The following is a 55,305-nucleotide window of genomic DNA, read 5'->3' as shown; positions in this document are numbered from 1 at the left end:
TGTCAAGAACTTTTTTGAAGTTTTATTCGATAAAATCAAGTTTTAAAAACAGTTTTTTTAAATAACCTCAGTTATGTTATCACAACATAACTTATCTGTCAATAATTTTTTGACTATTTTACTGAATGATCTTTTTTGAACACATAGTAATATATCAATATCAATTCAGAAAGTCAATAAGAAAAATACTATTTTATCAATATACTCAAATACTTATCATTTATATTTGTTCATTATTTGTTTTTAATTTTTTATTGTTTTGCTCCTTCCGTCTATATCAAGCCTTCTAAAATTTTCATTAACAAATTGCTGCTTTTTTCTATTTATGCTTTTTTTTGCTAGAATGAATAGTAAAGTAAATAGTAACATTCTAACTCTGGAGGAATAATCTATGAAAATATTAATTGCTGATGATGACAAAGAAATTGTTGAATTACTAAGTATCTATGTTCACAATGAGGGATATGAAGCAGTGAAAGCTTATGACGGGAAAGAAGCTTTATCAAAGATACGCACAATTCCTGAGATTGAATTATTGATTTTAGACATCATGATGCCTGAGATGGATGGAATGCAAGTAGTGAAAGAATTACGAAAAGAATCACAAGTTCCTATTATTATGCTCACAGCAAAAACAACAGACATGGATAAAATTAAAGGCCTCGTTGCTGGCGCTGATGATTATGTCACCAAACCTTTTAATCCTTTAGAAGTCATGGCAAGAGTGAAATCCTTACTTCGTCGGACTAAAATGCAGATTACACCTAATCAACCTGATATATTAGAAGTTAATTCTTTAATTATTAATAAAGATTCTCATGAAGTAAAAACAATTGATGGCAAAGAAATCCAGTTGACTGCCTTGGAATTTGGAATTCTTTATTTGTTAGCGAGTCACCCAAATCGCGTGTTTAGCGCAGATGAAATATTTGAACGGGTATGGAAACAGGAAAGTATCGTTTCCGCTAAAACTGTTATGGTGCACGTTAGTCACTTAAGAGATAAGATTGAAGAAGCAACGGGGGGGGAAAAAGTCATCCAAACTGTTTGGGGAGTGGGCTATAAAATTGAGGCAAGATAAAACAAGAGAAACAGAAAAACGTCGACGAATTGATTTAACTTCTAAGGAAATAAGTGAGTTGTTGGCAGAAGGGATTATTACTATTATCTTACTTCTTCTATTAAATGTCGCTATTTTAGTTATCCTTAGTACAGTAATTAGTAGTTCTCCTTCTCTGACAAATGCCATTTGGGATTCAAAAAATATTTTTGCTAAACGTTTAAACAGTGATTTATTTTGGAATGGGCGAAATTTTCTCATTCCCCTTTTCTTTCTTTTAGACGTAGGTGTATTATATTGGCGTCTTATTCGTCGCTACCGACAAATGCAGCTGCGCCACATTATTAGCGAACTTCACTATATAGCCAACGGAAACTACGACCATCGAATTCCTTTTGAGTTAACGGGAGACCTTAGCCGTGTGGTAAGCAGTATCAATGGGTTAGTTGATAGTACCGTTGCTGCTATTGAAGATGAACGTAAAATTGAAAAATCAAAAGATGAGTTAATTACAAATGTTAGCCACGACATTCGTACACCGCTAACGTCTATTATAGGTTACTTAGGTTTAATTGAAGACGGACAGTATCAAACAAAGGAAGACTTGTTAAAATATACTCATACTGCTTACATTAAAGCAAAACAAATGAAATCTTTAGTAGATGACTTGTTTGAATATACAAAAGTAAGACAACCGGCTGTTCCTGTGAATTTTTCGGCTTTTGATCTTATCCAGCTAATTGAGCAATTGGCAGCTGATTTTGAATTAGAAGCAGCAAAAAAAAACATCCAAATTTTGGTATCTTCTAAAATCGAAACGTTGACTATGGATGGTGATGCCGAAAAATTAGTTCGCGTTTTTAATAATTTGTTGACAAATGCTTTAAAATATGGAAAAGGTGCAACAAAAATCATCATAGAAGTCGAAAAAATTGGTTCAGAAGTTGTAGCAACTGTTAAAAATAACGGTGCCATGATTCCTCAAGAAGCAATTGATAATCTTTTCGATCGCTTTTATCGAGTGGAAGAATCTCGCTCCCAAGAAACTGGAGGAACGGGGTTGGGTTTAGCTATTGCCCAAAGTATCGTCGCTTTACATGGCGGTTACATTTACGCTAAATCAGATCATCAGTGGACTTGTTTTATTATGCATCTTCCTATTAAACGAAATGAAAAGTCTTGAATAGGTTGACGAAATCTAAAATATTCGATATTCTTATTGTGATCGTTTATATTTTGTGGAGCACTGAACCTAGTACATTTTATTTTTTTCTAGAGAGCTGATGGTTGGTGTAAATCAGTAAAAAATAATTTGGAATTTCCAGTTCTTTTAGGTGCATCTTTCGAAATAAGAAAGGTCGGTAAAGCAGCCGTTATCTGTTAACAAGAGCAGCATGTTCATTTGCTGAACTCGGGTGGTACCGCGAATGTTAGACTGATTCGTCCCAAGCACGTTAGGGATGGACTCAGTCTTTTTTTATTATATTTAAGGAGGATTAATGATGTTAGATGTAAAAATGATACGCCAAAATTTTGAGTATGTTCAAGAAAAACTAGTGACCCGTGGTGTAAAAAAAGAAACCTTAGCTGAATTTATAAAACTTGATGAAAATCGTAGAGAATTATTGGTGAAAAGTGAAGAGTTAAAAAAATACCGTAATGATGTTTCTGCTGAAATTGCACAATTAAAAAGAATGAAAGAAGATGCTTTTCCTAAAATTAATGAAATGAAAGAAGTCGGTGGCACTATTAAAGCGCTTGATGAAGAAATCGCACAAATAGATGAAAAGTTAAAGCAAGTGGCTACGACTTTACCAAATTTACCTGATGACTCCGTACCCGTTGGAAAAGATGAGGAAGATAATGTTGAAATTCGCCGCTGGAATGAGCCTCGAAATTTTTCATTTGAACCTAAACCCCATTGGGAAATTGCAGAAAATCTTGATATTTTAGATTTTGAAAGAGGCGCAAAAGTTTCTGGCAGCCGTTTTGTTTATTACAAAGGACTAGGTGCTCGCTTAGAACGTGCTGTTTATAATTTTATGTTGGACCAGCATATCTACGAACATGGATATACAGAAATGATCACGCCTTATATCGTTAATAGTCGTGCTATGTACGGAACAGGACAGTTTCCTAAATTTAAAGAGGATGTGTTTCAACTAGAAAACACTGATTTAACGCTAATTCCAACCGCCGAAGTTCCATTAACAAATTACTACAATGACGAAATTTTGAACGAACAAGATTTACCTATTTACTTTACTGCTCTTAGTCCAGCTTTTCGTTCTGAAGCAGGGAGTGCTGGGCGCGATACTCGTGGATTGATTCGTTTGCATCAATTTAATAAAGTTGAAATGGTTAAATTTTCTGATGACGTACATTCTTATGATGAATTGGAAAAAATGACAAGAGATGCAGAAGATATCCTCCAAAAACTCCATTTACCTTATCGTGTGGTGGCTCTATCGACCGGCGACATGGGCTTTTCAGCTGCTAAAACTTATGACTTAGAGGTATGGATTCCTGCACAAGAAATGTATCGTGAAATTAGTTCATGTTCAAATTGCGAAGATTTCCAAGCTCGTCGCGCAATGATTCGCTATCGTGACGCAAATGGTAAAATTCATTTCGCGCATACTTTAAATGGATCTGGACTAGCAGTAGGTCGAACAGTTGCAGCTATTCTTGAAAATTATCAAAATGAAGATGGTTCAGTAACCATTCCTGAAATTCTTGTTCCTTATATGGGTAATTTAAAAGTAATTAAGTAAACAGATAAATTAATTGAAAAGATTACACAGAAAATAAATGAACAATGATAGTATTTCTCAAATGTTTGAAATATATTTCCGTCAATAATCAATTCTTTTTACTAATTAATTATAAGAAGCATTTTATAAGTAGAAAGTGCGTTTTTTGCTAAAAAGAACGCACTTTCTACTACTTCGATAACATGAAATAAATTGAAAAACTAAAGGTATTAATGAGTCTTTAGGCTATTTCTTTTAAAAATATAGAAGCATTATGTCCGTCAAAACCGACTCCATTTAAAAGCACAAAATTTGTTCGATGGAGGATTTTATAATTAGGAGTACAATTTAAGTCGCAGTAAACATCTGCTTCTTTCAGATTAATCATTGACGGTAAAATATCATGAAACATAGCTTTTAAGCTAATAATTGCTTCACTTCCTCCAGCTGCTCCTAATAAGGATCCTATCACAGACTTTGTAGAGCTAATGGAATTGCTCCGTTTGTTTTCCAAAAATTTTTTTAATGCTTGATTTTCACTAATATTACCGATCTTATTGCCTGTAGCGGCGTTTAAATAATCAATTTCAGCCATGCTAACATTTCCCAACTCAAGAGCATTTTGCATCATAACTAGTTCCTTTAGAATGTGGCGGCGTCATATGATAGACAGCAAAAAGCAACCCATATCCAATAATTTCACCTGAAGTTTTCACACTGCGTGATCTTGCATGTTCAACTTCTTCTAAAAAATCAATTCCAACCCCTTCCGACATGAAAAAAACCCTCTCTGTCTTTATCAAAAAGCTTTGAAGCTAAAGTAGATTGATCATTCTTTTTATAGCGCTTTCATATTGCAGTATCCAGCGTAAGAAATTAGTGTAGTTGAAGCTTCTGTCCCACCTACAAGAATGCTTCACTTAATCCGTATTTAACTTAAGAAATGCTTCGCCTATCACTTGATTACCGTAGTACAAGCTGAAATAGGACATATTGTTACATCTTGAAGGCCAATTTTAATGGAAATAAAATACTTGCCATGTTTCCTATTGTTTTCGGTATTGTTAAAGGAGAAACTCGTCGACTTCCTCTTTTTTCAAGAGTCTTTTGATTTTTAATTAATGTATGAAATCTCCTATTCCTGTATCAACAATAACACCACATTTTATTAAATCAAAATTTTTAGAAGCAAAGTGCATCATCGAAAGACTATTGACTGCAAAATAAGTAAAACGATTCGTTTGTTTTATCTCTCTTTGATTAAGGTATTATTAATCGCATAATTATCGATAATTCCGCCAATTCTTGTTAGCGACCCATTAAATTATTCTGTTTCTATTTTTTTATTCCTGAAATTCCCTGACTCACGTTTGACCACAATTCTTCTATGTTTTTATCAGAAGAAGAGATGATCCCTATACCTGTTATCACTACTCTTTTCATTATAAATAACTTCCTTATCTTTGCTAATTTTTTAAATAAAGAATTAGAAAACTGCCCCTCTTATTTACGAATAAAAATAACTGTTAAAAAAGGTTGTAAAAACATTGACAGACAATGCTTTTACAACCTCTCTATGCTATAACATCAAATTAGGATTCTACTGAATAATTGGGTGCTTCTTTTGTAATTTGAACATCATGTGGATGTGATTCTTTTAAGCCGTTTCCACTCATTTGAATAAATTGTGCTTCCTCACGTAATTGTTTTAAATTACCTGCGCCAACGTATCCCATGCCAGATTTCAATCCACCAATCATTTGGAAAATGATGTCTGCCACACTTCCTTTATAAGCGACACGACCTTCAATTCCTTCTGGAACCAATTTATTCGCTTCATTTACGCTACCTTGAAAGTAACGATCTTTTGAACCTTTTTCCATTGCGCCTAGTGATCCCATTCCGCGGTAAGTCTTGAAGCGACGACCTTGGAAAATTTCAAATTCACCGGGTGACTCGTCTGTCCCCGCCAACATACTTCCTAACATTACTGCATGTCCGCCCGCAGCCAACGCTTTTACAATATCACCTGAATACTTGATTCCTCCATCAGCGATAATTGCTTTTCCATATTGACGGGCAACAGAAGCTGCATCATAAATTGCAGTTAATTGTGGTACGCCAACGCCAGCTACCACTCGAGTTGTACAAATTGAACCGGGACCAATCCCAACTTTTACAACATCAACTCCGGCATCATATAATGCTTTTGTTGCTTCTGCTGTAGCAACATTTCCGGCAATCAATGTAGTCTCTTTAAATGTCGAACGAATTTCTTGGATTTTGCGAATCACACCAGCACTATGCCCATGAGCAGTGTCAATAACGATGGCATCCACTCCAGCATCAATTAGCGCTTCCGCCCGTTCAAAGGTATCACTTGTTACACCAACTGCTGCAGCTACTAGCAAACGTCCGTGTTCATCTTTGGCTGCATTAGGAAATTCGATGACTTTCTCAATGTCTTTAATTGTGATTAAACCACTTAAACAGCCTGAACTGTCAACAATAGGTAATTTTTCAATCTTATGTTTTTGCAATATTTTTTCTGCATCTTTTAGAGAAGTACCGACTGGAGCTGTCACTAAATTTTCTTTTGTCATCACTTCATTAATTTCAATATGATAGTCAGTAACAAAGCGCATATCACGGTTAGTGATGATCCCTACAAGCTTTCTATTTTCTAGAGTTTCAACAATGGGTACACCACTGATGCGATACTTACTCATCAGTTCTTCTGCATCAGCCGCTAAATGCTGCGGAGTTAAGAAAAATGGGTCAATAATTACCCCGCTTTCAGAACGTTTTACTTTGCGCACTTCCTCCGCTTGCTGACTAATAGACATATTCTTATGGATAACACCTAATCCCCCTTGTCTAGCCATTGCAATAGCCATTTTACTATCCGTAACTGTATCCATGCTTGCACTAATAATAGGAATATTCAACTTAATATTTTTTGCTAATTGTACACTCATATCCACTTCGTTTGGTAGCACATGACTTTCTGCTGGTATCAATAAGACATCATCGAAAGTTAGCCCTTTTTTCGTGAACTTTGTTTCCCAGTTGGACATTTCTAGTACCACTCCTCTAGTTTAGTTTATCTATTAAAATAATCGATTTTTTCTATGAAGTCAACAATCTTCTCACAATCCTTTTATTTTCTAAGAATATCCTTATTGTTATCGTTTTCACAACGGTTTGTAATTGTTCATTTCATTGACTATTTTTATTATATATCTGAACCACCTTTTCCTAAGAAACTTTGTTTAAATAGCTCACATAACAGCAAAAAATAAGACATCATTTTTTAAAAAATGATGTCTTATTTTTTAGGAACAGACAAACTTCCTATGATGCCATATTTTTTCTTCATGTAATAGCGCAATGCTAATGAAGCAGCTCCAATAATGACAATAATTGCTGGATCTAGTAAAGGGTTCATTATAGGAGGCAGCAAGGTTGTAGCAGAAAACGCCATTACCCAGATTAACGTTGTTCCACCTAAAATAAGCAATGTTTTCCCCATACCTGGCTTTTTACTGCGATCTGCTCCTGGATACTCATATTGGTAAATATATTTATACATGAGATAAAATACCCATCCACCGACAGCAGAACCAAAGACAAGTGTAGATATTCCATAAGCCGGGGTTGTTCCACGTGAAAACAATCCAGTAATAGCGATCATAATGCTTAATAATCCTAATAATAATAAAGTATTATCTAACCACATCAAAACTGGTTTAGTGTTCACTTGAACTTCTGTTGGTTTATTAATGATGGCTTCTGTTCTTTCAGAAACCGTTCCAAACAATTGTCTTGCTGTTTTCCCACCTTTTTGTTCAGAGACTAAAATCGGAAGAATATCATGAAGTGCCTTTACTTTTTCTGCTTCAGATAAATTAGCAGCTTCTAAAGATTTTTTTAAGTCAAATATATATTGTTGGTTTCTTTTCGTTAATTTTTCTTCTAACCTATTATTTTCTTTTACTATCTCACGTAATTGTTCTGATTCCATGATCCAAATAGTCCTCCTTAGCCGTTCGTCTAACGGTTGTCACAAAAGACATTTTAACATACTATACATACAGTTTGATAGCCCTTTTATACATTAAAACGAAATAGCATTACATCACCATCTTGAACGACGTAATCTTTCCCTTCAAGTCGAACACGTCCCGCTTCTTTTGCAGCATGCATGTTTCCATAATGATTTAAATCTTCAAAAGAAACCGTTTCAGCACGAATAAACCCACGCTCAAAATCAGAATGAATGATGCCGGCTGCTTGAGGAGCTTTAATTCCTTTTTTGAAAGTCCACGCACGAACTTCTTGTTCCCCAGCAGTAAAATAAGTCGCTAAGCCTAAAAGCGCATAAGCTGCACGAATAAGTTGATCCAATCCCGATTCTTCAATCCCTAAAGCTTCTAAAAATTCAGCTTTGTCTTCTTCATCTAATTCAGCAATTTCTTCTTCCGCACGAGCACTGACGACGATCACTTCGGCATTTTCTTTTGCTGCAAAATTGCGTACTTCTTGAACGTAATGATTAGTATCACTTTCTGCTACTTCATCTTCTGCTACATTTGCTACATACAAAATTGGTTTAGTTGTTAATAAGAACAACGATTTAACGATTTTTTGTTCTTCTTCAGTAAATTCAATAGAACGAGCCGAACGTCCTTCTTCCAAAACAGGTTTGATTTTATCTAAAACAGCTAGTTCTGCAACGGCAGCCTTATCCTTAGTTTTAGCTACTTTTGCCACACGTGTATAGCGCTTATTAATTGATTCCAAGTCAGCCAAAACAAGTTCTAAATTGATGGTGTCAATATCTGCCAACGGGTCAACGCGTCCTTCGACATGCGTGATATTCTCATCTTCAAAACAGCGCACCACATGGCAAATCGCATCCACTTGTCGAATATGACTTAAAAATTGATTTCCTAAACCTTCTCCTTTACTTGCTCCCTTAACAATCCCAGCAATATCAGTAAATTCAAACGTGGTAGGAATAGTTTTTTTAGGATGAACAAGCTCAGTCAAACGTTGCAAACGCCAATCTGGTACTTCAACCATTCCTACATTTGGGTCAATCGTTGCAAAGGGATAGTTTGCTGCTTCTGCTCCAGCTTTAGTAATTGCGTTAAATAAAGTTGATTTTCCTACATTAGGCAAACCAACAATTCCAGCAGTTAATGCCATAATTTATTCACTCTTTCTCTATATTTTTTTCTAATATTTTCTTTAATTTCTTTTCAAATTCTCGGCGAGTCATCATGACAATATGTCCGCAATTGGCACATTTAATTTTGATATCAGCACCCATGCGAATAATTTCCCAGCAATTTGCCTGACAAGCATGTGGTTTTTTCATTTCAACAACATCGTGTAAATCGTACATAAAGTCTCCTCCTTTTAGTCATAATTCTTTAAGAACGGATCCCTCGTCTTTTTTGACATTTACTTGTGCATTCATAAGATTTTATTTATTTTTCTTAAGGATATCCAATACTTTTACAGCTTTTAAGGATAACAAATATTACTTCTTTTTTAAATTAAGTTCAAAAAAGAAAAATATGAGAAACTACCCTCAAATTTTCATTCATAATCCTTAAGAAAACCATACAATTTACAACAATCACTCAAAAAACTAAAAAATGTGAAAAGCGCTTTTCCAGTTTTCTATATTTAAATCAACATGCATTTTTATATCTTACGGATAGATGATATCAAGCTTTAGCGTTTTAACATAAAACTGTCTATTCAAATTGAAGCTACCAATACTTTCACATTTTTTACTCTTCATCAAATTGAATATTAAGTATATCAAGAATTCTTGTCAAATCATTTTGAGAGAGATACTCAATCTCAATTTTTCCTTTGCCATCTTTTTCTTGAATAGCAACATTCGTACCAAATTTATCCATTAAACGATCTTCACTTTCACGGATATAATAAGGTTTTTCCTTTGCCAAACGGGGAATTTTTTTCTTTTCTTTTCCGTTATTTTCATTTAATTGTGATACCATTTGCTCTAATTGGCGAACTGTAAGATTTTCCGTCACTGCACGGTTAGCTAACTTTAAAATCAAGCTCTTATTTTTTAAACCTAAAAGAGTTCTTGCTTGCCCCATTGAAAGACGTTGATCTTGAACCATTTCTTTAACTAAATCTGGCAAAGTCAATAAACGCAAATAATTTGCGATATATGGCCGGCTTTTGCCTAAGCGACTAGCAACTTCTGCTTGTGTTAATTTAAGATTTTTCATCAGCATGTTGTAAGCCTCTGCTTCTTCTAGCGGATTTAAATCTTCTCGCTGCAAGTTTTCTAAAACAGCCACTTGCATCATAGCTTCTTCATCAAAATCACGAACAATAGCTGGAATCGTTGCTTTTTCTGCTAATTTTGAAGCACGAAAACGCCGTTCACCCGCAATAATTTCATACCCTTTTACTGCAGATCGACGAACAATAATTGGTTGAAAAACACCAGATTGCTCAATAGAATTTGCTAATTCTTGTAACGACACCTCTTCAAATGTTTTACGTGGTTGATAAGGATTAGGACGTAATTCATTTAAAGGCAACTGAACCACCGTTTCATCTTTTACATCAATCGCTTCTAAGCATTCTAAATCTTGAAATAACGCATCAATCCCTCGACCTAATCCTTTACTTTTTTTCACGACTAACCACTTCCTTTGCCAATGCTTGGTAAACTTCAGCTCCTCTAGAACGTGGATCATAATCAATAATCGGCATCCCATGACTTGGTGCTTCTGAAAGACGAATGTTTCTTGGAATAATCGTCTCGTAAACTTTTTCACGGAAATATTTCCGTACTTCTTCTACCACTTCATTCCCTAAATTAGTTCTGGCGTCATACATAGTAAGTAAAACTCCTTCAATTTCCAATTCTGGATTGAAATGTTTTTGAACCAAACGAACTGTATTTAGCAACTGGCTTAATCCTTCCAATGCGTAATATTCACATTGTACAGGAATCAAAATAGAATCGCTCGCTGTAAATGAATTAATCGTAAGATGCCCTAAAGAAGGCGGACAATCAATCAATATATAATCATATAATTCAGTTACTTCAGCTAATGAACTTTTCAGCCGAGATTCTCTAGCCATCATAGAAGTTAACTCAATTTCTGCTCCTGCTAATTGAAGAGTAGCAGGCACGATACTCAAATTTTCATGTTCCGTCACAAGAGTTGCTTTTGAAATCGGTCTTTCATTAACCAATACATCATAAATATCTTGGAGAACATCTGGTTTACGAATACCTACGCCACTAGTTGCGTTACCTTGTGCGTCCATGTCCACTAACAAAACTTTTTTGCCAAGGCTAGCTAAACAAGCACCTAGATTAACTGTAGTGGTTGTTTTACCAACACCGCCTTTTTGATTTGCAACAGATATTATTTGTGCCATTGCCTTTCCTCCTACTTAATTGGTTGCTTATTTGGCAAACCGGGTTTTCTTGGGTACTTTTTAGGTGTCGTTTTCCTCTTTTGCATGACAAGGATATGTCGTTTATCTGTAATTTTAGGCAGCTCAATCGTATATTCTTTAATGAATTTACCGCCTAAAACTTCAATCGCCTGTTTTGCTTCTGTTAATTCTTCTTCACTTTTTGCTGCTTTTAACGCATAAAAATAACCTTCTTGTTTTACTAACGGCAAACACAATTCTGCTAAAACATTCAATCGTGCAACTGCACGCGCCGTAACACAGTCAAAGGAAGCACGAAATTGCGGATTTTGTCCAAAAGTTTCTGCACGATCGTGATAAAGATTAGCAGAAATTTCAAGTTCTTTCGTTAATTCATTTAAAAAAATAAGTCGTTTGTTCAATGAATCAACAATCGTAATCTGTAACTCAGGGAATGCAATTTTTAATGGAATACTAGGAAAGCCTGCGCCAGAACCCACATCACAAAGAGAAAAAGTGGGTGAAAAATCAACGTCAAATGCTAATGTCAAAGAATCATAAAAATGCTTCAAATAGACGTCCTTTTTTTCTGTAATTGCTGTTAAATTCATTTTTTCATTCCATTCAACTAACAACTGATAATAACGTTCAAATTGACTCATCTGTTGATCAGATAAATGAATGCCTTTATCTGTTAATATTTGGTGAAATTCTTCTGGTGTCATAATTAATCCTTTCATTGTGAAACAGTTATTGTTTCACGAAATCTCTTCTTACTTTAACGCAAAATGAATCGAGTTGCAATCTTTCTACAAGTAAATTTAAAGAAGGTAGTGAATAATTTAGCGATGAAGATTTAGGCTTATTTTTAAAATTGAATGAACAATATTTCAACTATTCCAATAAAATAGCATTTTCAACAAATTATTCAGTTTATATTAAATAAAGTCTAAAAAATATAAAGTTCACAGATTTCTTAAATACTTTTGTAAAATTCCTAAATTTTCTATTTTGTATCTTTGTTGAAATACCACCAATATTTTATTGACGTAAGTTATGTAGTTGCTTTATACTTTGTGTGTAACCAATTAGGAAAAATGAGGAAAAATGAAAAATAAATTACTCATAAGAATAATTATAGGAGCAATACTTACTAGTTTCATTTACCTTGCAGGACTTGAGATTGTATCAGCAGATGGACTTAGCGAAAAAGTATAAATAATTAAAAATGATAAAATGCTTGGTTTAGAAAAAGAGTTAAATTCACCACAAGTTAAACTAGCTTTACACTCAAAGGCAACGAATCAACAAGCAATGTTTGATTATTTTGCTAAAAAATATGATGGAGCTCAAGTTACTTATGTTGGTGGTAAGGCTACAGATGTCTCCGAAACTTTTTATGTTGGCGGTTACGATGTTTTTGTTAGCAATAAATCTGCTCTTAACTATTGTCGAACGCAATTAGCAACAACAGCTACTTTATTACAAGCAAATGGAACATTAGGCGGTGCCTTACTTGAAGGTCCTGCTGGCACATTGATTGGTTTATTAGGAGCAACAATTTTAGCTGGTCGATTTAAAGAGGGAAGTCATACAATGAGAAATTGGATAAATGTAGATTCATCTAAAGGTGGAAGCCAAATGACTTTAACAGAAGAGTTTCTTATCGCCACTTTAAATACAACTTCCTAAAGTCCTATTAAACCTTTGTGAACATGAATTTTCTAAAAGCTTTAAATATTAGTGTTTTTATTATAATTATGTTCTTATACTATTTCTTTCATTTAAAAACAGGAAAAACTAGTTGGAAAACAGCCACTTTACTCTTTGTTTTTCTAACAGTGAATATCCTGTATATTTTATTTAATCTATTTTGAACTTTTATCTATACTGTATATACACTAAACAAATATAGTGCTCCTTCTGAATTAGATCTTTTTCTGATTCTAAGAGGAGCACTTTCTATTCAAACGTTATTGTCTTTTATCAATTTATTTTCCTATATCTAGTTTTTTTCGCACGACATTTAGATAATGCTGTAGCCCAACAGTCATTAACCAAGCAGCACCTAAGCCAATAAAACTGCCTATAACGATCCCTAAAAAACGATACTCGATCAAAGAAATCAAGTAAGCTCCGCGAACAAGTGTAGACAACATTAATGCCATCGGATTAAGAAAGATATTGGCTACTGCATAATTTCTAGCAACCAAAAATTGTGAGATACCGTAAAGAAAAGTAATTAAAAAAATCGTTTGCAGTTGAGTGAACGGTACAAAGGATAACACAGCCGAGACACACAAGCCACCCATTGATCCAATCAAGTATTGGACTTGCCGTTGCTTCATCGCAGCTAAATTTTCAGCTAAAAGAATTGAAGCACAAGAAAGAGTCAACCAATATGGATTGTGCAAACGCAGCCCATGGCTAACATAAACAGAAAGAAATAAGGCTGCACCATAAAAAACAGAGTCAATGATTACCAGCGGTTCTTCTTGAAATCTTTCTTTTAAAGACGCCCGTTCGATTTCTTGTTCCGGACGTGAATCAAATAATTTTGTAATTATTGCAGCAATCAACGAAAAAATGACGCCCATAAAAAAATAAAGCGACACCATCGGCAATTCAATAATCGGCAAATTCATACTCGTTCCCATAGCAGAAAGCATAGCAAAAAATAAGCCACCCGGTTTTGAAATATGGAACAATCGTAAAACGAATCTGCTGGAAAATGCGACAAGCGCTACAGCAAAAGGTTCAAGCCATAACACATAGGTCGATAAAATTCCTAATACAAAAGAAAACAAAAGGCCGCATCCAATAAAAAACATACGTTTTAATAAATTTTTCATCGGTATATTTTGATAGTAGAAAAAAGTAAAGATGCCTAATGAAGAAAAACTTGAAATCAAAAAATCATGATTTATGTAACCCAACCATAATACAACAAAAATAAGAAGCATTAGATTCATGATCCGAAAAGGGTTATCCTGAATTTTATTAAAACGAAAATAAGTTTGAAACAATTTATCGCACCTTTCTAATAATTAATTTTTTTCAATAAAATGAGCTATAAAGATGATGCATTTTTTTGTTTTCCGCCAACATTATCTAGTATACTAATTATTTCTTTATTTTTCATAAAAAGTAGTATTTTTTTATTTTTTCGTTTCCTAGAAACTCTTCTAAAAAATAAAAAAACCACATTTTAAAAGAAAAGTTTCCATTTAAAAAAGAGAAGAAAACTTTCATAAAGATGCGGTTTACTATCCATCTCATTTAAATCATAAACATTTATATCTTTACACATATTACCTAAATAATTGTTTAAAAATAGAAACATTTTTAAATGACTTTTTAAACGTTTCAACAGTACGTTATAACTTAAAGAATCGCCGTAACACTTATATTATGGAGACTGAAATAACTCAAGACAAAATAACTGAATTTTTTCTAACACATATACCTTTCTAATTCATAGCATTCCTTAGGTATTCAAATATTTTATTCATGTTTCATATGAAACACAACTAGGATCATTCAGCCTTTTCAGAAGACATTTTCGCAATCTTCCCTTGTTCGATATAGACTCAAATCACTCTATCACTAGGTATCAAACGGAGTCAAAAACATCAAATTTGACCTGTTAAATGGTCATTGAATAACATTTAAAATCAATAAAACGGAATCAAAAACGCTGAGAGTAAAAAAATATACAGCCCCATAGGTAAAGTGCCATAGGGCTGTATATTTTTTATTTCAGATTACCTGAAATGATTCCAATTACTTTTTATCTCATTTTTTCCTACTAGTTAGTATCAAATACTCTCCTATTTTCTCAATAAACTATTTTTGACTATATGGTATCTGAAACAACTAAAACCTTGCTGTTACAGCAAAAAATTACTTTATCCCCTTTTCATTTCAGATACATTTCACTTAAGCGGATTCCAAAAAAACAAAAGAAAAAGGAACTCCTAGTTAGTTTATGCTTTCTAAAAGTTCCTCTTGAGATACGGTCATATAACAACGGGGTGAGGTAAATGAATGAAAAAGATGGAAGAAGCATTATTCAATAGCTTTCTTAAATACTTCGTTATAAAATGTGAACAAGTAAAAAGACATCTATCCCTATTTTCTACACTTCCACTTGACTACCATCTTTGAATCGTACAATTTTCTTAACTCTTCTCGTTTACCTCAATTCATTTTCAAGTGGAATCAACTCATCATCTAACATTTTCCGCCATGCTCGCTTCATTTCTTGTGGGTATTTAAATGGCTTCGCTTCTGGATGTTTGGCTTTATATCCTTCGTAATTCTTACTGTTGATAATTGCTTTCATATTTGTAATTGGATCTTCACCTGGCATATATTGCAGATTAGAAGCATGTAATTCTTTCTCAGAAACAAACCACTCATTGGAAAAGGCATGAATCAAATCATCACTTGCTTGTGTAAAATAGCGACGTTTAATGACAAAAATATCTTCATTGCTGTCTAAAGTCCCCACATCAAATGCATTTAAAATTTGTCGGTAAATTTCTTTGACTCCTTCTGTTTTATTCAATTTAGTCAAAGCTTTTTCAATTTCTTCTCGTGCATCTGAACTATTCGCAGCATAAGTTCCTAGTAATTGATCAATATAAGTAGAATCAATATTATACAACTTAGCGGTATTTTCACTATAAAATTCGATCGTTGAAAAATCTTCTCCCTCTTTTTCTGGTTCTTCCTCCATCAATGAACCCTTCACGGTCTCATATACACCAATTTGTTCTTCCAAAAGTTGAATTTGATTGTTCAAAGTTGGAGATTTCACCATATCATCATTGTAATCGTCATAAGTCACTAACGATTCATAAGCACGATTTAATTCTTGAAATGCTTTGACATATTCGATACGAGTTTCAATTGGCGTATGTTCATCAATGGATTCCATAGATGAAACCTCCTTTAACTTACCATATGCCTGCTTGAATCTTTTTTTGGATTCCTGATAACTTGGATAAATCAAACCCGATTCTTCTTTAGCTTCTGAATACAGTTTTGTCGCATCCTCGATATTCTTCTCCATTGTCGCTGGCTTACGAAACGTCACAATCAATCCTTTTGTCTTTTCAGGATACGTACGGTTCGTACGTGAAAAAGCTTGGATCAATCCTGCATACTCTAGATTACGATCCACAAATAGGGTTTGAATCGTAGGGGCGTCAAAACCTGTCAATAGACGATCCACTACAATCACTAAATCGATTTGTTTCCCAAATTGTTTGAATTCCGCTCTTTTTCGTGCCAAACGATTATTGATATCTCCGTTATAACGCTCAATGTCTGCTAATAACCAGGCGGTATCATAATACTGATTATATTCCTCAATAATTTTTTGCATTTCTTCTTGTTGGACACTTGAATCTCGGCTATTTTCTTCTAAGGAATAAGTAATAGCGATCCTTGGGAAATCAGGATCCTCCATCGTTCGTCCTTCACGAATGGGCTGATTGGGAAACTCTTTTGTTAACCAATCAGGCTCTTTCGTCATCTCTTTGATGGCTCGATAATACTTTTTGGTCATGTCAATGGAACTCGTGGTTAAGATTGCAGACTTCGTCGGCCGACCATTTCGAAAATCAAATTTTGTATAGGCATTATCTGGACGGAACATTTTATGAATGACTTTTTGGATATGTTCATCTGCTTCAAAAACAGCAGGGTCCAAATAACTTTCTTTTTTGACAGGCTCCATTTGATCGATCATACGATTGATCTGTTCCGGTGAATAATCTGCATATGTTTCTACTTCTTTTAATTTCCGATAGATTTTATTCTCTAATGAAGTCGGCTCCACGGTGTTTTCATGCTCTACTTGAAATCCTAAAACAGAGCCATCTTCTAGCGCATTCTTAATGGTATAGGTGTGCAAGACCTCTCCATACTGATCATGGGTTGTACGTGCCAATTACCCTTTGGCTTGTTTCCGATTCTCAGGGAAAATTGGTGTACCTGTAAAGCCAAACCAAGTGGACTTCGGAAACATTTTTTTGATTTCTTCCATATTTTCAGCACTTAACGCTCGATGACACTCATCTACTACAAACACGATATGTTGTCCCATTAATTTTTGGAAGCAATTGGTTCCTTTTTTCTCTTCTTGTTTCTTTGCATATTTCAACGCCGCATCTAGCTTTTGACGGGTTGTAATAATCACAACATTTGCATTAGCATCTGCCAATAGGGTTTCACTTAATTCTTTGGCACTTCCTGTTCCAACAATCAAGCTATTCGCTTTGGCGTTCCCGGAAGAAATCCCAGTATTAAATTCCGAAGCAAATTTCGTAAACTCTGTGGTGGTTTGATTATCTAAATCTTTGCGGTCCACTAACATAATCGTCCGATCGATCCCCGATTTTCGTGCTAAAAGCTTAGTAGATACAAAACTAGTCAACGTCTTTCCTGAACCAGTCGCATGCCACACATATCCTGATTGATGTTTATTTGCAGCAATAAACAAGGCTTGAATCGCATGCACTTGATAAGGATGTAACACCATCAGGGTTTATTATCTTGATCTTCACTGACAATCGTATAATCCGCAATCAAGCGATGAGCATCCGGGATATTTAACACTTGTTTACAAAACTCATATAAGTTTTCTACCTTTTTATTGTCTTTCGTTCGCCAACTAAATAAAAACTTTGCATGCAAGTCTTTCGGTAACGCATTTGCAAAATACCGGGTCGTTTGTTCATTTGAAACCACAAACAACTGTAAGGTCGAAAAGATATTGTTCCGAAACATGCCTTCTCCTGCATATTTTTTGATTTGATTAAACGCCTGATAAAAACCATCTTTTGCGGTTACTTGTTTCAACTCGATTTGGACAATCGGTAATCCATTGATCAATAAGGTGACGTCAAAACGTCGATCCCGTGCTTCTATGTTACTTCCACGTTTTGCAATTTGATGGACCACTTCATAAGTAGAGATTCCTCCACCAATGTCTTGATTGGAATAAAGAATGAGCGAGACAGACCCCAATTGTGGATCTTCCCGTTCAAACGTGATCCGAGCCATTCCATTTTCACCTTTTAACCATTTCGCAGCATCAAATGGGGTTTTCGTTCGTAGCAGTAATTCTGTTTTGATCGTTTCAAATTCTTTATCAGTCAAAGGAGAATCATTCAGTTCTGCTTGATTATTTGAGATGATTTTTTGGCGTAAATTACCCCAAAGATCTTCTTCTGATTTTAGATCCGGACGATACGTCCACTGATTATGTCCTTCCTCCAGTACACGAATCAATTGTTCTTCGACTTCCGCTTCCTCACGGTGACTCATTTTCATTTATCTTCCCTCCCTAGACAAACATCTTTTGTAAGAAGCCTTTTTTCGTTTCTTTTAGTAAATCTAATTCGCGCTCATGAAGGGCAATAGTATTATCAAGCCTCTCAAAAAATGCAGCAATCTGTTTCTGTTCCTCAATGCTAGGAACCATTATCTTGACTAATTTTAGTGTTGGAAATTTCAAATTCCATGTGTCAGATGTCAGGCCTTGTGAATTTCTCTTGAATGTTTGAATCATGTCATATCGCTTAAAATCATACGCAAAGAATTTTGAATCAGTTCCTTCTTTAGGAATAATAACAGTATATGCAGGGCTTAGAATCCCCTCATAAGAAGAATATCCGCTTGCGCCTTGCCACATCCGCATTGAATTATACGCAATATCACCAACTTCAACTTTCTTGTAATTTGATTTATTATCACTAGAATTATCTTTTCTATCAAGTTCACTTGCCTTTATAACTCCTGAGTTAATTGTAACCGAGATAAGCTCTCCCTCACTACTACGTTCTGATCGTTCAGAGAAAACATCTCCCAATTTCCGCTCTTCCCAATCTTTCGTAAATCCAGGAAACCGAATTTCTGGCACTTTTGCTCCGTTTTTAGGGAACATTTTTTGTAAGAATCCTTTTTTCGTTTCCTTCAGCAAATCTAACTTACGTTGATGAAGAGCGATAGTGTCGTCGAGTTGTTTAAAGATCCAATCAATTTTATTTTGTTCTTCAATTTTTGGCATCAATATCTCTAAGCTGTTCATTACAGTTTGACTAACATTAAAACGAGTGCTACCGCCGGCTTTTCTTTCTATTTGTTTTCTATTGACAGAGTTTAATGAGAGTTCAACGAAGTGTGGATTAAATTCTTTTATTTTCTTTCCACGAATAGAAAAACCGCTGTATAAAGCATATTCCTCCTCTAAATAAGCCTTAGCCCATCCTACTTCTTCCGATATCTCAGATGATCTAACAAAGACTAAATCTCCATTTTCAACTTTATTTTTTAATTCAACTTCTTTATCAACCTCAACTGAATTTCGAATAGATGCATACTGTATTGGTTGCTCATCAAGAATATCCATTACGCTAATCATCTTTCGACCTTTACCGTAATTCTCTTTTGGAGCATTTATACCATTTGAAAATGACATCAAGTCAGATAACTTACGCTCTTCCCAATCTTCCGTAAATCCTGGAAAACGGATTTCTGGTCGTGTATCATTGCTCATGCTTAAACACCTCCAGCGCACCTTGCAACCACGCTTCATTTTCAGGTGTTGTTTGCAGGGAAGAGATAGCTTCTAAAAGTTCTTTTTCTAGCACATGCTGTTCTTGTCGTATCTTCTTGATGTCATTTCCAACATGAACCATATCAATTGGTTCTTCTTCTTCGAAAGTATCTACATAGCGAGGGATATTTAAGTTATAGTCATTTTCTTTGATTTCTTCAAAGGTTGCTAAATGGGCATATTTATCGACATCTTTTCTCTCTGCATATGTTTCGAGGATTTTTTGAATGTTTTCTTCCGATAATTTATTCTGATTTTTTCCTTTAACAAATTCTCGACTAGCGTCAATGAATAACACATCTCGAGTTTGACGATTCTTCTTCAATACAATAACCGTCGTTGGAATCGATGTACCAAAAAACAAGTTCGCAGGCATGCCAATCACGGCGTAAATACTGCCGTCTTCTAATAATTTTTGACGAATGACCCCTTCTGCAGCGCCACGGAATAAAACCCCGTGTGGCAAGACGATGGCCATGGTACCTGTTTCCTTCAAATGATAGAAACCGTGAAGAAGAAACGCAAAATCTGCTTTGGATTTTGGCGCTAATTTTCCATAACGATTAAAGCGAGAATCATCTAAAAAGGTAGTATCTGCTGACCATTTAGCTGAATAAGGTGGGTTCATCACTACTGCATCAAATGTGTAAGGTTCATCTGTTGGCCAGTCCTTATTCAACGTATCCCCATTGCGGAGATTCATTTCTTCGGCATCTATCCCATGTAAAATCAAGTTCATTTTTGCTAGATTGTATGTCGTTGTATTTAATTCTTGCCCATGATATTTAACGTTATCTGGGTGAGTTAAGTAGTTACGTACGTTTAACATCAATGAACCTGAACCCATCGTTGGATCAAAAACACTAAAGAAAGGGCGTTCTTTTTGATCGAGCGTTACGATTTGTGCCATCATATCAGAGACCATGTGAGGCGTATAAAATTCCCCTGCTTTCTTCCCTGCTTCTGAAGCAAATTGACTGATCAGAAATTCATACGCATCCCCGATCACGTCCCCATCGTGACTTAAAACTTCCACGTCATTCAATTTCTTAATGACTTCGGTAATCGTTACATTTCGTTGTTGCTCATCTGTTCCTAGTTTTTTTGATTGGAGATCCACATCATCAAATAACCCATTAAATTGATTGTAAGTAGATGACAATTGCACAAAGGCTTTGTTTAGATCATTCAATTGGAACGTTGCTTGTTTTGCTTATCCGCTAAGACGTTGAAAAGATGCTCTGGCGAAATCGCATACCCCAAAATATCAACGATTGTTGCAATCAGATCTTCTTTTGATTCTTCATCTGAAAGTAATTCACGATACAACATTGTTTGCTTACTGTATCATATTCCTCTAAGGATTCATCTGCTAAAAGAACCACTTGTTCCAACAAACGGTCGGATAAATATTTATAAAAAATCAGCCCCAATAAATAATTTTTATATTCTGACGCATCCATTTTACTACGGAGATTATCTGCCGCACTAAATAACTTCTGATTTAATTCTGCACCCAAAAGATACACCCCTATCTCTTATTTAAAGTTGCTATATACCCTCTTATTTTAGCATACTCAGTTTTAGAAAAAGAAAAAAACTTATTCTTGGTAATAAACCACGTGATGGATATTCTTAACAATTCATCTAACGATTTGAAATCGCTAGATGAACGCTAGACTCCTCTTACGTTGCTTGACATAACTTAGACTAGATCGTTAACTTAAAGGAGGTTTTTAACACAAAAATAGCCGTACCCTTTGTTTTGGATACGGCTATTTGTATTGCCCATTTAAGTGTTGGACCACGGCAGGCGTGAATTTCCTTGTACTCAACTCCTATCGATGTCATACTTGTAAAATCTCCACAAGCAAAAAAAAACAAAAATAGTAAAACTACATAGAATTAATAATACATTTTTTCATAACTATCACCTCTATATAACTACACAAAAATTCACGAAGAATTAGTCAACTTCACTTTGTCTCACTAAATCAATGTTCCATAGCCGCAGTTATTCCTAATTACTAAAATCATTTTTTTACTTGTAACCTCAAAGTTAGTCTTTTTTTTTTGATATTTTATACACTGGTAATCTGTCGAAATATCCCCTGTCCTTCCCAGTAATATAGACAAAATCTGTCTGTTTACTAGACTTTTCTCTATCTTAGATATACTTAATATAGTATCATCATTTAAAGTTATTTCGTACTTTTTTATACTCTACCTTAAACTGACTTTCTTCTGCTAAAATATCTATCGGCTAACAGTATCCAATAAATCTTTGTCCTGATTATCAAAAAATACTTAGACAGAAACCTGCCGTCGGCTAAACTAATTATCATCAACCCTACAAAATAATAAGCTAATTTCCAAATTTTCCTTAACCATCATCATGTTTGATATTTTCACTTATACGGCGGAAACCATAAAAACTTCCTAGTGAATTTGCACCTTTAGGAGTGCCTGTTTGGACGGTACGCACAATAAATTTAAATCAGTTTAACATTAACACCTCAGTATATGGTATCTCCACATATACACGGTCTTTCTTTGGATAGCACTCAATATTTATATTGATAGCACTCCCATTGTCTAATGTAACTTTAGCCCTGTATATGTTATCTCCATTTTCATGAGTGATCGTCACATCATCACATGGATGATGTACCTGCTATCAGCACTATTAAAGCAAATAAAAAAAGGGACTTCCTGTATAAGGGCTACCCTAATCATGTAATGAGTAAAGTAGCTAGGAAGTTCCCTAATATGAAAATAATCAAAGTCCATGGCTTTAGAAAGACCCCTGCCACATTGCTTTTTGAAGCAAGTGCTCAAGTAAAAGACGTACAAGATAGATTAGGGCATTCTTCATCTAAGACAACCATGGATATCTATATCCAAGTATCGAAAAATCGACAAGAAGAAACAGTTGAACTGTTCGACTCCTACATGAATGCGTGATATACGGAGTCAGTCGATACGATAAGGACTCATTTATTCTCACGAATCCGTTCGTATCAATACTTTACACTTCGACTTTTGCAATCTTGCCTTGTTCAATATAGACCATCAAAATGCTCAAGTCAGCTGGGTTTACTCCACTGATACGACTTGCTTGAGCAATTGTTTCTGGTTGAATTTTTTGCAATTTTTGTTTTGCTTCTGTCGCCAAGCCATTAATTGCTCCATAATCAATATTTTTTGGTATTTTTTTAGCTTCCATTCGTTTCAACTTTCCTACTTTTTCAAGCGCTTTTTTAATATATCCTTCATATTTGATTTGAATTTCTACTTGTTCGATTTCTTTCACTGTCAATCCTTGGTTTTCTGGTATAAACTTTAATAAATCACGGTAGCTAATTTCTGGTCGTTTTAGAAAATCACTAGCTAAAACACCATCTTTTAATGGTGCTGCCTTGAGTTGATTTAAAAAGAACTGAACTTCTTCTGTAGGCTTAATCCGAATACGCATTAATCGCTTGATTTCTTCTTCTACTGCAGCTTTTTTCTTTAAATAAGCACCATATTGTTCTTCTTTTACTAACCCCACACGATACCCCATTTCCGTCAACCGCAAATCGGCGTTATCATGTCGTAAAAGAAGACGGTATTCCGCACGAGAAGTCAGTAGACGATAAGGTTCGTTCGTTCCTTTTGTAACTAAATCATCAATCATCACCCCAATATATCCATCACTTCGTTTCATAATTAATGGCTCTTTTCCTTGGATTTTCAACACAGCATTAATTCCTGCAATTAACCCTTGACCAGCCGCTTCCTCATAACCACTTGTTCCGTTAGTCTGACCTGCTGTATAAAGATTTTCAATTAATTTGGTTTCTAACGTTGGTCGTAACTGATGAGGTTCTACTACGTCATATTCAATGGCATAACCTGTACGCATCATTTCAACTTTTTCTAATCCAGCAATAGAGTGAAGCATGTCAACTTGAACATCTTCTGGCAAAGAAGTCGATAACCCCTGCACATACACTTCTTCGGTATGCAATCCTTCTGGTTCTAAAAACAATTGATGACGAGGTTTGTCAGCAAAACGAACAATTTTATCTTCGATAGACGGACAATAACGAGCACCAACCCCTTCAACAACTCCGGTGAACATCGGCGCACGATGTAAGTTATCACGAATGATTTTGTGCGTTGTTTCGCCTGTGTAAGTCAACCAACAAGATTCTTGATCTAACTTATAGGCACAATCGGATGTACTAAAACTAAAATGATTCGGTTCTTTATCGCCCGGTTGTTCTTCAGTCACTGAATAATCAATCGTACTAGATTTTACGCGAGGAGGCGTGCCTGTTTTAAAGCGATCAATCGCAAATCCCAACTCTTTCAAGTTGTTGGCTAATCCAACAGATGGTTGGGAATTATTCGGTCCAGATGAATATTTCAATTCACCAATGATGATTTCACCACGTAAAGCCGTTCCAGCCGTAATGACTACTGCCTTCGCGCGATAACTTGCACCCGTGGAAGTAACTACTCCTCGACAAATTCCTTCTTCAACGATTAACTCTTCAACGATTCCTTGACGCAATGTTAAATTCGGTTCTTTTTCGATGGTATGCTTCATTTCTGTTGAATACGCATGCTTGTCTGCTTGCGCCCTTAATGCACGTACGGCAGGTCCTTTCCCTGTATTTAACATTCTCATCTGAATGTAAGTTTTATCAATATTTTTACCCATCTCACCGCCTAACGCATCAATTTCTCGAACGACTACACCTTTTGCCGGCCCTCCTACCGATGGATTGCATGGCATAAAAGCAACCATGTCTAGATTGATTGTCAATAATAGTGTTTTTGCGCCCATTCTAGCTGCAGCTAATGCGGCTTCTGATCCTGCATGTCCTGCACCGACAACAATAACATCATAGGCAGCTGCTTGATAACGATTCAAAAATAGTTCCTCCTTTTACTTTCCTAAACAAAATTGACTAAATAATTGAGTAATCAATTCATCTTGTACACTGTCTCCTACAATTTCTCCTAAGTAATCCCAACAACGTGTCATATCAATTTGCACTAAATCAACTGGCATACCAGCTTCAATCCCTGATATTACTTCTTCTAATGACAACAAAGCTTTTTCAAGCAAAGCAATATGTCGAGTATTAGAAACATAAGTAGCATCTTTTTCACCAGTTTGACCACCAAAAAATAAATCAGCAATGGCTTTTTCTAATTGATCTAATCCTTCATTTTGGACCACTGAAACCGCAAAAACTGGTTCATCATTTTTTAACCAATGTTTCAATTCTTCTTTTTCTAGTTTTTGAGGCAAATCGGTTTTATTTAAAAGAATTATTCGCTTTAATCCTTTAGTTGCTTCTAATAGTTGCTCATCTTCGGTTGTTAATGCTTCACTTTGATTCAAAATTAATAAAATCAAATCAGAAGCAGATAATGCTTTCTTACTTCTTTCTACACCAATTCGCTCAACGACATCTTCAGTTTCACGAATACCTGCTGTATCGATTAATTTTAACGGAACACCACGTACATTTACATATTCTTCGATTACATCACGAGTCGTTCCAGCAATATCCGTAACGATAGCTTTTTCTTCTTGTAACAGATAATTCAATAAACTAGATTTTCCTACATTGGGACGACCAATGATTGCGGTACTCAATCCTTCACGAAGTACTTTTCCTTGTTTTGAAGTAGCTAGTAGTGTTTGAATGCTTCGTTGAATCATAGTTGCCTTTTCAAGTAATAACCTTGTTGTCAGTTCTTCCACGTCATCATATTCAGGATAATCAATATTTACTTCAACTTGAGCAAGTGTTTCTAAAATTTCCTGTCTTAAGGAACGGATCAAAGCAGACAAATTCCCATCCAATTGATTTAGCGCTAAATCAATTGCTTTATCTGTTTTTGCACGGATCAAATCCATCACAGCTTCAGCTTGAGAAAGATCGACACGACCATTCAAAAACGCGCGTTTCGTAAATTCGCCCGGCTCGGCTAATCTTGCCCCTTCGCGTAATAAAAGTTGTAAAATTTGATTAACTACGATCATGCCACCATGACAATTGATCTCTACAACGTCTTCGCGCGTAAAAGTTTTAGGGGCTAACATAATTGAAACCATTACTTCATCTATTACCTGTTGATTTTTGGGATCAACAATATGTCCGTAATGAATCGTATGACTTGGTACTTGCGACAAGCTTTTTTTTCCACCACGATAAACTTTATCCGCTAACCGCACAGCTTGATCGCCACTTAAGCGAACAATACTGATTGCCCCTTCGCCTGGTGGGGTTGAAATTGCCGCAATGGTATCAAATTCTAACGTAATTTCAGCCATTTTTTCACTCCTTCTTTGAATTTGCACACAAAAAAAGTGCCTACTTCACCCTTTATAAAATGGTGAACCTAGCACTTTGACTGCTTGTTCATGATTGAATTCTGAACATACATTATCATATTTAATAAAAAGAAACAAGTCTAAAATTAAATCTCCAACTACTTTTACTTTACCGTTACTTTTTTAGTATACGAATTAATTTTTGCCAAATTAAAAATAGCCGTTTTTACTAATCAGTTACGTAAAGAAACAAAAAAACTGAACAAAACATGTATGTGCTTTGTTCAGTCCTTTTTTATCAAAGTCAGTGACTACTACATCGCATACTCTGATAAGAATGATTTCTAGTAAAATATACTGTGTTTAAAAAATTTTGTCAACGTGATTCTATCAAATAATAAAGACTAGCAAATAATCATCCTATTGAATAAAACTATACATATGTACTATCAAGTTTCTATTTATGCAAAATAAAATTGATTCTAAAACATTTTCATTGCTTGCTTCATTTCTTATAGAATAAAAAATACGACTAACACATTTTTTCAACAAGATAACCACTATCTACTTTGCTCTTTACTCTCTGCTTTTTGCATTACTTGGTGCACCTTTTCATAGATTTCGTTATGTTTAATAGGCATCAAACATGGAGTTTCCTCTTGAGCAATTTTTACATAAAGTTTTTTCATCTTCATTTTTGTTTCCACAGGAAGTATAGAAAATTCTGCTTTCTTTTTAGAATATTCTACCTTGATGTCATCAACAAATTTATCAAATTCAACATCTTTTAATTCTTCTTTTGCAGCTTCTATAAGCATTTTATCTAAATTTTTCACTTGTTTATATTTTACAAAAGTTTGTCCTTTGATTTTTTCTTCTTGTGGTTCTCCTAACGCATATTTAAATGCCATAGATAAATTTTTAATACCACAATTCCCCAATATTTGCGAATTTGCCGCACATTCTAGATAATAACTTTTTTCTGCGTGACGATGCAGCTTATTTAAAGGGTACTCAATTCTTGTATCATAATGGAGAAGGTTACGATACTTATCTTTAAATAATAATATTCTTAAACCTAAATTTCGAAACAAGTGAAACCATCTTAAATCTTTCAATCTTGGATTAAGTTGTCCTATGCGAATCGCTTTTGAAATATTTTTTATATTTTCCTTTGTCTCTTTAAATTCATAAACATATATTGGTCGTAATTGCTTAGATTTTGAATCTATCCATAATTTCTCTAACGCTGTTAAGTCATTCAGACGACTCAATTTTTCTGATTCAGTCAAATTATTATAACTCTCAGATTTCTCTGTATTCGATAAATTATTCCACCTATCCCACTTAGCTAGTCTTGCCAGTTTATAAAACTTCTCTTCAGTAAGATTTTCATCAATAGATGGTTTTTCATTAGGAACAAGTTGACCACCTTTATTGCAAACTTTTATTTTAATTTTATCTTCTTCTTTTTGTATAACTAGACTTACACTATGACCAACAATTTCTTCGTTGGACATCAAAAAATAGCTTATTGGTATAATCAAAAAACTATCTGGATTATTATTTTCTAACGCTTTCATGCATGACTTAAAATATTTAGTGTTATAACTACACCCTATACTATTTTCTAAAGAATCTTTTAATTTCTCGACTTTTCTGTCTTTAAATTGTTCAGGATGTTTTTCAATTGCTTTTTTATACAAATACATAAATTCTACAATGTAATTATACTCGTTTCCATAGTTTACATCTTTGTTATTTTTTAACAAATTCCATTTTTGATAAAAGATGTTTCGCATATCAAGTCCGTACTTATCTTTTTCCCTAGTGTAATTTTTACGTGCCTTATTAACTTCTTTGTTCATCTTTTCTTTTATTTTATTATCCATTTCTATGCCCGCCTTTTTCTTTCTACACCTTCATAATAAAATAATTGTTTTTAGGGAGAAAATTTTTTATAAATTTAGAAAAAATTTTTTCCTAAATAAAGAACACTAAAAAGTGATAGCGCTTATTTTGTTTAATAATATAAAAATGAATTTTTTTGATCTATCTCTCTACGGATTTCAACATCTCTATCTTATCATTCTCCTTAAATATTGAACTTTTTGCATATGATGAATGTCCTTGCGCGTATTCTTTTGCAACTTTTAATTTTAATAAATAACTTTCACTTGTTTTTTCTTGCTTCACCTGTTGATTCACCTTCTTAAAATCAATAGGCTTAATGTGTCTTTGTTCTTTTGCATGTTCTTGCACAGCATTTAAGAACAACTCTTTTTCTACTAATTTTTCAGCTCTGGGAAGATTCGAAAATGCCCTTTTCTTTTCAGTGAAAATGGCATAGTTGTTCTCAATAAATTCACTATAATCTTTTTTATTGAACACTTCTTTAGCGGTTTTTATAAGCATTTGATCCAAATTCTTAACTTGTTTACATTGATCATACTCTTTTTTATTAATCTCTACCTTGTCTTTATAGCCTAATACATATTTGAATGCCAAACCCACATTTTTTACGCCACAGCCACCTATCATTTGCGAACTTGCAGCATAGTTTTCAAACTTACACTCCATTGCATGACGATGAAGTTTCTTTAAAGGATACTCTATTTTTTTATGATAATACAAAAAATTTTTATCTTTAAAAATGGTCATCAAACTTACATCTTTATCTCGAAACAAACTTATCATATCTCGCCATTTAGGAGTATTTCTTCCTATGCGAATAGCTTTTGAAATGGCTTCTATACTTTCCTTTGATTCTTCAAACACATAAACATATATTGGTTTTAGCTGTCTAGCATCCAAATCTAACCACAATTTTTCTAGTTCCACTGAATAATTCAGACAATCTGATGTCTCTTGTTCACTAAGACTATTCCAAAATTCAACTTTCTCTGTATCCGAAAAATCACACCAATTTTCCCATTGATGCAACATCGCTATTTTATCCAATTTCTCGACAGAAATTTTTTGATCAATCAGCGGTCTTTCATTAGGCACAAGTTGACCGCCTTTATTACAAACTCTTACTTTAATTTTATTGTCTTCTTTTTGTATAATCAGACTTACACTATGACCATCACGACTGCTATGTTCTGATGTTTCTTGACTATAAATGATTGGTACAACTAAAAAACTATCCGGATCATTATTTATTAAATCTTTCATACATGACTTAAAATATCTGTTATCATAACTACATCCTATACTACTGTTTAAGGAATCAGTTAATTTCTTTATATTTCTACCATTTTCAATAAATTGTTGAGGATTTTTTTCAATCACTTTTTTATACAAATACATATACTCTAAAAGATTATTATATTTTTCTCCTGCTTTATCTCCTACCTCATTGGAGGACCAATTCCATCTCTGATTAAAGGTGTTTTTCATTTCAATAGAATACGTTTCATTATCCTTTACATATTTTTTATGAGCTTTTTCAACAATTTTCATCATTTTTTTTCTTGTTCTATCTTTCATTTTTACTCTATCCTTCCCCCTCACATGCCCTCACGATAGCATGGATTATTTTAACGAAAAAAACTTTTTTTTATAAATAGAGAAATAAAGATTTCTTGAATAACACCATACAAAAAAGAAGTTCCTAAAAGTAAAGTTGTTCACTTTTAGGAACTTCAGCGATTGTGGTATTCTTAATTAGCAAGAATACCGTTAATTTCATTGTATGCTTTCGAAAAACAGATTTTATAAAAAATAAACCAATGAGTAACTATTAATCGAAAGAACTTCTTTATTTAATTATAACTTATAATCGTTTTTTCATAGGTTCCACTACAAGATAACGATAAGGTTCATTTCCTTCAGAGTGCGTTTTAACGTACTCATTCTTACTTAACGTTGCGTGAATTTGTTTTCTCTCAAATGCAGGCATCGGTTCCAAAAACACAGGTTGTCCCGTTCGAATGGCTTTTGCGGCAGTTCGTTCCGCCAAACGCTGAATAATTTCTTGTCTTTTTTCACGATAATTACCAACATTTACTACAACAGATAGTTTATTTTTTGCAATGCGATGAATGAAAACTTGCGCTAAATATTGTAACGCATTTAATGTTTTCCCATGTTTACCAATTAAAACTCCTTGTTTTTGTGTTTCTAACTGAAAAACGATATCATTTGTTTCCCGTTTTACTTTTACTAATGCAGGTGCTTCTAATTGCTTGGTAATATCAGTGAGATAGACTGCTAATTCCGTTAAAGCTGCTTCTTCTCCTAATTTATTTACTCCTTCTTCCACTTCTTTTGGTTCGTCTTCAAAAAAGATTTCAGTTGTTTCAGTTTCACCCGATGAATCTTCCAAAACTTCTTCTACTGTTTCTTCAATTGTTTCTGAAACTTTTTCGCTAAGTGAAGGTTCTATCTTAAGTTCTGCATTTTTACGCCCTAGTCCAAAAAATCCCTTTTTTCCTTCTTCAAGAATTTCGATTTGGACTTGTTCTTTCTCTAATCCTAAATCTTTTAATCCAAGCTTTATCGCTTCTTCGATTGTTGCAGCTTTATAAATCGGCATTAACATTCCCTCCCTTATTTTTTACGTTTTTTCTTAGGATTCATCGCTTTTTTTAGCGCTCGTTCTTTTTCACGAATTTTTCGTGCTTCTTCTTCTCGCTCTTTTCTAATTTTAAAAGGATTATTGATAAGTAACGTTTGTACTACTTGAAAGGCATTTGATATGACCCAATACAGTGAAAGACCACTTGCTAGATTTACCCCCATGACTAAAATCATTACTGGCATAACAACATTCATGATCTTCATTGAAGCATTTGATTCAATTTGACTCATATTACTTAGATAGGTGCTTGCAAAAGTAAATATCGCAGCAAGGATTGGTAAGATAAACGTCGGATCAGCCGTTCCCAGATTAAGCCATAAAAACTGTCCTTGTTTTAATTCAGGTACACGTGAAATAGCTTGCCATAAAGCCATCAAAATGGGCATTTGCACAAATAAAGGTAAACATCCAGCGTAAGGATTCACGTTATTTTCAGCATATAAACGTTGTTGAGCTTCACGCAATTTACTTTGCGTTTCAGGATCTTTTGAACGATATTCTTGTTGCAAGGCTTTTAATTTGGGTTGAAGTTCTTGTGTTTTTCGCATGCTTTTTGTTTGAAAATGCATTAAAGGCATGAGTATTACACGTATAATCAAAGTGAATAAAATGATCCCAATCCCTGCATTTCCAAAAGACAATGCTTTAATCGCTTCTGCAAAATAATAAACAATATAGCGATCCCAAATTCCTGTACTTTGTGCACTTACTTCTCCAGTTCCACAACCAGATAAAACAATAACTAAACTAATAATGCTTACCACTAAAAGTAAACGTTTGTATTTCTTCACTTACTCTTTTCCTTTCTATTGATTATTTTTGCAAGTTTTAAGACATGGACTAGATTGGAACGAATTTCATCATAAGTTAGTCCTTTGACACTTGGCCTTGCAATTACGATAAAATCCAATTCCGGATCGATCGTATCTTTTATAGAATAGATCGCCGCACGAATCTTACGCTTTACATCATTGCGACATACGGCATTGCCGACTTTTTTTCCCACCGAAAGTCCAACACGAAAATGCAGTTGACCTTTTTTTTCTAAACGGTAAACGACAAATTTACGATTAGCAAATGACGCTCCTGTATGGAATACATTTTGAAATTCTCGTTCTTTTTTTACTCGGTATGCTTTTTTCATTCGCTTTCTTTCCTTTTCTATCTCTCACTTACGTCCATAATCATAACATATTTCTCTTTATTCTTTCATCATTTCCCTAAAAAAGGAAACAAAAAAAACCACTGAAACCCCAGTGGCTTAAGCAGAAAGGACTTTTCTTCCTTTACGACGACGGCTAGCTAAAACACGACGACCGTTTTTAGTACTCATACGTTTACGGAATCCGTGAACTTTTTGACGTTTACGTTTGTTTGGTTGGTATGTTCTTTTCATGTATTCCACCTCCAAAAATTCTTATCTACTGCTTAAACACAGACATACTTTGATAGTATAACGACAAATAGGGTATTTTGTCAACCTGTAAAAAAGCAATCTCATTTAAAAGCATCCTTTACTTTTCCACAGGAATTGATTTTTAGTATTAATTTATTTGTGGAAAAAGTTATGCACATTAATTATACACAACATTTTTTTAGTATTTTTACACAGAATAAACACCTGTATAAAAATAATCCACAAACAAAAAAAAATGGTGGATTAAATTCAAAAACAACTGGTAAATATAGTTTTTTTATCCACAAACAAGTTGTAATAATTTCTCTAAAGAAGTACTTATCCACATGTTAATTACTCTTGTGGATAATTTTTTTCCTCACTTGTTCTTTTTTCTATAAACAATTTCTTAATTATGTGGATAATATTAAAAATAAATTTTTTCTGTTCTTTCTGTGGAAAACTAGAAAGAAAAATGATAAATTAATACTAGTTATTCACTTTTTAATGAAGGAGGAAGCCTTACATGGTATCCCTCAATGCTTTATGGAATGAATTAAAAACAAATTATCAAAAAGAACTCTCTCCAGCTAGCTACAATACTTGGATTGAAACTGCTCACCCTCGTTCACTGGATCAAAATCAGTTAGTAGTTGAAGTACCAAGTAAAATACACAAAGAATATTGGGAGAAAAACTTAACGACAAAAATTGTCGAAGTTGGCTACATGTTAACTGGTAAAGAAATAATCCCGCGATTCGTTACGGGTGAAGAGATGGAACAAGAAGTAGTTGAGGAAATAAAGAATTCAAAAAGTGCGGTTGTAGATTCAATAAAAAAAGCGATGCTAAATCCTAAATATACTTTTGACACTTTTGTTATTGGTAAAGGAAATCAAATGGCACATGCTGCAGCTCTAGTAGTAGCAGAAGACCCGGGTTCTATTTATAATCCTTTATTCTTTTATGGTGGTGTTGGTCTTGGTAAAACACACTTGATGCACGCTATTGGACACCAGATGCTGTTAAGCCAGCCTGATGCAAAAGTCAAATATGTTAGTAGTGAAACATTTGCAAATGATTTTATCAACTCTATTCAAAACAAAACAGCCGAAGATTTTCGTCAAGAGTACAGAAATGTCGATCTTTTACTCGTAGATGATATTCAATTTTTTGCCGAAAAAGAAGCAACACAAGAGGAATTTTTCCATACGTTTAATGCACTTTATAATGAGGGAAAGCAAATTGTATTAACGAGTGATCGTTTGCCAAATGAAATACCTAAACTGCAAGAACGTTTAGTTTCACGTTTTGCGTGGGGACTATCAGTCGACATTACACCTCCTGATTTAGAAACCAGAACAGCTATTTTGCGAAAAAAAGCAGCGGCTGAACGTTTAGAAATTCCTGATGATACTCTTAGTTATATTGCAGGTCAGATCGATTCTAACATCCGGGAATTAGAAGGAGCGCTTGTTCGAGTGCAAGCATTTGCAGCTATGAACAGTGAAGATATATCAACTAGTTTAGCCGCTGATGCATTAAAAACCTTAAAATCCGGAAAAGGACATCCGCAACTTTCAATCTTGCAGATTCAAGAAGAAGTTGCCAAATATTATCATATCCAATTAAAAGATTTAAAGGGAAAAAAACGTGTAAAATCAATTGTTGTTCCACGACAAATTGCCATGTATTTAGCTAGAGAACTAACAGATAGTTCTTTGCCAAAAATAGGCGCTGAATTTGGAGGAAAAGATCATACAACAGTTATTCATGCTCATGAAAAAATTCAACACTTGATTGAGTCAAGTGTCAGTATGCAAAACGAAATATCTGAAATCAAAAATTTTCTTTTAAACTAGTCTAAAAAATTGAAAAAACGCTTTGTGGATAAAAAGAAAAAATAGAGGGAAGTTATACACATCTTTTCCACAGCGGTTTTTTCTTTTATCTTCTTTATTTTTTTAGTTTTCCACAGAATCAACAGGACCTAATACTTTTATTATTTTTATACTTAATAATAAATAAACTTTTAAAAGGAGACTCATCATGAAAGTTACGTTAAATCGAGCAAGTTTTATGCAAGAATTGCAAACTGTTCAACGAGCTATCTCAAGTAAAACGACCATTCCAATATTGACGGGGGTTAAGATTACCTTAAATCAAGAAGGATTGACGTTAACAGGAAGCAACGCAGATATATCTATTGAAACGCTACTGTCAGCAGAAAATGAAAAAGCACAAATGCAAATCGAATCCACAGGCTCAATTGTGTTACAAGCACGTTTCTTTAGTGAAATTATTCGTCGTTTACCGGAAGAAACATTTACGATGGAAGTCTTAGAAAACAAACAAGTTGCTATTACTTCAGGAAAAGCTAATTTTTTAGTAAATGGGTTAAACGCAGAAAATTATCCACATTTACCAGTTGTTGAAAGTCATAATCAAATAAAATTACCTGTTCATGTTTTGACAAAATTAATTAATGAAACGGTATTTGCTGTTTCTCAACATGAAAGTCGTCCAATTCTTACCGGAGTGCATTTCATTTTAGAAGGCAGTTCTCTTTTAGCTGTGGCCACGGATTCTCATCGCTTAAGTCAACGAGAAATTCCAGTGGAACAAGCTGCTGATCAATTTAATATTGTGATTCCCGGCAAAAGTTTGATTGAACTTGCTCGTTCTTTGACAAATGAAGAAGAAATGGTTGAAATTAGTATTATGGAAAATCAAGTTCTTTTTAAAACAGAAAACATGTATTTCTATTCTCGTTTGTTAGAAGGAAACTATCCTGATACAAACCGTTTAATTCCTTCAAGTTTTAATACAGAAGTTGAATTTTCCGTACCAAGTTTTCTTGCTGCAATTGAACGTGCTTCCTTGCTTTCTCATGAAGGACGCAACAATATTGTTCGTCTGTCTATTCAAACTGATGCAGTCATTTTATATGGAAATTCTCCTGAAATTGGAAAAGTGGAAGAAAGCTTAAATTACGTCACCAGTAGTGGTGATCCTCTTGATATTTCTTTTAATCCAGATTATATGAAAGCTGCATTACGTGCTTTTGGAGAAATGAACATCAAAGTGAAATTTATTTCTGCGATACGTCCGTTCACTTTAGAGCCTACAGAAGCTGGAGGACAGTTTATTCAATTGATTACTCCTGTGCGTACCAATTAAATTTTTTAAACATTAAAAGAGTAATGATAAAAAATAAACAAAAAGCCTTAAAATCACTTTTAAGGCTTTTTGTTTATTTTAGTTTAAATCACCTTTTTTTACTTAAATCCTCTTATATGTAAAAATATATGGATAAATTTGTTTTCTTCTCTAAAAAAAGGTATAATGAAGTATACATTTATTATTGAAAAAGAGGGATGAATATTGAAGCAGCAAGTCATTCTAAAGACGGAATTTATGACGTTAGGTCAAATGCTAAAAGAAGTCACGATTATTAGCAGTGGTGGGCAAGCAAAATGGTATTTAGCTGATCACGCTGTTTTAGTAAACGGCGAACCGGAAAATCGTCGTGGACGAAAACTTTATCCCGGCATGATGGTTGAAGTTCCAGAAGTAGGAACTTTTTTTATGGTAAAAAAAGGAATAAATGATAATGAGGCTGAATAAGCTTTTTCTAAAAAATTATCGAAACTATCAGGAATTACAAGTAAATTTTACTAAAAATCTTGTCATTTTTTTAGGAGAGAATGCTCAAGGTAAGACGAATCTTTTGGAAAGTATCTATGTTTTAGCTATGACTAGAAGTCACCGTACTAATAATGAACAAGAATTAATTGGTTGGAATCATGATCAAGCCTTGATTCAAGGAGAGATTACAAAAGGTACGACCCAATTCCCTCTAGAAATCTTGCTTTCAAAAAAAGGGCGCAAAACTAAAATTAATCATATTGAACAAAAAAAGTTGAGCAGTTATGTGGGACAATTGAATGTTATTTTATTTGCCCCAGAAGATCTTTCTTTAGTGAAAGGAAGCCCGCAAATAAGAAGAAAATTTCTTGATATGGAATTAGGACAAATTAATCCTATCTATCTTTATGATTTAGTTCAGTATCAAGGAATTTTAAAGCAAAGAAATCAGTATTTAAAACAATTGAATGAAAAAAAACAAACAGATTTATTGTATTTAGATATTCTATCCGAGCAGTTAGCTCAATTTGGCAGTAAAGTGTTGCAAGCTCGAGCTCAATTTGTCCGGCAATTAGAATTTTGGGCAAACATTTTGCATCAACAGATTACACATCAAAAAGAACAGTTGGAGATTGTTTACGTCACTGCAATTTCTTCTTTACTTTCACGTACTCAAGAAGAGATAAAAAAACAATTTTTAACGCTACTGAACCAAAATCAAAAGAAAGACTTGTTTCGAGGAACGACGACGATAGGCCCCCATCGTGACGATCTTTCTTTTTTCATCAATCAAAAAAACGTACAAATTTATGGTTCGCAAGGGCAGCAGCGTACTACTGCATTAAGTGTCAAATTAGCTGAGATTGATTTAATCAAAGAAGAAACAGGGGAATACCCAATCCTCTTACTTGATGATGTGATGAGTGAATTAGATGATCATCGGCAACTACATTTGTTAGAAACGATTGAAGGTAAAGTACAGACTTTCTTGACAACGACGACGCTTGACCATGTGAAAAAGAAAATGACCGTTGAACCAGAGATTTTTTATGTTCAGCAAGGGGAAATAAAAGGAGAAGAAAGTTAAATGACAGATGAGAGAAGTTTAGTAGAACGCGCAAAGGATTATGATGCCAGTCAAATTCAAGTTCTTGAAGGACTTGAGGCTGTTCGCAAACGTCCGGGCATGTATATTGGTTCGACAAGTTCTGAAGGTTTACATCACTTAGTTTGGGAAATTGTGGACAATTCAATTGATGAAGTACTAGCAGGATTTGCAACAAAAATTCAAGTAGTCATTGAAAAAGATAATAGTATTACAGTAGTGGATGATGGTCGAGGAATACCAGTTGATATCCAAGCGAAAACAGGTCGTCCAGCAGTAGAAACTGTATTTACTGTTCTTCATGCTGGCGGCAAATTTGGCGGAGGCGGTTATAAAGTATCAGGTGGATTGCATGGTGTCGGTTCTTCAGTTGTTAATGCTCTTTCTACTCAATTAGATGTAAAAGTCTATAAAGACGGCAATGTTTATTATCAGGAATATCGTCGTGGTGCTGTAGTAAATGATTTGAAAATTATTGAACAAACTGATCGTCATGGAACAACGGTTCATTTTATGCCGGATCCGGAAATTTTCACAGAAACGACGATTTTTGATTTTAATAAATTAGCTACACGCGTTCGTGAGTTAGCGTTTTTAAATCGCGGAATGAAAATCTCAATTGAAGACAAACGGGAAGAATCACCTGTTATGAAAGAGTATCATTATGATGGTGGGATTAAGAGCTATGTCGAATATTTAAATGCCAATAAGACAGTTATTTTCACAGAACCTGTTTACTTAGAGGGGGAACAACAAGAAATTACCGTTGAAGTTTCGATGCAGTATACTGACGGCTATCATTCTAATATCATGAGTTTTGCCAATAATATTCATACTTATGAAGGGGGAACACATGAATCAGGGTTTAAAACAGCTTTGACGCGTGTGATTAATGACTATGCTCGCAAGCAAAAGCTCATGAAAGAAAATGATGATAATTTGACTGGAGAAGATGTAAGAGAAGGCCTAACTGCGGTTATTTCCATTAAGCATCCTGATCCTCAATTTGAAGGACAGACAAAAACAAAACTTGGAAATTCAGAAGTTCGTACGGTAACTGATCGTCTATTCAGTGAGCACTTTATGAAATTCTTGTTGGAAAATCCAAGTGTAGGACGTCAAATTATTGAAAAAGGATTGTTAGCCTCTAAAGCTCGCTTAGCTGCGAAACGAGCAAGAGAAGTGACGCGACGAAAAGGGGCATTAGAAATTAGTAATTTGCCGGGGAAACTGGCAGATTGTTCAAGTAACGATCCAGAAAGGTGCGAACTATTTATCGTCGAAGGAGATTCGGCCGGCGGTTCGGCTAAGCAGGGACGAAATCGTGAATTTCAAGCGATTTTACCTATTCGCGGGAAGATCTTAAATGTTGAAAAAGCTAGTATGGATAAAATATTAGCTAATGAAGAAATTCGTTCGCTGTTTACTGCCATGGGTACAGGCTTTGGGGAGGACTTTGATGTTTCCAAAGCGCGTTATCATAAATTAGTGATTATGACAGATGCTGATGTTGATGGTGCGCATATACGTACCTTATTGTTAACCTTATTTTATCGTTACATGCGACCAATCGTGGAGGCCGGTTATGTTTATATTGCACAGCCTCCTCTGTATGGCGTAAAACAAGGGAGAAAAATTACGTATGTGCAGCCAGGAAAAAATGCTGAAGAGAAACTAAAACAAGTGGTTGCTTCGCTTCCTGCTTCTCCTAAGCCAAGTGTTCAACGTTACAAAGGACTTGGGGAAATGGATGATCACCAGTTATGGGAAACAACAATGGATCCAAGTAATCGAATGATGGCTCGTGTTAGCGTAGATGATGCGATTGCGGCTGACCAAATTTTTGAGATGTTGATGGGAGATCGTGTAGAACCTCGTCGTGCATTTATTGAAGAGAACGCACATTATGTAAAAAATTTAGATATCTAGTCATGAAGGAGGAAAAAAATGAGTGAAGAAATCAGAGAAAACATCCATGATGTCAATCTAACCAGTGAAATGAAAGACTCCTTCATCGATTATGCGATGAGTGTTATTGTTGCTCGTGCACTACCAGATGTTCGAGATGGGTTAAAGCCTGTGCATCGCCGGATTTTATATGGAATGAATGAACTAGGTGTAACACCTGATAAAGCCCATAAAAAATCTGCTAGAATTGTTGGAGATGTTATGGGTAAGTACCATCCTCATGGAGATAGCGCAATCTATGAATCAATGGTACGAATGGCACAACCATTTAGTTATCGCTATATGCTGGTTGACGGTCATGGAAACTTTGGTTCTGTCGATGGTGATGGAGCTGCTGCAATGCGATATACCGAAGCACGTATGAGTAAAATAGCAATGGAAATGTTACGTGATATCAATAAAAACACTGTAGACTTTCAGAGTAACTACGATGATACAGAAAAAGAACCGGTCGTACTTCCTGCACGTTTTCCTAACCTTTTAGTTAATGGAACAACAGGGATTGCAGTAGGAATGGCTACAAACATTCCTCCTCATAATTTGGCGGAAGTGGTTGCGGCGATTGATTTGTTAATGGATAATCCAGAGGTGACAACCAATGAATTAATGGAAGTTCTACCTGGTCCTGATTTTCCAACAGGTGGATTGGTTATGGGAAAATCAGGCATTCGTCGAGCATATGAAACAGGAAGAGGATCCATTACGGTTCGAGCAAAAGTAGAAATTACAGAAATGCCAAATGGAAAAGAACGAATTATCGTTACTGAACTTCCTTACATGGTGAATAAAGCAAAGCTCATTGAACGAATTTCAGAGTTACATCGAGACAAACGAATTGAAGGAATCACAGATTTAAGAGATGAATCGTCCCGCGAAGGCATGCGTATTGTCATTGATATTCGTCGTGATGCAAGTGCGTCTGTAATTTTGAACAATTTATATAAATTGACTTCTTTACAAAATTCGTTTGGATTTAACATGTTGGCGATTGAAAAAGGTGTGCCGAAAGTTTTAAGTTTGAAACAAATCCTTGAGAATTACATTGAACATCAACGTGAAGTGATTACACGCCGTACGATTTTTGAAAAGGAAAAAGCAGAAGCGCGTGCCCATATTCTTGAAGGATTGCGTATTGCATTGGATCATATTGATGAAATCATTGCAATTATTCGCGGTTCTAAATCTGATGATGAAGCAAAATCAACAATGATTAAACGTTTTGAATTATCTGATCGTCAAGCTCAAGCGATTTTAGATATGCGTTTACGTCGTTTAACTGGTTTGGAACGTGAGAAAATTGAAAATGAGTACCAAGAATTGTTGAAACTGATTGAAGATTTAGCCGATATTCTTGCTCGTCCAGAACGTGTGACTGAGATTATTAAAGCAGAATTAGCAGAGTTAAATCAACGCTTTGGTGATAAACGTCGAACAGAATTACTTGTTGGTGAAGTACTAAGTCTGGAAGATGAAGATTTGATAGAAGAAGAAGAAATCGTTATTACGTTAACAAATAATGGTTATATCAAACGTTTAGCTAATAATGAATTTCGTGCTCAACGAAGAGGTGGACGGGGAGTTCAAGGAATGGGTGTGCATGATGATGATTTTGTAAAGAATCTTATTTCATGTTCTACTCATGATACGTTGTTATTCTTTACGAATAATGGAAAAGTTTATCGTGCAAAAGGGTATGAAATTCCAGAATATGGCAGAACAGCTAAGGGGATTCCAATCATCAATTTGTTAGGAATTGATTCCAGCGAAAAAATTCAAGCGATTATTGCGGTAACCGGACAAGCAAAGGAAGGACATTATTTATTCTTTACGACTCGTCAAGGAACGGTTAAGCGAACGATGGTTACTGCTTTTGCTAACATTAGAAGTAATGGTTTAATTGCGATTGGTTTAAAAGAAGGCGATGAATTAGTCAATGTTTTGCTAACAGATGGTCAATCCAACATTATTATTGGGACGCATAAAGGTTACTCCGTAACTTTCACTGAATCCGCCGTTCGTGATATGGGACGGACAGCCTCAGGCGTTAGAGGAATACGTTTAAGAGAAGACGACTATGTAGTAGGTGCTGCATTAATGAATGAAAATCATGAAGTTTTAGTTATCACCGAAAAAGGTTACGGTAAACGAACGAAGGTGGCAGAATATCCAGTGAAAGGTCGTGGAGGTAAAGGGATCAAGACAGCTAATATTACTGAAAAAAATGGTCCGTTAGCTGGACTGGTAACGGTTGTTGGAGAAGAAGATATCATGTTGATTACAGATAAGGGTGTGATCATTCGGTTTAACGTAGCAACAGTGTCACAAACTGGTCGTGCTACATTAGGAGTACGCTTAATCAAGATGGAAGCAGACACGAAGGTTGTAACAATGGCAGCAGTTGAACCAGAAAATGCAGAAGAGACGATAGATGAAATAAATTTATCAGCAGAATAAGTAGGTGAAAAGCAGATGTGCTTTTTCACCTGCTTTTTCTACTTACTCTCTTGCTTTTATTATGAATTACCTGTATAATTAAAGCTTGTGAGTAGTCTAATTTATTAGAAAACTCTCCTTGCTCTTGGGAACCTAAGAGCCGAAAGTCCATAGGGAGGTGAAAATCAATGGAAAATACGAAATATGAAATTATGTATATTATTCGTCCAAACATTGATGAAGAAGCAAAAACTGCTTTAATCGAACGTTTTAATACCATCTTGAAAGATAACGGAGCAGAAGTAATCGAATCTAAAGATTGGGAAAAACGCCGTTTCGCATATGAAATGAACGGTTACCGTGAAGGAATTTATCACATCGTTAAAGTATCTTCTCCATCATCTGCATCGGCAGTCAATGAATTTGATCGTCTTGCGAAAATCAATGATGATATCATTCGTCACATGATTGTTAAAGAAGAAGCTTAAAGAATTGTTTCACATGAAACAAAAACAATGATGAGAGGAGATGAATTTTTTGATTAATAATGTTGTACTAGTTGGACGTCTAACGAAAGATCCAGATTTACGATATACCTCAAGTGGTACGGCAGTAGCAACGTTTACTTTAGCTGTTAATCGTAATTTTACTAGCCAAAATGGCAATCGTGAGGCTGACTTTATTAATTGCGTGATTTGGCGTAAATCGGCAGAGACTTTGGCTAATTATGCGCGTAAAGGAACTCTTTTGGGAGTGACGGGACGTATACAAACTCGTTCTTATGACAATCAACAAGGTCAACGAGTCTATGTAACGGAAGTAGTTGCAGATAACTTTCAGCTATTGGAAAGTCGTGCTGCCGCTGAAAATCGTCAGCAAAACGGCGGATACCAAAGCTCTGGTCCATCGACAAATAATTTTGGCGGAAGTAATAATTATAATCAAACATCTCAATCATCCAACGGTATGCCAGATTTTGATCGTGATAATTCTGACCCATTTGGCTCGAGTTCAACGATCGACATTTCAGATGATGACTTACCATTCTAAATGAATTTGATAGGAGGGAAATAGAATGGCACAACAAAGAAGAGGCGGACGTAAACGTCGTAAAGTAGACTATATTGCTGCTAACCATATTGAATATATCGATTATAAAGATATTGAATTACTAAAAAGATTTATCTCAGAACGCGGGAAAATCTTACCACGTCGTGTAACAGGTACGGGTGCTAAAAATCAACGTAAAATTACTGTTGCAATTAAACGTGCGCGTATCATGGGTTTATTACCTTTCGTAAGCGAAGATTAATCAAAAAAATGAAATCAAACCATCCTTTAAAAGGATGGTTTTTTGTTTTGCATGTTTTGCGTATTTTATCGAGTCTAACGATATAACAAAAGGAAGCGATAGGTAGAAGAAAAGTGAAATTTTATTCGAGAGGTTTTCTTCACATCGATAACTGATTTTGGATGAAATGTTATAGCAAACAAATGCCAATCGGATTGATTAATAGCTTTAAAAAAGCAAAATAGCTATTTTATAGCTGTTTAGTTGTTTAACTAAACCATCAATTATTGGTTTAGTCGCTTGAAGGTAGGAAGTTATGGTAAAATAGAACTAATTAATTATGGGAGGAAGAAGATGGAAAAAGAAAACTTAACCCCTAGACCTCTCTTCATTTTTTTATTTTTGTTGTTTGAAGTACTGATTGTGTTGTTTATGCCGTTTCGGGTTATTAGTGCTTTAGTTATTCTTTTAATGAATTTATTGGGGATTCGTAGTTGGTTTAAATTAAAACGATGGCTCACGTTAAAAAAACGTGAAAAAATTCAACAGGCTTCAACGGTTGCTGAAACAAATCTTGCCTATGTATCAGAAGTAATGCCAGTAGGAGTCATTGCTTATCAACCTTCCAGTCAAAAAATTGAATGGTTAAATCCCTTGGCTTTAAAAATTAAAGACCAAAGTAGATTAACGGAAGAAGAATTACTTGATGCATTTTTTAATGCAAAAGAAAAAAAACAAATATATCTTGCAGATAAAACGTTTCAATTTGAAATGGATACTGTGAAAGGGGTCATCTACTTTAATGATATTACTCAAAATCAATTATTGAAACTTCATCAAGTAAATATTCAACCTGTTATTGGTATTTTATCTATTGATAATTATGCAGATGCAATTGATAAATTAGATGATAAAGAAATTTCTTATCTTAATTCTTTTGTTACTACGCTTGTTTCTGACTGGATGAATGAATATCATGTATTTTTTAAAAGAATTAATGCTGAGCGTTTTTTCTTTGTGACTCAGAGAATCAATTTAAAAAAAATGATGGATAAGAAATTTGATTTATTGGATCGATTACGTGCAGAAGCTGAAAGACAAAATTTACCTATTACGCTAAGTATGGGGATCGCTTATGGGCAAGAGTCGTTAGATGAAATCGGTGGAGAGGCTCAAAATAATCTTGATATTGCGTTAGTAAGAGGTGGAGATCAAGTTGTAGTAAAAGAAATGCGTGAAGGAGCGAAACCAATTTATTATGGCGGCAAGTCAGCTAAAACAATCAAGCGAACACGAGTAAGATCGCGGGCGATGAGTACGGCACTTCGTAAAATTTTTGATGAAACCGGCGATGTATTTATTATGGGGCATAAATTTCCTGATATGGATGCCATTGGTTCGGCTTTTGGAATCAGTTGTTTAGCGCGGTTCAATCAAAAAAAAGCTTATATTGTATTGAATGAAAATGAAATCATTCCAGATGTAGAACGCTGTTTGGAAGAAATCCATAAGCATTCGGAATTAGAAGCACAGTTAATTTCACCAAAAAAGGCGATGGAACTTAAGAAAGAAGAGGATTTGCTTGTGATGGTCGATTACCATAAACCGTCGCTATCCATCTCTCAAGAATTATATGAGCAATTTGATAAAATTGTTATTATTGATCATCATCGCCGCGGGGAAGAATTTCCAAGTAAGCCATTGTTAACGTACATTGAATCTTCTGCTTCATCAACTTCTGAATTAGTAACAGAGCTTATTCAATATCAAAGTAATCGTAGCAATCGCTTAGATCGTTTTATAGCTACTTTATTGCTAGCAGGTATGACGGTTGATACGAATAGTTTTAACGTAAGGACAACTGCACGAACTTTTGATGTTGCAAGTTATTTAAAGTCTTGTAGTGCGGACGCTTCCCTAGTACAATATTTATTGAGCTCAGATTTAGAAACTTATCTGGAAATTAGTCACTTGATTGCTCAAAGTGAATATGTGACTTCAGATATTGTTGTTGCAGCAGGAACAGATGAAAAAGAATACAATAGTGTAATTGCAGCAAAAACCGCAGATACTCTTCTTTCAATGATTAACATCAATGGTGCATTTGTCATCACAAAACGAACAGACGGACTCGTTGGAATCAGTGCTCGAAGTACAGGAACAATCAATGTCCAAGTGATTATGGAATCCTTGGGTGGAGGTGGTCATTTTACAAATGCTGCTACCCAATTGGAGAATGTTACAGTAGAGGAAACAAAGCAGCGTTTATTGGCTACAATCAAAGAAAATAGAAACCAACTATATGATAAGGAGTAATAGACATGAAAGTCATTTTCTTACAAGATGTAAAAGGTAAAGGAAAAAAAGGTGAAATAAAAGAAGTGCCGACTGGTTATGCACAAAATTATCTATTAAAAAATAATTTAGCAAAGGAAGCAACGAAAAGCAGTATTAGTCAACTAGCTGGTCAGAAAAAAGCTCAGGAAAAGCATGAAGCTGAAGTTTTAGAAGAAGCAAAAAAACTAAAAGAGCTTTTGGAAAAAGAGGATACTGTAGTAGAACTCAAAGCAAAAGCAGGAGAAGATAGTCGTTTATTTGGTTCGATTCCTTCGAAGCAAATTGCAGAAGGATTAAATAAACAATATCAAATAAAGTTGGATAAACGTAAAATTGAACTGAATAATCCAATTCGAACGTTAGGTTATACTAACGTACCAGTAAAATTACATCATGAAGTAACAGCAACGATTAAAGTGCATGTTGTTCAAGAATAGCTAGTTAATGTCTAGGAAAAGGCGGACGTTAAGCTGCAATGAATGTATTTCTTTTTAAGATTCGAGAGGGATTTTATCTATATGTACTACATGTTTCTTGAAGTCATTAGGAAGAAGTTACTATATAATATAAACCGGATCATCCAAAAAGAGTAGTACTTTCTGGGTGATCTGGTTTGTTGTTCGCATAAGCTATTTTTAAAAGAGGATTTATTTCATTTACGTGCTTGGAGAGAATAGTTCTTCCTTTTTTCCGCTTAATTATTACTTATTTAGTAAAAACTAATGCATTAAAAGAATGGTTGGATAATATTTAGAATTTTGTATTGTTGATTGAAATTTTGGATAGGGAAATCAGGTACAAGTTCTTTCTGAGTATTTTTTCTTACTGCACAGATAAATCTTCTTTTTTAGAATAAAGAATGGTTAAACAAACTTTTTCAAAGTGACTTTTTTACAATTTTCTTGTAAAATGAAGCAATTGAAGACAAGGAGCGATAGGTATGAACGAAGTGTGGCAGGACCGAATTCCACCGCAAAGTATAGAAGCTGAACAAGCGGTTTTAGGAGCTATTTTTTTAGATGCTGAAACGATCATTGATGCCATGGAGTACATAGAATCGAAAGACTTTTATCGTCGGGGACATCAAATTATTTTTGAAGCAATGAAGGAATTAAATGATCGAAGTGAAGCGATTGATGTAGTGACAGTAAAAGATCGTTTGGAACAAGCTAATTTATTGGAAGATGCTGGTGGTTTAAGTTATCTTTCAGAGTTAGCATTAGCCGTACCGACTGCGGCAAATATTGTTTATTATGCGAAAATTGTTGAAGAAAAATCATTGCTTCGGACGTTGATCCAAACAGCCACAAGAATTGTCACAAAAGGTTTTGAACAAGGAGAAGAAGTTCAGACAATTTTAGATGATGCAGAACGTAGCATTTTAGAAGTATCTGAGAAAAGAAATCGCAGTGGTTTTTTATCTATTGCAGAAGTGTTGAATTCAACCATTGAAAATATTGATCAATTAGCTCAAAATAATGAGGAAATTACTGGACTTCCTACTGGTTATCAAGGATTGGATAGAATGACCGCTGGATTGCAGCCAGAAGAATTGATTATCTTAGCTGCTCGTCCGGCAGTCGGAAAAACAGCTTTTGCCCTAAATATTGCGCAGAATGTGGGGACGAAAACAGATCGTTCGGTAGCTATTTTTAGTCTTGAAATGGGGGCGGAATCACTTGTGAATCGGATGCTTTGTGCAGAAGGTTCAATTGAAGCAAGCCACTTACGTACTGGACAGCTTTCTGAAGAAGAATGGTCAAATTTGATTGTTGCAATGGGAAGTTTGTCACGAGCAAATATTTTTATTGATGATACTCCCGGGATAAAAATTTCAGAAATACGAGCAAAATGTCGAAAATTAGCACAAGAAAAAGGAAATTTGGGATTGATCTTAATTGATTATTTACAGTTAATTGAAGGAAACGGTAGAGAAAATCGCCAACAAGAAGTATCAGAGATTTCTCGTCAATTAAAGAAACTAGCCAAAGAACTAAAGGTACCTGTTATTGCATTATCACAGCTTTCTCGTGGTGTTGAACAGCGACAAGATAAACGTCCGGTGTTAAGTGACATTCGTGAATCTGGCTCCATTGAACAAGATGCAGATATTGTTGCTTTCTTATATCGGGATGATTATTATGAGAGAGATGGTGGCGAAGACGGTGAAGAAAATGAGCCGAAAAATGATAATGTGATTGAAGTAATCATTGAAAAAAACCGTAGCGGTGCTCGTGGTACGGTGGAATTACTTTTTATCAAAGAATACAATAAATTTTCTTCCTTATCACCAAGAGAAGAATACTAATTTTGTGTTATCATTAAAACTAAGTGAAAAGTGAGTGGAAGTAATTCTGCTTAATGTTCGTATTTTAATCTTTTTTATAAAATAAATAAAATTATTATTCGATTTTAGTTGAATAAGTATTAAGTTGTTGTTAAAATAATTCAGGATTAAATAAAATAAAACGAGGTGTTCAAATGTCATCTGTAGTAGTAGTAGGTACACAATGGGGCGACGAAGGGAAAGGAAAGATTACTGACTTTCTTAGTGAAAATGCTGAAGTGATCGCACGGTACCAAGGTGGCGATAATGCAGGGCATACGATTAAATTTAATGGTGCTACTTATAAACTGCATTTGATTCCTTCAGGGATTTTTTACAAAGACAAAATCAGTGTGATTGGAAATGGGGTTGTTGTCAATCCCCAGTCATTAGTAAAAGAGCTTGCTTATTTACATGAAAAAGGCATTACAACCGATAATTTGCGTATTTCTGATCGTGCTCATGTTATTTTGCCTTATCACATCAAATTAGATCAATTACAAGAGGAAGCAAAAGGGGAAAATAAGATTGGAACAACGATCAAAGGAATTGGACCAGCGTACATGGATAAAGCAGCTCGTGTAGGTATCCGTATTGCTGACTTGTTGGATAAAGAAATATTTGAAGAACGTCTACGTTTAAACTTAGAAGATAAAAATCGTCAATTTGTAAAAATGTTTGATTCTACGCCTATTGATTTTGAATTAATTTTTGAAGAATATTATGAATATGGTCAACAAATTAAACAATATGTAACAGATACTTCTGTTATTTTAAATGATGCATTAGATGCAGGGAAACGTGTTTTATTTGAAGGAGCGCAAGGTGTTATGTTGGATATCGATCAAGGAACGTATCCATTTGTTACATCTTCAAATCCAGTAGCAGGTGGGGTAACGATCGGTAGTGGCGTTGGTCCGTCTAAAATTAATAAAGTTGTTGGGGTATGTAAAGCTTATACGTCTCGTGTTGGTGATGGACCGTTTCCGACAGAATTGTTTGATGAAACAGGACAGCAAATTCGTGAAGTGGGTCGTGAATATGGAACAACTACAGGGCGTCCACGACGCGTTGGGTGGTTTGATTCAGTAGTGATGCGTCATTCAAAACGCGTGTCAGGTATTACTAACTTATCGCTTAATTCTATTGATGTATTAAGTGGATTAGAAACAGTAAAAATCTGTACAGCGTATGAACTAGATGGTGAATTGATTTATCATTATCCAGCAAGTTTAAAAGAATTGAAACGTTGTAAACCAATCTATGAAGAATTGCCTGGCTGGTCTGAAGATATTACCCAATGCAAAACGCTTGCCGATTTACCAGAAAATGCACGAAACTACGTGAGACGCATTTCTGAGCTTGTGGGCGTGCGTATCTCAACATTTTCAGTTGGCCCGGATCGAACGCAAACTAATATTTTAGAAAGCGTTTGGGCACAAATTTAAATTGCTAGTTTTTTTGAATAGGAATGTTTTGAAGGAATAAATAAAATTGCTTAAAAGAATGGGTAATGTATCGATATCATAAGAACAAAATGCCAAAACTACGAAATTTATGTTAAAGTTTTCGTGTGTTTTGGCATTTTTATCGTGAATAATAAAAAGAATTGCTTTACGTTAGTGTTTAATTTTACCAAAAAATTTATTTAGTCATATAAAACCATTACTCTTTTCAATTGCTAAAGATTTATGGAGGAGTTCTAACTTGTATATAAAAAAATAGTTAATGTTATTTTTTAGGCAAGAGATTTGCTATAATAGACATTAAGAGTAGAATGAAAAGTTGAAGGAGTTGAAACATGTGTATCATATTGTAACAGATTCGTGTTGTGATCTGCCTTATCAAGTTCTACAAGTAGCAAATGTTGAATTTTTATCTATGAAAATTCGATTAGGTGATCTTGAATTAATGGATGACCTTGGAAGAACATTTGACAACGATAACTACATGGAACAATTAAAAAATGGCGCTGCACCGACGACCTCACAAATCAATGTTGGTCAGTATATCGAATTTTTCCGTCCATACGTTGAAAAAAAACAGCCTGTTTTATACATTGCTTTTTCAAGCGCTTTAAGCGGATCTTATAATAGTGCTTTGCAAGCCGTAGCATTATTAAATGAAGAGTACGTAGATCCGCAAATTCAGGTATTTGATACGAAAGCTGCTAGTCTTGGAGAAGGAATATTAGTGTTAGAAGCTGTTCGTTTGAGAAATGAAGGGAAAACATTAGAAGAAACTTTGTCATGGTTAGAAGAAAATTATTTAAAAGTACATTCATGGGTAACGGTAGATGATTTAAAATATCTTGAGCGTGGAGGACGTATTTCTAAAACAAGTGCAGCCTTAGGAAACATTTTAAACGTAAAACCAATTATTACAGTAGATAAAGAAGGGCGTTTAACAAATGTTAATAAAGTAAGAGGTAGAAATAAAGCGATCCAACACATTGTTGAAGAAACAGTAAAAACAATTGTTGCACCTCTGGAACAAACAGTATACATTGCTTATGCAGGAGATTTAGAAAGAGCTGAAAAAACGAAGCAACTGCTAGAAGAAAATATTAAAATGAAAGAGGTTAAATTATATCCGTTAGGTCCAACTATTGCTAGTCATACAGGTTACGGATGTATCGCCATATTTTCAATGGGAATTACACGATAAAATGAATTAAGCTTGTCTTTTAGAAGTAAGAAAGTGTATTGTGAAAAGAGGAAGTTTTCTCTGTTAAGAATCTCATTAGCGGTTTTGAAGATTTCAAGTTTGATGAGATTCTTTTTATAAGCTCTTATTAATGAAGATTTTCAATATTCAATCAAAAAAACTTCTCAAAACAGTTTTCTTTGTTTTGAGAAGTTTTTAATACTTCAATTAAATTATTTTTTCCATTGTTTATTTAATTGTTTTTGTATCTCTTGGTTTTCTAAAAATTCATCATAAGTGGTATCGGCACGATCAACTACTCCATTATCGGAGACAGCAATAATACGATTTGCAAGAGTTTGGATAAATTGATGATCATGTGAAGTAAAAAGAATAGAACCGGTAAATGTCATCAAACCGTCATTTAATGCTGTAATTGATTCTAAGTCTAAATGGTTCGTAGGATCGTCTAAAATTAAAACATTTGCTTTAGAAAGCATCATTTTAGAAAGCATACAGCGTACTTTTTCTCCACCAGAAAGAACATTGACAGGTTTCAATACTTCTTCACCAGAAAAAAGCATTCGTCCTAAGAAACTTCGTAAAAAAGTATTGTCATCTTCTTCTTTACTTGCGTATTGACGTAACCAATCTAAAATTGTCAATTCAGTATCAAATTCTTTTGTCGTATCTTTTGGTAAATACGAGCGACTGGTTGTGACGCCCCATTTTACCGAACCTACATTAGGTGTAATTTCTCCCATGATAACTTTAAAGAGAGTAGTTATTGTAATATCATTTTCAGCAATAAAAGCCACCTTATCATCTTTCTTTAGATTAAATGATATATCATTTAAAATTTTCTTTCCGTCGATAGTTACACTAACATTTTCGACTTTTAAAAGGTCATTGCCAATTTCACGTTCAGGTTTAAACCCTACGAAGGGGTAACGTCGTGAAGAAGGTTGAATATCCTCCAATGTAATCTTTTCTAACATCTTTTTTCGAGAAGTTGCTTGTTTTGATTTTGAAGCATTGGCACTAAAACGCGCAATAAATTCTTGTAATTCTTTAATTTTTTCTTCCTTTTTTGCATTTGCATTGGCTTGTAATTTTGCAGCAAGCTGGCTGGATTCTAACCAAAAATCATAATTGCCAACATATAATTTAATTTTACCGAAATCTAAATCTGCCATATGCGTACATACTTTGTTTAAAAAATGACGGTCATGAGATACAACAATTACGGTATTTTCAAATTCAATCAAAAATTCTTCCAGCCAGTTGATTGATTGAATGTCTAATCCATTAGTTGGTTCATCAAGTAATAGAACATCTGGTTTACCAAATAATGTTTGCGCTAAAAGGACTTTTACTTTTTGACCACTCGTTAACTCACTCATCAGTTGATGATGAAGTTCTTCAGGAATATTTAATCCTTGCAATAAAACAGCAGCTTCAGTCTCTGCTTCCCAGCCATTTAATTCAGCAAATTCGCCTTCTAATTCTGCTGCTCTTATGCCATCTTCATCGGTGAAATCTTCTTTCATATAAATAGCATCTTTTTCTTTCATTACTTCATATAAACGCTTATGTCCCATAATGACGGTTTCTAAGACGGTGTATTCTTCGTAATCATAATGATTTTGTTTTAAGACAGCCATTCGCTCATCCGGACCCATAGAAACTGTTCCGGTTGAAGGCTGTAAGTCTCCAGATAATACTTTAAGGAATGTTGATTTACCTGCACCATTTGCACCTATTAAGCCATAACAATTTCCTGGAGTGAATTTAATATTAACATCATCAAATAGTTTGCGGTCTGAAAAGTGCAAACTTACATCATTTACAGTAATCAATTTTTTTCCTCACTTTATTTTTTATTGTTTAACAAGTCTTCTAGAATTATATAGGGGAAAGAAGAAAGTTTCAAGGGAATCAATCATTCTTTGTGTTTCACGTGGAACATACAAGAAAAAATGATCTTTAACTATTAGAAAGATCAGATGAATGAATATTTAATGAAAAAGCGGATGAAGTCTTTTAATAAAAAAAGATGCATTTGATAGTTCTTTGAAAGAAATAGATAGTGTCTATTCTTTTCGCTTGGTTTAGCATATGTTTTGACGTACGTTAATGAGAAGGTTAGTATGAATAATAGATCAAAATGAAAGTTGGGATGAAAATGAATGAAAGAAAAACAATGGATTGGGGATCGTTGCTTCTAGGAATTTTATTTGTTCTTGTTTCACTACTCTCTTTCCAAGATCCAGTCGGAAATTTGGTAGCCATTGTCTTTGTATTTGCTATCTTTGCATTTTTAAAAGGTATTTTTGAGTTATTTTTACGTAATCGCCTAAAAGAATTAACGGGTTACAAAGGGAAATTGCCTTTAATTATTGGCATTATTGATATTCTCATAGGAATTTTCTTTTTATTTAATATCGGTGCAGGAGTGGTTGCATTACCGTTTGTATTTGCTATTTGGTTTATTGCAGATTCTGTATTGGCATTATTTACCGCCGATTTAGCTAAAGGCATTAGTACAAGACATTATTGGTTTACAGTAGTTATCAATATTTTAGGGGTCTTGTTAGGGATTATTTTATTATTTAATCCTATTTCATCTGCATTAACTTTAAGTTTTCTTGTTGGTTTTTACTTTATGATTTTTGGGATTAATCATATTGTCTATGCGTTTAGATAAGTGTGATCAAAACATTAAAAAGACAAATAAAACTATCTAGTTTTGTTTGTCTTTTTTCTAGCTGTAATTAATGTGCAACGTTTCTATTTGATAAGAAAAGGATAAGTTATATCTATTTTTCGTAGAGTTCATTTAGAGTAGGTAAATCATGAATTTCATATTTTTCTTTGAATTGTTTGATTTCTTCATTTGAGAATTTTCTCGAATCTAAACACAGTTTTTCTACTGGTAATGGACGGTTGTTACTGATTTTGATATCAATAACGACTGGTCGATGCGATCGTTTTGCTGCATCAAAAGCAGGTCGTAACTGATGATACTCGGTGATTGTGAAACCATCAGCTCCTAATGCTTCGCTAACTTTTCCAAAATCAGCATCTTCTAACCAGACACCAAACTTTTTTGTTCCGTATCTTCTTGTTCTGCTTCAATGAATCCAAATGATGAGTTGGATAAAACTACGTTAATGATAGGAAGTTGATATTTTACTTGTGTAATGATATCTTGCATAACCATCGCAAATCCACCGTCACCACTTAAGGTAAATACTTGTTTTTCAGGATAGTTTAATTGAGCAGCAATTCCTCCGGGGATACCATAACCCATAGTAGCAAACCAACCAGAAGTTGTATGTTGTTGTTTACCATTCATATTCAACAAACGGATAGAGTGAATCGTTGTATTACCAACATCTGTAACAAAAATAGCATCTTCTTCGGCAATACGATTGATTTCTTTGTATACAGCTTCTGGTCGAATGGGTTTATCTTCACGTGATTCAAAAGATTGTAGCCAGTTTATCCAATGACGTTTATTTTCTTGATTTGCTAAATACCAACGATCTTTAGGACGAGAATGTCCAAGTTCGGTTAATCTTTGTAACGTTGTATTGGCGTCTCCCAAGATAGACAGGGAAGTCGTATGCCTTCGTCCAAATTTTGAAGCATCAATATCTACTTGTATAAATTCAGCCTCTGAGTTAAAAAATGTACGACCAAATGGAAAATCACTTCCCACAAATAAAATTAAATCAGCTTCTGCCAACACTTCATTTGCCGGTTTTGTAGCGACACGACCGGCAAATCCCATAAAGTTTTTGTAGTTATCGGGAATAATTCCCTTTGCCAAAACAGAAGCCACTACGGGCATCGAAAAATGCTCTGTAAATTTTTTAATTTGTGAGAAGCCATTGCGTGTCCCTTGACCAACATAAAGTACTGGTTTTTTTGCTTTTTCAATAAAAGGAATGGCAGTTAATAAATCTTTTTCATTAGGTAAAATTAGCCCTGTTTTATGTGTAGAGGCAGTGGATATTTTTTCTTTTTCAATCTCTTCAAATCCTAAATTAACTGGAATTGTAACGATGGCTACTCCTTTATATTCGTAGGCTGCTTTGATTGCCTCGTCGACAACATGAGGTAGCCTCTGAGGTGTCATCACGGTTCGATTATAAATACTGACGTCTGCAAAGATTGGATTTTCATTTAATTCCTGAAAAGAGTTATAATTTATTGAAGTAGAAGCAACTTGTCCCAGCAAAGCTACTACTGGCACATGATCCATTTGTGCATCATATAAACCATTGATCAAATGTGTAGCACCAGGACCAGCAGATCCGAAAACAACGCCAACTTTTCCTGTCAGCTTTGCTTGTGCTGCCGCCGCCAGTGCACCAACTTCTTCGTGACGAACTTGGATGTATCTTATTTGAGATTTTTCATGGTATAAAGCATCCATTATTGAATTAAACGAACCTCCAGGAATACCATAGATATGTTCAATTCCCCAACTTTCCATTATTTTTACCATAGCAATACCAGCATTGATCGTTGACATATTTTCCACTCCCTTATCAAGCTAAAAATAAAACTTGTTAATTAAAGTATAGTGTTTTAATGCCCAACCCCCAACTAATTCGCTTTTTCACAAAAATAGTAGTCACAATTTTTCCAATATGCTAGAGTAGTAAATAAAGGCATGAAAGGAGAAGGAAATGGCGGAATGGTTATTGAAGTTGGAACCATGGCAACAAGCGTTAGCGGGAACAACTTTTACTTATTTCATGACAGCTTTGGGTGCTGGATTAGTATTTTTCTTTAAAGAAATTAAAAAAGAAGTATTGAATGTTATGCTTGGCTTTGCTTCGGGAGTGATGATTGCGGCTAGTTTTTGGTCGTTATTAGATCCAGCAATTACTAAAGCAGAAGAAAATGGAGCCATTGCTTGGCTTGTTGTAAGTATCGGCTTTGGATTGGGGGGAGTGTTTCTTTATGTAGCAGATAAAACACTTCCTCACATGCACTTTGGTCCGCAGCATGAAAAAGAAGGACTACCCACCCATTTAAAGCGGACAATTTTATTAGTATTTTCGATTACCTTGCACAATATACCAGAAGGCTTAGCAGTCGGAGTAGCGTTTGGAGCAGCCACAACTGCGGATAATCCAACTGCAGCAGTTTTAGCAGCAATTTCAGTCGCTTTAGGTATAGGAATCCAGAATTTTCCAGAAGGAGCCGCAGTGTCTATTCCGTTAAGACAAGAAGGATTGAGCCGTACGAAAGCTTTTGTCTATGGACAAGCTTCAGGAATCGTAGAACCGATTGCTGGCATAATCGGTGCAGTTCTTGTCACAC

Annotated in this window: 42 protein-coding genes, 4 pseudogenes and 1 other annotated feature (1 of these 47 running past the window's edge); of the genes and pseudogenes, 22 read left to right on the top strand and 24 right to left on the bottom strand. The window is 34.7% G+C overall.

What is annotated here, in order from left to right:
• Window positions 1-391 precede the first annotated feature (391 nt).
• The 3 genes from croR to serS all read left to right on the top strand — a co-directional run bounded on the left by croR (window position 392) and on the right by serS (window position 3,834).
• A complete protein-coding gene (gene croR / locus RV14_RS02465; protein WP_071854740.1) occupies window positions 392-1,081 on the top strand; it encodes a response regulator transcription factor CroR in 690 nt (229 codons plus the stop codon).
• Complete coding sequence (locus tag RV14_RS02460; RefSeq protein WP_071854739.1) at window positions 1,068-2,243, top strand: sensor histidine kinase; 1,176 nt, start codon at window positions 1,068-1,070, stop codon at window positions 2,241-2,243. Before croR ends, RV14_RS02460 begins: the two co-directional genes overlap by 14 nt.
• Window positions 2,244-2,306: 63 nt before the next feature.
• Window positions 2,307-2,511 (top strand) — a binding site (T-box leader).
• Between the two features lie 51 nt (window positions 2,512-2,562).
• On the top strand, window positions 2,563-3,834 hold the full coding sequence (serS, locus tag RV14_RS02455) for a serine--tRNA ligase (protein WP_071854738.1): 1,272 nt from the start codon (window positions 2,563-2,565) through the stop codon (window positions 3,832-3,834).
• A gap of 220 nt (window positions 3,835-4,054) precedes the next feature.
• On the opposite strand, the gene RV14_RS12545 is transcribed toward serS, so the two are convergent.
• From RV14_RS12545 to rsmG, 10 genes are all read right to left on the bottom strand, one after another.
• Window positions 4,055-4,444, bottom strand: coding sequence for a beta-ketoacyl-[acyl-carrier-protein] synthase family protein (locus RV14_RS12545; protein ID WP_245785440.1), 390 nt, complete (start codon window positions 4,442-4,444; stop codon window positions 4,055-4,057).
• Entirely contained in the window at window positions 4,425-4,589 is a 165-nt protein-coding gene (locus tag RV14_RS12540) for a hypothetical protein (protein ID WP_245785439.1), read from the bottom strand. Before RV14_RS12540 ends, RV14_RS12545 begins: the two co-directional genes overlap by 20 nt.
• 559 nt (window positions 4,590-5,148) lie before the next feature.
• A complete protein-coding gene (locus RV14_RS12840; protein ID WP_281245789.1) occupies window positions 5,149-5,256 on the bottom strand; it encodes a beta-ketoacyl synthase N-terminal-like domain-containing protein in 108 nt (35 codons plus the stop codon).
• Window positions 5,257-5,405: 149 nt separating this feature from the next.
• Window positions 5,406-6,890, bottom strand: a complete 1,485-nt coding sequence (gene guaB / locus RV14_RS02445; RefSeq protein ID WP_071854737.1) for an IMP dehydrogenase — start codon at window positions 6,888-6,890, stop codon at window positions 5,406-5,408.
• 251 nt (window positions 6,891-7,141) lie between these two features.
• On the bottom strand, window positions 7,142-7,837 hold the full coding sequence (locus RV14_RS02440; protein ID WP_071854736.1) for a DUF1129 domain-containing protein: 696 nt from the start codon (window positions 7,835-7,837) through the stop codon (window positions 7,142-7,144).
• Window positions 7,838-7,923: 86 nt separating this feature from the next.
• Complete coding sequence (gene ychF, locus RV14_RS02435; protein ID WP_071854735.1) at window positions 7,924-9,024, bottom strand: redox-regulated ATPase YchF; 1,101 nt, start codon at window positions 9,022-9,024, stop codon at window positions 7,924-7,926.
• Window positions 9,025-9,031: 7 nt separating this feature from the next.
• The gene (locus RV14_RS02430; RefSeq protein ID WP_071854734.1) at window positions 9,032-9,223 is read right to left on the bottom strand and encodes a DUF951 domain-containing protein; all 192 of its coding nucleotides are present in this window, start codon (window positions 9,221-9,223) and stop codon (window positions 9,032-9,034) included.
• Window positions 9,224-9,617: 394 nt separating this feature from the next.
• Window positions 9,618-10,508 carry a ParB/RepB/Spo0J family partition protein gene (locus RV14_RS02425; protein WP_071854733.1) on the bottom strand — a complete coding sequence of 297 codons (891 nt, stop codon included), beginning with the start codon at window positions 10,506-10,508 and terminating at the stop codon, window positions 9,618-9,620.
• Window positions 10,495-11,262, bottom strand: a complete 768-nt coding sequence (locus RV14_RS02420; protein WP_071854732.1) for a ParA family protein — start codon at window positions 11,260-11,262, stop codon at window positions 10,495-10,497. The genes RV14_RS02425 and RV14_RS02420 overlap by 14 nt, the downstream gene beginning before the upstream one ends.
• A gap of 11 nt (window positions 11,263-11,273) precedes the next feature.
• Complete coding sequence (gene rsmG / locus RV14_RS02415) at window positions 11,274-11,987, bottom strand: 16S rRNA (guanine(527)-N(7))-methyltransferase RsmG (protein ID WP_071854745.1); 714 nt, start codon at window positions 11,985-11,987, stop codon at window positions 11,274-11,276.
• A gap of 511 nt (window positions 11,988-12,498) precedes the next feature.
• Between rsmG and RV14_RS02410 the strand changes: the two genes are divergently transcribed.
• A complete protein-coding gene (locus RV14_RS02410) occupies window positions 12,499-12,954 on the top strand; it encodes a hypothetical protein (RefSeq protein WP_071854731.1) in 456 nt (151 codons plus the stop codon).
• 299 nt (window positions 12,955-13,253) lie between these two features.
• Here RV14_RS02410 and RV14_RS02405 read toward each other — a convergent pair whose 3' ends face one another.
• The 4 genes and pseudogenes from RV14_RS02405 to RV14_RS02385 all read right to left on the bottom strand — a co-directional run bounded on the left by RV14_RS02405 (window position 13,254) and on the right by RV14_RS02385 (window position 21,411).
• Complete coding sequence (locus tag RV14_RS02405; protein WP_071854730.1) at window positions 13,254-14,288, bottom strand: FUSC family protein; 1,035 nt, start codon at window positions 14,286-14,288, stop codon at window positions 13,254-13,256.
• A gap of 1,169 nt (window positions 14,289-15,457) precedes the next feature.
• Window positions 15,458-18,606: pseudogene (locus RV14_RS02395) on the bottom strand (type I restriction endonuclease subunit R).
• A 13-nt stretch (window positions 18,607-18,619) separates the two neighbouring features.
• Window positions 18,620-19,831, bottom strand: a complete 1,212-nt coding sequence (locus tag RV14_RS02390; RefSeq protein WP_071854728.1) for a restriction endonuclease subunit S — start codon at window positions 19,829-19,831, stop codon at window positions 18,620-18,622.
• Window positions 19,821-21,411: pseudogene (locus RV14_RS02385) on the bottom strand (type I restriction-modification system subunit M). Before RV14_RS02385 ends, RV14_RS02390 begins: the two are co-directional and overlap by 11 nt.
• Before the next feature lie 1,135 nt (window positions 21,412-22,546).
• On the opposite strand from RV14_RS02385, the pseudogene RV14_RS02380 reads away from it, so the two are divergent.
• Window positions 22,547-22,855 (top strand): annotated as a pseudogene (locus tag RV14_RS02380) (tyrosine-type recombinase/integrase); the annotation flags it as partial.
• A gap of 64 nt (window positions 22,856-22,919) precedes the next feature.
• On the opposite strand, the gene mnmG reads toward RV14_RS02380, so the two are convergent.
• The 8 genes from mnmG to rpmH form a co-directional block, all read right to left on the bottom strand.
• Entirely contained in the window at window positions 22,920-24,815 is a 1,896-nt protein-coding gene (mnmG, locus tag RV14_RS02375; RefSeq protein WP_071854727.1) for a tRNA uridine-5-carboxymethylaminomethyl(34) synthesis enzyme MnmG, read from the bottom strand.
• Window positions 24,816-24,830: 15 nt separating this feature from the next.
• On the bottom strand, window positions 24,831-26,231 hold the full coding sequence (mnmE, locus tag RV14_RS02370; protein WP_071854726.1) for a tRNA uridine-5-carboxymethylaminomethyl(34) synthesis GTPase MnmE: 1,401 nt from the start codon (window positions 26,229-26,231) through the stop codon (window positions 24,831-24,833).
• 560 nt (window positions 26,232-26,791) lie between these two features.
• Window positions 26,792-28,123: a hypothetical protein gene (locus tag RV14_RS02365; RefSeq protein ID WP_071854725.1), complete on the bottom strand. Its 1,332-nt coding sequence runs from the start codon at window positions 28,121-28,123 to the stop codon at window positions 26,792-26,794.
• Window positions 28,124-28,283: 160 nt separating this feature from the next.
• Entirely contained in the window at window positions 28,284-29,723 is a 1,440-nt protein-coding gene (locus RV14_RS02360; RefSeq protein ID WP_071854724.1) for a hypothetical protein, read from the bottom strand.
• A 286-nt stretch (window positions 29,724-30,009) separates the two neighbouring features.
• Complete coding sequence (gene jag / locus RV14_RS02355) at window positions 30,010-30,771, bottom strand: RNA-binding cell elongation regulator Jag/EloR (protein ID WP_071854723.1); 762 nt, start codon at window positions 30,769-30,771, stop codon at window positions 30,010-30,012.
• A gap of 14 nt (window positions 30,772-30,785) precedes the next feature.
• Window positions 30,786-31,607 (bottom strand): YidC/Oxa1 family membrane protein insertase, encoded by an 822-nt coding sequence (locus RV14_RS02350; RefSeq protein ID WP_071854722.1) that lies wholly within the window; start codon window positions 31,605-31,607, stop codon window positions 30,786-30,788.
• Window positions 31,604-31,960: a ribonuclease P protein component gene (rnpA, locus tag RV14_RS02345; RefSeq protein ID WP_071854721.1), complete on the bottom strand. Its 357-nt coding sequence runs from the start codon at window positions 31,958-31,960 to the stop codon at window positions 31,604-31,606. The genes RV14_RS02350 and rnpA overlap by 4 nt, the downstream gene beginning before the upstream one ends.
• A 117-nt stretch (window positions 31,961-32,077) precedes the next feature.
• Window positions 32,078-32,212 carry a 50S ribosomal protein L34 gene (gene rpmH, locus RV14_RS02340; RefSeq protein WP_002293121.1) on the bottom strand — a complete coding sequence of 45 codons (135 nt, stop codon included), beginning with the start codon at window positions 32,210-32,212 and terminating at the stop codon, window positions 32,078-32,080.
• Window positions 32,213-32,738: 526 nt separating this feature from the next.
• Between rpmH and dnaA the strand changes: the two genes are divergently transcribed.
• From dnaA to RV14_RS02270, 15 genes are all read left to right on the top strand, one after another.
• Window positions 32,739-34,073, top strand: coding sequence for a chromosomal replication initiator protein DnaA (gene dnaA, locus RV14_RS02335; RefSeq protein ID WP_071854720.1), 1,335 nt, complete (start codon window positions 32,739-32,741; stop codon window positions 34,071-34,073).
• 187 nt (window positions 34,074-34,260) lie between these two features.
• Window positions 34,261-35,391, top strand: a complete 1,131-nt coding sequence (gene dnaN, locus RV14_RS02330) for a DNA polymerase III subunit beta (RefSeq protein ID WP_071854719.1) — start codon at window positions 34,261-34,263, stop codon at window positions 35,389-35,391.
• Between the two features lie 204 nt (window positions 35,392-35,595).
• Entirely contained in the window at window positions 35,596-35,838 is a 243-nt protein-coding gene (yaaA, locus tag RV14_RS02325) for a S4 domain-containing protein YaaA (RefSeq protein WP_071854718.1), read from the top strand.
• The gene (gene recF / locus RV14_RS02320) at window positions 35,825-36,946 is read left to right on the top strand and encodes a DNA replication/repair protein RecF (protein WP_071854717.1); all 1,122 of its coding nucleotides are present in this window, start codon (window positions 35,825-35,827) and stop codon (window positions 36,944-36,946) included. The genes yaaA and recF overlap by 14 nt, the downstream gene beginning before the upstream one ends.
• Window positions 36,947-38,893, top strand: a complete 1,947-nt coding sequence (gyrB, locus tag RV14_RS02315) for a DNA topoisomerase (ATP-hydrolyzing) subunit B (RefSeq protein ID WP_071854716.1) — start codon at window positions 36,947-36,949, stop codon at window positions 38,891-38,893.
• Between the two features lie 18 nt (window positions 38,894-38,911).
• Window positions 38,912-41,386, top strand: coding sequence for a DNA gyrase subunit A (gene gyrA / locus RV14_RS02310; protein ID WP_071854715.1), 2,475 nt, complete (start codon window positions 38,912-38,914; stop codon window positions 41,384-41,386).
• Window positions 41,387-41,553: 167 nt separating this feature from the next.
• On the top strand, window positions 41,554-41,853 hold the full coding sequence (rpsF, locus tag RV14_RS02305) for a 30S ribosomal protein S6 (RefSeq protein ID WP_071854714.1): 300 nt from the start codon (window positions 41,554-41,556) through the stop codon (window positions 41,851-41,853).
• A gap of 49 nt (window positions 41,854-41,902) precedes the next feature.
• Window positions 41,903-42,415, top strand: coding sequence for a single-stranded DNA-binding protein (ssb, locus tag RV14_RS02300; protein WP_071854713.1), 513 nt, complete (start codon window positions 41,903-41,905; stop codon window positions 42,413-42,415).
• Window positions 42,416-42,440: 25 nt separating this feature from the next.
• Entirely contained in the window at window positions 42,441-42,677 is a 237-nt protein-coding gene (gene rpsR / locus RV14_RS02295; RefSeq protein ID WP_002288370.1) for a 30S ribosomal protein S18, read from the top strand.
• An 8-nt stretch (window positions 42,678-42,685) separates the two neighbouring features.
• Window positions 42,686-42,763, top strand: coding sequence for a hypothetical protein (locus RV14_RS12980; RefSeq protein ID WP_425429249.1), 78 nt, complete (start codon window positions 42,686-42,688; stop codon window positions 42,761-42,763).
• Between the two features lie 247 nt (window positions 42,764-43,010).
• Entirely contained in the window at window positions 43,011-44,972 is a 1,962-nt protein-coding gene (locus RV14_RS02290) for a DHH family phosphoesterase (protein ID WP_071854712.1), read from the top strand.
• A 5-nt stretch (window positions 44,973-44,977) separates the two neighbouring features.
• Window positions 44,978-45,430 carry a 50S ribosomal protein L9 gene (rplI, locus tag RV14_RS02285; protein WP_071854711.1) on the top strand — a complete coding sequence of 151 codons (453 nt, stop codon included), beginning with the start codon at window positions 44,978-44,980 and terminating at the stop codon, window positions 45,428-45,430.
• A gap of 503 nt (window positions 45,431-45,933) precedes the next feature.
• Window positions 45,934-47,301 carry a replicative DNA helicase gene (gene dnaB / locus RV14_RS02280; protein WP_071854710.1) on the top strand — a complete coding sequence of 456 codons (1,368 nt, stop codon included), beginning with the start codon at window positions 45,934-45,936 and terminating at the stop codon, window positions 47,299-47,301.
• A gap of 173 nt (window positions 47,302-47,474) precedes the next feature.
• Window positions 47,475-48,767 (top strand): adenylosuccinate synthase, encoded by a 1,293-nt coding sequence (locus RV14_RS02275; protein ID WP_071854709.1) that lies wholly within the window; start codon window positions 47,475-47,477, stop codon window positions 48,765-48,767.
• Window positions 48,768-49,122: 355 nt separating this feature from the next.
• Window positions 49,123-49,986: a DegV family protein gene (locus RV14_RS02270; protein ID WP_071854708.1), complete on the top strand. Its 864-nt coding sequence runs from the start codon at window positions 49,123-49,125 to the stop codon at window positions 49,984-49,986.
• 212 nt (window positions 49,987-50,198) lie between these two features.
• Here RV14_RS02270 and RV14_RS02265 read toward each other — a convergent pair whose 3' ends face one another.
• Window positions 50,199-51,824, bottom strand: a complete 1,626-nt coding sequence (locus tag RV14_RS02265) for an ABC-F family ATP-binding cassette domain-containing protein (RefSeq protein ID WP_071854707.1) — start codon at window positions 51,822-51,824, stop codon at window positions 50,199-50,201.
• Window positions 51,825-52,150: 326 nt separating this feature from the next.
• On the opposite strand from RV14_RS02265, the gene RV14_RS02260 reads away from it, so the two are divergent.
• Complete coding sequence (locus tag RV14_RS02260; protein ID WP_071854744.1) at window positions 52,151-52,672, top strand: HdeD family acid-resistance protein; 522 nt, start codon at window positions 52,151-52,153, stop codon at window positions 52,670-52,672.
• 112 nt (window positions 52,673-52,784) lie between these two features.
• Here the strand turns inward: RV14_RS02260 and spxB are convergent.
• Window positions 52,785-54,508 (bottom strand): annotated as a pseudogene (gene spxB / locus RV14_RS02255) (pyruvate oxidase).
• Window positions 54,509-54,665: 157 nt separating this feature from the next.
• On the opposite strand from spxB, the gene RV14_RS02250 reads away from it, so the two are divergent.
• Window positions 54,666-55,305, top strand: the 5' portion of a protein-coding gene (locus RV14_RS02250) for a ZIP family metal transporter (RefSeq protein ID WP_071854706.1). It continues 179 nt past the right edge of the window; only the first 640 of its 819 coding nucleotides appear in the window; the start codon lies at window positions 54,666-54,668; its stop codon lies beyond the right edge, outside the window.

The sequence above is a fragment of the Enterococcus ratti genome (assembly GCF_001886195.1).
Lineage (GTDB): Bacteria > Bacillota > Bacilli > Lactobacillales > Enterococcaceae > Enterococcus_B > Enterococcus_B ratti.
The sequence above is the reverse complement of the archived record's forward strand: the minus strand, read 5'-3'. Positions and strand labels throughout refer to the sequence as shown.

Excerpts from the sequence above, each read along its gene's own strand:
- croR (WP_071854740.1), top strand. The coding sequence starts at position 392 with ATGAAAATATTAATTGCTGATGATGACAAAGAAATTGTTGAATTACTA.
- serS (WP_071854738.1), top strand. The coding sequence starts at position 2,563 with ATGTTAGATGTAAAAATGATACGCCAAAATTTTGAGTATGTTCAAGAA.
- RV14_RS12545 (WP_245785440.1), bottom strand. The coding sequence starts at position 4,444 with ATGATGCAAAATGCTCTTGAGTTGGGAAATGTTAGCATGGCTGAAATT.
- RV14_RS12540 (WP_245785439.1), bottom strand. The coding sequence starts at position 4,589 with ATGTCGGAAGGGGTTGGAATTGATTTTTTAGAAGAAGTTGAACATGCA.
- RV14_RS12840 (WP_281245789.1), bottom strand. The coding sequence starts at position 5,256 with ATGAAAAGAGTAGTGATAACAGGTATAGGGATCATCTCTTCTTCTGAT.
- guaB (WP_071854737.1), bottom strand. The coding sequence starts at position 6,890 with ATGTCCAACTGGGAAACAAAGTTCACGAAAAAAGGGCTAACTTTCGAT.
- RV14_RS02440 (WP_071854736.1), bottom strand. The coding sequence starts at position 7,837 with ATGGAATCAGAACAATTACGTGAGATAGTAAAAGAAAATAATAGGTTA.
- ychF (WP_071854735.1), bottom strand. The coding sequence starts at position 9,024 with ATGGCATTAACTGCTGGAATTGTTGGTTTGCCTAATGTAGGAAAATCA.
- RV14_RS02430 (WP_071854734.1), bottom strand. The coding sequence starts at position 9,223 with ATGTACGATTTACACGATGTTGTTGAAATGAAAAAACCACATGCTTGT.
- RV14_RS02420 (WP_071854732.1), bottom strand. The coding sequence starts at position 11,262 with ATGGCACAAATAATATCTGTTGCAAATCAAAAAGGCGGTGTTGGTAAA.
- rsmG (WP_071854745.1), bottom strand. The coding sequence starts at position 11,987 with ATGACACCAGAAGAATTTCACCAAATATTAACAGATAAAGGCATTCAT.
- RV14_RS02410 (WP_071854731.1), top strand. The coding sequence starts at position 12,499 with ATGCTTGGTTTAGAAAAAGAGTTAAATTCACCACAAGTTAAACTAGCT.
- RV14_RS02390 (WP_071854728.1), bottom strand. The coding sequence starts at position 19,831 with ATGAGCAATGATACACGACCAGAAATCCGTTTTCCAGGATTTACGGAA.
- mnmE (WP_071854726.1), bottom strand. The coding sequence starts at position 26,231 with ATGGCTGAAATTACGTTAGAATTTGATACCATTGCGGCAATTTCAACC.
- RV14_RS02365 (WP_071854725.1), bottom strand. The coding sequence starts at position 28,123 with ATGGATAATAAAATAAAAGAAAAGATGAACAAAGAAGTTAATAAGGCA.
- RV14_RS02360 (WP_071854724.1), bottom strand. The coding sequence starts at position 29,723 with ATGAAAGATAGAACAAGAAAAAAAATGATGAAAATTGTTGAAAAAGCT.
- jag (WP_071854723.1), bottom strand. The coding sequence starts at position 30,771 with ATGCCGATTTATAAAGCTGCAACAATCGAAGAAGCGATAAAGCTTGGA.
- rnpA (WP_071854721.1), bottom strand. The coding sequence starts at position 31,960 with ATGAAAAAAGCATACCGAGTAAAAAAAGAACGAGAATTTCAAAATGTA.
- rpmH (WP_002293121.1), bottom strand. The coding sequence starts at position 32,212 with ATGAAAAGAACATACCAACCAAACAAACGTAAACGTCAAAAAGTTCAC.
- dnaA (WP_071854720.1), top strand. The coding sequence starts at position 32,739 with ATGGTATCCCTCAATGCTTTATGGAATGAATTAAAAACAAATTATCAA.
- dnaN (WP_071854719.1), top strand. The coding sequence starts at position 34,261 with ATGAAAGTTACGTTAAATCGAGCAAGTTTTATGCAAGAATTGCAAACT.
- recF (WP_071854717.1), top strand. The coding sequence starts at position 35,825 with ATGAGGCTGAATAAGCTTTTTCTAAAAAATTATCGAAACTATCAGGAA.
- gyrB (WP_071854716.1), top strand. The coding sequence starts at position 36,947 with ATGACAGATGAGAGAAGTTTAGTAGAACGCGCAAAGGATTATGATGCC.
- gyrA (WP_071854715.1), top strand. The coding sequence starts at position 38,912 with ATGAGTGAAGAAATCAGAGAAAACATCCATGATGTCAATCTAACCAGT.
- rpsF (WP_071854714.1), top strand. The coding sequence starts at position 41,554 with ATGGAAAATACGAAATATGAAATTATGTATATTATTCGTCCAAACATT.
- rpsR (WP_002288370.1), top strand. The coding sequence starts at position 42,441 with ATGGCACAACAAAGAAGAGGCGGACGTAAACGTCGTAAAGTAGACTAT.
- RV14_RS12980 (WP_425429249.1), top strand. The coding sequence starts at position 42,686 with ATGAAATCAAACCATCCTTTAAAAGGATGGTTTTTTGTTTTGCATGTT.
- RV14_RS02290 (WP_071854712.1), top strand. The coding sequence starts at position 43,011 with ATGGAAAAAGAAAACTTAACCCCTAGACCTCTCTTCATTTTTTTATTT.
- rplI (WP_071854711.1), top strand. The coding sequence starts at position 44,978 with ATGAAAGTCATTTTCTTACAAGATGTAAAAGGTAAAGGAAAAAAAGGT.
- dnaB (WP_071854710.1), top strand. The coding sequence starts at position 45,934 with ATGAACGAAGTGTGGCAGGACCGAATTCCACCGCAAAGTATAGAAGCT.
- RV14_RS02275 (WP_071854709.1), top strand. The coding sequence starts at position 47,475 with ATGTCATCTGTAGTAGTAGTAGGTACACAATGGGGCGACGAAGGGAAA.
- RV14_RS02260 (WP_071854744.1), top strand. The coding sequence starts at position 52,151 with ATGAATGAAAGAAAAACAATGGATTGGGGATCGTTGCTTCTAGGAATT.